This window comes from Adhaeretor mobilis (assembly GCF_007741515.1).
Taxonomy (GTDB): Bacteria; Planctomycetota; Planctomycetia; order Pirellulales; family Lacipirellulaceae; genus Adhaeretor; species Adhaeretor mobilis.
On record NZ_CP036263.1, the window covers coordinates 2,508,871 to 2,566,541 of the forward strand.

At 54.5% G+C, this 57,671-nt stretch carries 48 protein-coding genes and 1 pseudogene (2 of these 49 only partly in view); 30 read left to right on the forward strand and 19 right to left on the reverse strand.

The features are described from left to right. The 7 genes in view from HG15A2_RS09855 to HG15A2_RS09885 are tightly spaced (at most 43 nt apart) and all read right to left on the reverse strand, a layout consistent with a single transcriptional unit that may run on beyond the window. Positions 1-1,439: the 5' portion of a heavy metal translocating P-type ATPase gene (locus HG15A2_RS09855; protein ID WP_145060028.1), read on the reverse strand. 814 nt of this gene lie to the left of the window's left edge; the window shows 1,439 of its 2,253 coding nt (coding positions 1-1,439); it begins with the start codon at positions 1,437-1,439; its stop codon lies off the left edge, out of view. Continuing rightward, entirely contained in the window at positions 1,436-1,642 is a 207-nt protein-coding gene (locus HG15A2_RS09860; protein WP_145060030.1) for a hypothetical protein, read from the reverse strand. The genes HG15A2_RS09855 and HG15A2_RS09860 overlap by 4 nt, the downstream gene beginning before the upstream one ends. Before the next feature lie 15 nt (positions 1,643-1,657). Then, positions 1,658-1,972 (reverse strand): hypothetical protein, encoded by a 315-nt coding sequence (locus HG15A2_RS09865; protein WP_145060031.1) that lies wholly within the window; start codon positions 1,970-1,972, stop codon positions 1,658-1,660. 6 nt (positions 1,973-1,978) lie between these two features. Beyond that, positions 1,979-2,641: a cbb3-type cytochrome c oxidase subunit II gene (locus tag HG15A2_RS09870; RefSeq protein WP_145060032.1), complete on the reverse strand. Its 663-nt coding sequence runs from the start codon at positions 2,639-2,641 to the stop codon at positions 1,979-1,981. A 43-nt stretch (positions 2,642-2,684) separates the two neighbouring features. Continuing rightward, positions 2,685-4,091 carry a cbb3-type cytochrome c oxidase subunit I gene (locus HG15A2_RS09875; RefSeq protein WP_145060034.1) on the reverse strand — a complete coding sequence of 469 codons (1,407 nt, stop codon included), beginning with the start codon at positions 4,089-4,091 and terminating at the stop codon, positions 2,685-2,687. Continuing rightward, positions 4,088-4,720: a hypothetical protein gene (locus HG15A2_RS09880; protein WP_145060035.1), complete on the reverse strand. Its 633-nt coding sequence runs from the start codon at positions 4,718-4,720 to the stop codon at positions 4,088-4,090. Before HG15A2_RS09880 ends, HG15A2_RS09875 begins: the two co-directional genes overlap by 4 nt. Positions 4,721-4,732: 12 nt before the next feature. Continuing rightward, positions 4,733-5,887 (reverse strand): c-type cytochrome, encoded by a 1,155-nt coding sequence (locus HG15A2_RS09885; protein WP_218932456.1) that lies wholly within the window; start codon positions 5,885-5,887, stop codon positions 4,733-4,735. Positions 5,888-6,065: 178 nt separating this feature from the next. Between HG15A2_RS09885 and HG15A2_RS09890 the strand changes: the two genes are divergently transcribed. From HG15A2_RS09890 to HG15A2_RS09935, 11 genes are all read left to right on the forward strand, one after another. Continuing rightward, positions 6,066-6,509 (forward strand): RrF2 family transcriptional regulator, encoded by a 444-nt coding sequence (locus HG15A2_RS09890; RefSeq protein WP_145060038.1) that lies wholly within the window; start codon positions 6,066-6,068, stop codon positions 6,507-6,509. Between the two features lie 512 nt (positions 6,510-7,021). Next, positions 7,022-7,351, forward strand: coding sequence for a cupin domain-containing protein (locus HG15A2_RS09895; protein WP_145060040.1), 330 nt, complete (start codon positions 7,022-7,024; stop codon positions 7,349-7,351). 63 nt (positions 7,352-7,414) lie between these two features. Beyond that, the gene (locus HG15A2_RS09900; protein WP_145060041.1) at positions 7,415-8,107 is read left to right on the forward strand and encodes a hypothetical protein; all 693 of its coding nucleotides are present in this window, start codon (positions 7,415-7,417) and stop codon (positions 8,105-8,107) included. Further along, a complete protein-coding gene (dsrO, locus tag HG15A2_RS09905) occupies positions 8,100-9,080 on the forward strand; it encodes a sulfate reduction electron transfer complex DsrMKJOP subunit DsrO (protein WP_246117929.1) in 981 nt (326 codons plus the stop codon). The genes HG15A2_RS09900 and dsrO overlap by 8 nt, the downstream gene beginning before the upstream one ends. Positions 9,081-9,095: 15 nt before the next feature. Next, the gene (gene dsrP, locus HG15A2_RS09910; RefSeq protein WP_145060043.1) at positions 9,096-10,382 is read left to right on the forward strand and encodes a sulfate reduction electron transfer complex DsrMKJOP subunit DsrP; all 1,287 of its coding nucleotides are present in this window, start codon (positions 9,096-9,098) and stop codon (positions 10,380-10,382) included. After that, positions 10,379-10,669, forward strand: coding sequence for a hypothetical protein (locus HG15A2_RS09915; RefSeq protein ID WP_145060044.1), 291 nt, complete (start codon positions 10,379-10,381; stop codon positions 10,667-10,669). Before dsrP ends, HG15A2_RS09915 begins: the two co-directional genes overlap by 4 nt. Before the next feature lie 2 nt (positions 10,670-10,671). Next, on the forward strand, positions 10,672-13,062 hold the full coding sequence (locus HG15A2_RS09920; RefSeq protein WP_145060046.1) for a molybdopterin-dependent oxidoreductase: 2,391 nt from the start codon (positions 10,672-10,674) through the stop codon (positions 13,060-13,062). Between the two features lie 34 nt (positions 13,063-13,096). Continuing rightward, a complete protein-coding gene (locus HG15A2_RS09925) occupies positions 13,097-13,951 on the forward strand; it encodes a diheme cytochrome c precursor (protein ID WP_145060047.1) in 855 nt (284 codons plus the stop codon). Continuing rightward, positions 13,944-14,378 carry a hypothetical protein gene (locus HG15A2_RS09930; RefSeq protein ID WP_145060048.1) on the forward strand — a complete coding sequence of 145 codons (435 nt, stop codon included), beginning with the start codon at positions 13,944-13,946 and terminating at the stop codon, positions 14,376-14,378. The genes HG15A2_RS09925 and HG15A2_RS09930 overlap by 8 nt, the downstream gene beginning before the upstream one ends. Positions 14,379-14,657: 279 nt before the next feature. Further along, positions 14,658-14,813, forward strand: a complete 156-nt coding sequence (locus tag HG15A2_RS23915) for a hypothetical protein (protein WP_218932457.1) — start codon at positions 14,658-14,660, stop codon at positions 14,811-14,813. Beyond that, the gene (locus tag HG15A2_RS09935; RefSeq protein ID WP_145060049.1) at positions 14,810-15,046 is read left to right on the forward strand and encodes a hypothetical protein; all 237 of its coding nucleotides are present in this window, start codon (positions 14,810-14,812) and stop codon (positions 15,044-15,046) included. The genes HG15A2_RS23915 and HG15A2_RS09935 overlap by 4 nt, the downstream gene beginning before the upstream one ends. On the opposite strand, the pseudogene tnpC reads toward HG15A2_RS09935, so the two are convergent. The 12 genes and pseudogenes from tnpC to HG15A2_RS09995 all read right to left on the reverse strand — a co-directional run. After that, positions 15,025-16,161, reverse strand: a pseudogene (gene tnpC / locus HG15A2_RS09940) (IS66 family transposase); the annotation flags it as partial. The gene HG15A2_RS09935 and the pseudogene tnpC sit on opposite strands and share 22 nt — an antisense overlap. 18 nt (positions 16,162-16,179) lie before the next feature. Then, positions 16,180-16,587, reverse strand: a complete 408-nt coding sequence (locus HG15A2_RS09945) for an IS66 family transposase (protein ID WP_145060053.1) — start codon at positions 16,585-16,587, stop codon at positions 16,180-16,182. Positions 16,588-16,641: 54 nt separating this feature from the next. Continuing rightward, positions 16,642-16,971 (reverse strand): IS66 family insertion sequence element accessory protein TnpB, encoded by a 330-nt coding sequence (gene tnpB, locus HG15A2_RS09950; RefSeq protein WP_145060054.1) that lies wholly within the window; start codon positions 16,969-16,971, stop codon positions 16,642-16,644. Then, positions 16,968-17,303: an IS66 family insertion sequence element accessory protein TnpA gene (tnpA, locus tag HG15A2_RS09955; protein ID WP_145060055.1), complete on the reverse strand. Its 336-nt coding sequence runs from the start codon at positions 17,301-17,303 to the stop codon at positions 16,968-16,970. Before tnpA ends, tnpB begins: the two co-directional genes overlap by 4 nt. Positions 17,304-17,508: 205 nt before the next feature. Beyond that, positions 17,509-18,327, reverse strand: coding sequence for a 3-keto-disaccharide hydrolase (locus HG15A2_RS09960; protein ID WP_145060057.1), 819 nt, complete (start codon positions 18,325-18,327; stop codon positions 17,509-17,511). A 119-nt stretch (positions 18,328-18,446) separates the two neighbouring features. After that, positions 18,447-19,619, reverse strand: a complete 1,173-nt coding sequence (locus HG15A2_RS09965) for a sialidase family protein (RefSeq protein ID WP_145060058.1) — start codon at positions 19,617-19,619, stop codon at positions 18,447-18,449. 86 nt (positions 19,620-19,705) lie between these two features. Beyond that, complete coding sequence (locus HG15A2_RS09970; RefSeq protein WP_145060060.1) at positions 19,706-21,499, reverse strand: sialidase family protein; 1,794 nt, start codon at positions 21,497-21,499, stop codon at positions 19,706-19,708. Continuing rightward, on the reverse strand, positions 21,486-22,715 hold the full coding sequence (locus tag HG15A2_RS09975; protein ID WP_145060061.1) for a sialidase family protein: 1,230 nt from the start codon (positions 22,713-22,715) through the stop codon (positions 21,486-21,488). The genes HG15A2_RS09970 and HG15A2_RS09975 overlap by 14 nt, the downstream gene beginning before the upstream one ends. A gap of 43 nt (positions 22,716-22,758) precedes the next feature. Continuing rightward, a complete protein-coding gene (locus HG15A2_RS09980; protein ID WP_145060062.1) occupies positions 22,759-25,032 on the reverse strand; it encodes an SGNH/GDSL hydrolase family protein in 2,274 nt (757 codons plus the stop codon). Positions 25,033-25,115: 83 nt separating this feature from the next. Continuing rightward, positions 25,116-26,525 carry a sulfatase family protein gene (locus HG15A2_RS09985; RefSeq protein WP_218932458.1) on the reverse strand — a complete coding sequence of 470 codons (1,410 nt, stop codon included), beginning with the start codon at positions 26,523-26,525 and terminating at the stop codon, positions 25,116-25,118. A gap of 185 nt (positions 26,526-26,710) precedes the next feature. Continuing rightward, entirely contained in the window at positions 26,711-29,647 is a 2,937-nt protein-coding gene (locus HG15A2_RS09990; protein ID WP_145060065.1) for a sodium:solute symporter family transporter, read from the reverse strand. 62 nt (positions 29,648-29,709) lie between these two features. Next, a complete protein-coding gene (locus HG15A2_RS09995) occupies positions 29,710-30,735 on the reverse strand; it encodes a dihydrodipicolinate synthase family protein (RefSeq protein WP_145060066.1) in 1,026 nt (341 codons plus the stop codon). Positions 30,736-31,155: 420 nt separating this feature from the next. Here HG15A2_RS09995 and HG15A2_RS10000 point away from each other — a divergent pair, with 420 nt between their 5' ends. The 19 genes from HG15A2_RS10000 to HG15A2_RS10090 all read left to right on the forward strand — a co-directional run. Next, a complete protein-coding gene (locus HG15A2_RS10000) occupies positions 31,156-32,238 on the forward strand; it encodes a GntR family transcriptional regulator (protein WP_145060067.1) in 1,083 nt (360 codons plus the stop codon). Between the two features lie 94 nt (positions 32,239-32,332). After that, positions 32,333-33,859, forward strand: coding sequence for a sialidase family protein (locus HG15A2_RS10005; protein WP_145060069.1), 1,527 nt, complete (start codon positions 32,333-32,335; stop codon positions 33,857-33,859). Positions 33,860-34,413: 554 nt separating this feature from the next. Next, a complete protein-coding gene (locus HG15A2_RS10010) occupies positions 34,414-36,009 on the forward strand; it encodes a PEP-CTERM sorting domain-containing protein (RefSeq protein WP_218932459.1) in 1,596 nt (531 codons plus the stop codon). Between the two features lie 67 nt (positions 36,010-36,076). Then, on the forward strand, positions 36,077-38,845 hold the full coding sequence (locus HG15A2_RS10015) for a dockerin type I domain-containing protein (RefSeq protein WP_145060071.1): 2,769 nt from the start codon (positions 36,077-36,079) through the stop codon (positions 38,843-38,845). Positions 38,846-38,930: 85 nt separating this feature from the next. Continuing rightward, positions 38,931-40,037, forward strand: a complete 1,107-nt coding sequence (locus HG15A2_RS10020) for a DUF1559 domain-containing protein (protein WP_218932460.1) — start codon at positions 38,931-38,933, stop codon at positions 40,035-40,037. A gap of 75 nt (positions 40,038-40,112) precedes the next feature. Then, complete coding sequence (locus HG15A2_RS10025) at positions 40,113-40,565, forward strand: hypothetical protein (protein ID WP_145060074.1); 453 nt, start codon at positions 40,113-40,115, stop codon at positions 40,563-40,565. A gap of 99 nt (positions 40,566-40,664) precedes the next feature. Beyond that, on the forward strand, positions 40,665-42,185 hold the full coding sequence (locus HG15A2_RS10030) for a sulfatase (protein WP_145060075.1): 1,521 nt from the start codon (positions 40,665-40,667) through the stop codon (positions 42,183-42,185). Positions 42,186-42,188: 3 nt separating this feature from the next. Continuing rightward, positions 42,189-44,993: a sulfatase-like hydrolase/transferase gene (locus HG15A2_RS10035; RefSeq protein WP_145060076.1), complete on the forward strand. Its 2,805-nt coding sequence runs from the start codon at positions 42,189-42,191 to the stop codon at positions 44,991-44,993. Between the two features lie 89 nt (positions 44,994-45,082). After that, positions 45,083-46,837, forward strand: coding sequence for a BNR-4 repeat-containing protein (locus tag HG15A2_RS10040; protein WP_145060078.1), 1,755 nt, complete (start codon positions 45,083-45,085; stop codon positions 46,835-46,837). A 130-nt stretch (positions 46,838-46,967) separates the two neighbouring features. Continuing rightward, a complete protein-coding gene (locus HG15A2_RS10045) occupies positions 46,968-48,362 on the forward strand; it encodes a sialidase family protein (protein ID WP_145060079.1) in 1,395 nt (464 codons plus the stop codon). Positions 48,363-48,473: 111 nt separating this feature from the next. After that, positions 48,474-50,168, forward strand: a complete 1,695-nt coding sequence (locus HG15A2_RS10050; RefSeq protein ID WP_145060081.1) for a sulfatase — start codon at positions 48,474-48,476, stop codon at positions 50,166-50,168. Next, a complete protein-coding gene (locus tag HG15A2_RS10055; RefSeq protein ID WP_218932461.1) occupies positions 50,165-51,385 on the forward strand; it encodes a sialidase family protein in 1,221 nt (406 codons plus the stop codon). Before HG15A2_RS10050 ends, HG15A2_RS10055 begins: the two co-directional genes overlap by 4 nt. A gap of 150 nt (positions 51,386-51,535) precedes the next feature. Then, positions 51,536-51,733, forward strand: coding sequence for a transposase (locus HG15A2_RS25095; protein WP_391483921.1), 198 nt, complete (start codon positions 51,536-51,538; stop codon positions 51,731-51,733). A gap of 112 nt (positions 51,734-51,845) precedes the next feature. Next, a complete protein-coding gene (locus tag HG15A2_RS10065) occupies positions 51,846-53,024 on the forward strand; it encodes a mandelate racemase/muconate lactonizing enzyme family protein (RefSeq protein WP_145060084.1) in 1,179 nt (392 codons plus the stop codon). 5 nt (positions 53,025-53,029) lie between these two features. Continuing rightward, positions 53,030-53,980 (forward strand): D-2-hydroxyacid dehydrogenase, encoded by a 951-nt coding sequence (locus HG15A2_RS10070; RefSeq protein WP_145060086.1) that lies wholly within the window; start codon positions 53,030-53,032, stop codon positions 53,978-53,980. A gap of 137 nt (positions 53,981-54,117) precedes the next feature. Then, positions 54,118-55,197 carry a sialidase family protein gene (locus HG15A2_RS10075; protein WP_218932462.1) on the forward strand — a complete coding sequence of 360 codons (1,080 nt, stop codon included), beginning with the start codon at positions 54,118-54,120 and terminating at the stop codon, positions 55,195-55,197. Then, entirely contained in the window at positions 55,194-56,159 is a 966-nt protein-coding gene (locus tag HG15A2_RS10080) for a dihydrodipicolinate synthase family protein (protein WP_145060088.1), read from the forward strand. Before HG15A2_RS10075 ends, HG15A2_RS10080 begins: the two co-directional genes overlap by 4 nt. After that, positions 56,113-57,498: a cytochrome P450 gene (locus HG15A2_RS10085; RefSeq protein ID WP_218932463.1), complete on the forward strand. Its 1,386-nt coding sequence runs from the start codon at positions 56,113-56,115 to the stop codon at positions 57,496-57,498. Before HG15A2_RS10080 ends, HG15A2_RS10085 begins: the two co-directional genes overlap by 47 nt. Before the next feature lie 170 nt (positions 57,499-57,668). Next, on the forward strand, positions 57,669-57,671 hold the 5' end (the start) of the coding sequence (locus tag HG15A2_RS10090; RefSeq protein WP_145060091.1) for an HpcH/HpaI aldolase family protein. It continues 822 nt past the right edge of the window; 3 of the gene's 825 nt are visible here — the first part of the coding sequence; the start codon lies at positions 57,669-57,671; its stop codon lies off the right edge, out of view.

Sequence of the window (57,671 nt, forward strand, 5' to 3'; positions counted from 1 at the left end):
AGGTTTGAAATTAGCCCCTTGCCCGGCAGTGTGGAAACGAGTGCCGCTTCGTGCGGAGCACCGCCGGCGATTCTGTGCTCCGCGAATTGGGCGATCGCCTGAGAAAGCTGATGCCTTGAGCCAGACGTTACTGCTCCAGCTACCTCCAGGATTCGCTCGCGTTGCAGGGGATCGGCAACGATCAAGTGGGTGGCCTCGGGTTGGTTCTCGGTAAGTGTGCCTGTCTTGTCGAAATACACGTACCGTATACGGGCGAGTTTCTCCATTACGAGACCGCTGCGAAACAGCACGCCGTGCTCAGCCGCCCTGCCAAGCGCGGTCCAAACGGCCATCGGCGTTGCTAACCCCAAAGCACAGGGGCACGCAATGAGTGCAACGGCTAGACCGGTGAGAATTCCTTGATCGAGTCCGTTGAGCGTCCCTTGCCACCAACCGGCAAGCAGAGCAATTACGAAAACCGCCGGGACAAACCAAGTGGCAATCCGATCGGCAAGTCGTTCGTGGCTGCCTTTGGTACTGCGGGCGGATCGTACTAGCTCGATCAATCGCGTGAGCGTCTCCTTGCCGTCTTCGGACGTAACTGCAATTCGCAGGTCTCCATCGATGTTCAGCGTGCCTCCGAAGACTTGGTCTCCGACGGTCTTTGCAGAGAATCGGCTTTCGCCGGAGATCATCTGCTCGTCCACTTCCGCTACGCCTGTCTGGATAATTCCATCGACGGGGATTCGCTCACCCGCCAGCACGCGGAGCACATCGCCTGAAGTGATTTGTTCGCGCGGTGTCTCCTGAAAACTTCCGTTGGCGTCGAGCCTTCGTACCGTCTCGGGCAGCAGGCTAGCCAGGCGGTCGAGTGACTCGTTGGTGCGGAGTTTCCCCTTCGCTTCCAGCCATCTGCCTATCGAGACGAAGACGAGCACCATCGATCCGACTTCAAAGTAGACATGTCCTTCGCCGCGAAGCACCGACACGATCGAGTAGCCATAAGCAGCGCTGACTCCTCCAAGGATCAGAAGATCGGTCGTGATCGAACGACGTCGCAGCGATTGCCGAACGCCTTGAATAATCGGGCCACCGAGAAGCCACAGCACGGGCATCGCGAAAACCAAAGTTGCCCAGCGGAACACGCTGCGCAGCGAGGTAGCCAGCGGATCGGCAAACGACTCTTCCGGGTAAAGGTCGCCGCTCCATAGCGCCATGGTGAATACCATGGTATTCATCGTAAGGAAAACTGCTAAACCTAAGCGAAGGAGCCCTTGGGCTGCTTTTCCCTGTTCTCCCTGGGCCTGTTCGACAGTGGCCACACTTCGGCAGCCCGTGCAGCAATAGTCTTGCTGCTGTTCTGTGCTATGACTACCGAGTTGGAATCCGCTGGGCAGGGGTAGTCCGCAGAAGGCGCAAAAGGCGTGCCTATCTTTGGCGTTCACGACGTCGGCGTTCACGGTGGCGACACTATCTCTACTTGCAACGCGGGAAACAGGTAAGCGATGGTGTAATAGATGGCAAACGCCCAGAACATCAGCCAGAGGAAGCGGACATACCAAGGTATGCGATTGCCCACGTAGCTGTGCCAGCGGCTCTCAACATCTGCCGTAGTGTTCTTAGGCGGAATGTCCTCAGCGGCGGTTTCGAGATAGTCTGACATGGTGGAACGCTGTCCTTACTTCATCACGGAATTACAATACTGAAGCTCATCGGTCGCGGAATCGAGATCAGCCTCGGTTTCGAGCATGGTCTCTTTGGGTCCCTCGATATCACTGAACATGCCCTGCGTAGCCGCCCAACCAAGCATGCAGAGGAAGCCAGCACTGGCCAGCAGATAGTTAGCCAACGGAGCTACCGCAAAGATGCCCTCTTGGGCTGCGTCATCATCAGCCATCACCAAACGAACAAATTCGATGAACTTGCTTCCGAATCCGAATGCACAGAAACCTAAGATAATAACTGAGAGGACAGCAATGATCTTGTTCTTCATGGCCAATTACTCCAAGGGGTTCTGCATTTGTTCTTCGAGCGGTACGAAATCTTCGTAGAGAGGATACTGTTCCAACCAGGAACCAAGCCATTGGACGTAAGTGATGATGGCGATTCCGCGCTTGTTGGGCTTGCTGGGATTGTTATCGTCGAAGAACCACGGGTATTTTGGCATCGGCGAACTGGGAGAGAGTGAAGCGGGATCGAAGAAATGCACCGCATGCCAATCGTTGCCGCGGCGGCCCCCTTCGCGGCTCAGGTCGGGCCCCACACGCCTCGTTCCCCACATGACCGGGCGATTAAGAATGTTTTGGTATTCCTTGGACGAGGAGACTTCCCCCCAGCGGGCGCTCTCGTTGGACACGGGACGAACAAACTGGCTATGGCAGTGCCAACAACCTTCTCCCACGTAAATGTCGTGTCCCAGTTGCAGGGCTTCCGCTAGGCTCTCTTTGGTGGGCTCGCCGTAGTGTTCTTGAAACTCCTCCGGATAGCGAAGGCTTAAGTCTTCAAACTGGTATATCAAATTCTGGTTCTCAACCAATTCTTCGACCGACTGCTCCGGCATGTCCCGGTAGAGCAAGATGGGTACCAGCGCATTGGAAAGGAAGGCGAAGAGGAAGAATCCTAGCCCACCGATCAGCAAGATTCCCGATTTACTTTCAAACATTAGTTTCTTTCAAACTCTGGTTTATAGCATCCATAAGTCATTGCTAGGCGACTGCTTTGGCTCGCTTGGAGAGGCGCCAGGTCATCCAAAGATTGAACATGAAAGCAAGTTGCCCGCCAATAATGGCGAGTCCGGCAAACAGGCGTGTCACCCAAAACGGCTGCGACCCCTGGACCGAGACATCCCAAGGCTGTAGCGAGGCCCAGTAGTAGCCTTGGAAGACACCCGCGAGAGTCAGATCGATGAACATGACGAGGAGTCCACCAAGTGATAGCCAGTAATGCCATTCGCACAACGAGCGGCTATACCACGATTGCTTCAGCAGTCGTGGAAACAGATAGGTCATGATTCCGAAGAGCCACATGCTGAACACACCAAACATGACCAAGTGAGCGTGGCCGACAACCCAGTCCGTAAAGTGAATCAGCTTTTGGAACGTATGCGTAACTTGCATCGCACACTGCGCGCAAGTGACGAAATACAGAACCATGCCCGTGTAGAACCAGCGAATGGGTAAGTTGGTGACAACCGCTCGGCCCGATCCCCAGATCGTTCCGAAAAAATTGATGATGACAGTCGTCACCACAAATTCGACCGCAATTGTCGAGACAATCGCTCCGTATTCTAAGAAGTCGGGAATGGGAGTCAGCAGAAAGTGATGTATTCCATTGAGCGGGTAAAAGAATGCCAAGCCCCAGAAACCAACCAGCGAGAGCCCGTGGCTCCAGACCGGCTTTTGCAACAAGATCGGTACGAAGTAGTACATCAACCCCCAGCCCAAGGGAGTCACGAACAGCCCCACCAAATCATGAATGAACAGGCCGCCGACGGCCCCTGCACTTGTGCCGGGTACGAAGTACTCCGGCACAAAGTTGCCCATCGCGTAGGTCAGGAAGGTCCAGACAAAGGCGGCCACGAAGTACCATAACGTTACATAAAGAGGGCCCTCAGTTCGTACGATGGGTGCCATGAAGTTAACGGCCACCAAAGCGAGACCCACGAGCGCCAACGGATCGATCCAGGTGGGCGTCTCGCCCCACTCAACGCCTTGAGCGTGGCCCATCATGATTCCGATGGCTGTTGCACAAACGACAACCTGCCACGCCACAAAAATGAAGTAGGAAAGCCCGCGATGCAAAACAGGCTTGAGCGTTAGGCGAGGAATAGCCCAATGCAATGCCCCTAGGAAACTGTTGGCAAGGAACCCATAGGCGATCGCATTGGTATGAATCATCCGCCATCTGCCCGGCGAGAGGTACTCAATACCTTGCAGCGGGTTCCATTGAACCAACTGCAGAGCCATCAACAATCCACCCGTAAGCGAAATGAAGAGGTACGTTAAGGCCGCCACAAAATACCAGCAAACCAATCGCTCGATAACGAGGTCGCGGGGGATCGCCGCTGAGGAATTGCTTTGGGTCGCGTCATGTGTCTCTGCTACTTCACTCATTTTTGCTCCGACACACGTTCATATGGTATAAAATCTCCGAGTGGGTAGACCAAGGCGAGTGTCCAGCCAAAGATCAGGTGCGTGGCAGCCGCGACCCACCACGGCACGCGATTAACAATGAGGTTTTCCTCACTCATTTCGATCACCGCGGGTTGCAACCAGGAGAGGATGCCGTAGAAGTTAATGACCCAGATAATCAAGGAGACCACTGTGGCGACAGCTAGTTTCTTTGATAACGAACTGCCAGCGGCCCAACGTGTCAGCGCCAGATAGACTGGTATGCCCAGGACCATGCCAGTGCCGATATACAGGCAGCAGCCGATTGCCAACATGAGGCCGTTTTGCGCTTCTGGAAGTGCAAACACTTGGTCGCCCAGCGGAAAGGTCAGGTAGGTGCGGATCAACTCCAACGGGTGTTTGCCAGTGAGTACGGAGCCAACCACGTTGAATAACAGGCTGGCCATTGCGCCGATGCTACCAAGCATAAAGCCCGTCGTGGCGTAGTAGGCGGTGTAGTAGCCGGTTGGACGAAACGGTTTGTGCTCCGTCTCGGCAGCGATTTGCGCTTCGAGTTCGGTGACCCGCGCTTTGAGCTCGGCCAGGTCAGATTTTTTTGATTCAGTATCCATAGTGTTTGGCAATCAGGCAGCTTTCTTCTGAACGTCTTCAGATGGCTCACTTTCGCCTTCTCTTGCGTCCTCTTCGACATCGGCTTCCGCGTCGTCCTCAGAGGCTTGCTCCACGCTTGGTAATTCCGTCGGAAGGTCCGCCTCGCTGAGGGGTGGTTTCCCCTGGCGACGGCGATTGCCGGTTTCTTTGACGAAATGCACAAGGTGCCAGATCGCATCCGGATCGTCCTCGAACATTGATGCGAATGCTGGCATCGGCGTGCCGTTGATCCCTGAAGTGATGCGTCGATAAATATCAACGAAGCGATCTCCTCCTCGGAACATACCCGAGGAGAGGTCCGCGGCAGCCGCGTTATGACCCCATACGTCCGTACCAACATCGACACCCCCCGCCAAACCTCCGCGGCCATATTTTCCGTGGCACTTGTTGCAGGCTTTCGTTAGGAAAATCTCGTGCCCTGCGGCAATCGTTTCGGGAGTCATCGGGGGCATCGGTGAGGCTGGCATCACGATTTGTCCAGAAGCTTCCGACCAGGGCTCCAGTATCCCCGCAACAACATCCGCTAAATACTCTTCATCGGGAAGCTCTTCTTCGTCGTAAGCGATGGCCGCCAATTCACTCTCGAGTTGCCCTCGATAGGTTAGTGCCAATACATAATCAACAACTGCTTCCAACTGCTCTGGGGAGAAACGGTCAAACGAAGGCATCGAGGTGCCCGTAACTCCCCGTTGAATCGTCTTCATTAAATCAGATCGACGTGGCTTAGAGCCATAAGGTGTTGAAGTAAACTTAAACACCCCCATGGTGTAATTGCGCGGTTTTGGATTCAGATGCTCTGCCACAGGCCCATTGCCGTCTCCATTAACGCCGTGGCACTGCGTGCAGTAGTTGGAATAGACGGCATAGCCGAGCTTCAGCTTGTCGCTCGTCTTCTCCGTGCCGAGCAGAATGAGTTTCTCTGGAGTACCGGTAACCTGTCGCATCTTCACTGCAATCTGTGATTGCAATTCTTCAAGAACTTCTCGTTCTTCTGCGTCCTCGACCTCAGCCGTAAGTTCTTCGACTGCAGGCCCAGGCGCGAAGGACGGTGGCGTGGCCCGACGACAACCACACGGCAATGCGATCAACGCAAGAATCAGTAGCGGTCTGAGAGTTAAAAAAGACAATGGATATGGCTCCTCCGGCCATGTCGGGTTCCTCACGGAATTCATGGACGGGACAACTGCCAGGGTCTACAATGAATGAGCGGGGCAGCTTTCGCGATTCGTTTGTTGATGGATTTTGAGTTTATCGGAAGCAAACTGCATGTCAAGCTACTGTTTCTAAGGCGAGTCGAGGTGCACCCTGTTTTCACAAACTGCCGAATATGCGTTGCGAGCGGTAGCCCATCTGGCCAGTCGCCCCGACGGGATGAGTACGATTCCAGAAATGTCTCGTGCAATCCAGGTGAACGCCCCGTACCTGCGCAAGGTACTGGACAAGCTCCGCGAGCAGGGAATCGTAGGTACTCAACGAGGCACCGGCGGAGGAACTCATCTATCAGTTTCTCCGGATGATCTGACAATCCTCGATGTGCTTAATGCAGTTGATTCACTACAGCGAATTACGAGTTGTCCGCTAGGTTTGCCCGGGCACACCAAACTCTGCCCGCTTCATTCTGAAGTTGACGAAGCGATCGCAACGGTTGAAAAGGCTCTCGGCTCACGTACGATCGGCGAATTGCTTTCCGCACGCCGCAACCCGGGAGGCTGTGAATTTCCTAAGGCGGCAGATCTCTACCAGCTTTAACTTTTTCTGGGACGAATGAGACTACTGTCGGGCTTATCGGAGTAGACCGCTTGTTCACCGGTCGTTCTTCAATTGCCTGCTCGAACCGAGGTCTGCATGACCCAGTTTTCGAGGTCCAGGGCCTGCAGAATTAGATTCTGGGATACGCTGCTAGACCCCTCTTGCGAAGTAGTCGAACGAGTTGTTACAGTACATGAAGGTGCGGTTTGCGATATGAAACCGATTGCCTGAAGACTTAGCAAAGTATTCGACAAGCAAAGTCGCACTCGCTCGCTCTTAGGAGTAGTATCTGGGCTCAGGTCTATTCTCTCGGGCGGGGCTTCTATGGCCTAGCGTGAATCCCAAGGGTGCCACGCCCATTGGCGATCGACGAATTGGTAGTGACATATACGAATAGAAGATCAGGAGTAAGGTGGGAGTTGATTTTGGGGTTGTTCGCGAGCCCATTCTTTTTGGTGGCCTTTGTGCGGCAGTTTCCAGGTACTTATCATTTATTTTGAAGGACTGGTCTGATGGCAACGATCCATGCAAAACCTAATGAAGCCGTCGATGTTAAGCCCTATGGGGCGGAACTGGCGACAGCCAAAACTACCACCCTGTTTAAGACCGACCAGGTCGAACTCATTCGGCTCGTTATGAACGCTGGGAAGATTATTCCCGAGCACGAGGCACCGGGTGAAATTATCGTGCAATGCCTGGAAGGCCACATTGAATTTACCTCGGCGGGAAAAGCCGTAGAGCTCACTGCTGGGAAATTGTTGTACCTGAACTCAGAAGCGCCCCATGCAGTTCGCTGCATTGAAGACGCATCGTTCTTGGTAACCATTTTATTGAATCGCTGATTGACGTTCGCCTGATGTGGGTTAGGATCAGCGCTTGGTCTCGCGTCACGGAATGGGATACCGATGAAGCCCAGGATCGCAAACTTCCAGACTGTGCTAGTAGCCGCAAGCTTGTTGGTCGCCGCCGGTCTTGTAGCCTGGGCCGTCCGCCATGCACTGGCGAGCGATAGCCCACAAGACGGGGGAGTTCCTCAGCGAGATTCCCATCAAGCGACTAGTTCTGGCAAGGCGCAGCCGCAGGCTACTCCCCACAAGTTTCCAGTAACCATCCGCAAGCCCTCGGGGCCGCCGCGATTAGATTTGGGAGCCGTTGACTCGCAAGGCAAACCTGTCACAGTTGCCTGCTCGACATGCCATACAACGCGGCCGAGTAATCTGGCCATTCGTTCGCCGACTGATTTGAAGGAATTCCATCAATCGATGGAATTCGCGCATGGCAATGTCAGCTGTCTTTCATGCCACAATCCTGAGGACTACGACTCGCTACGCTTGGCCGATGGCAGACGGGTTGAATTCACAGAAGTAATGACCCTCTGTGCGCAATGTCATGGAACACAAACTCGCGACTACCGCCATGGCGCTCACGGTGGAATGAACGGCCACTGGGATCTGTCGCGTGGTCCACGAGTGCGTAACAACTGCGTTGATTGCCACGACCCCCATGCACCAAGCTTCCCGTCCATGAATCCGACTTTCAAGCCGCGAGACCGCTTCCTGGAAAAAGCTGACCACGTGGAGACAGAGCACCATGAGTAAGAGTCTGCCACCCAGTAGCCCAGACACGCCCATGACAACGGAATCGGAGCCGCTGTTGCCCATTCTGAACAACGGTGGTTCCTCGCGGCGGAATGTCATGAAGGGAGTCGGGTTGACGCTCGGTCTGGCGGCGTTTGGTAAGGCCATCTCGCCACTGGCGACGATCCCCGACAATGTTTCCGTCGATGAGTTCCTCCAGCAGCACTACAAAGAACTGACGGACGACGATAAACAAGAGATCTTGGCTCGCCTAGAATCCGAAGCGAAAGAGGACTACGGCGCGGACGTTTCCATCACCGACCACCGCCCCATCCCGGGGGTCAAATTTGGTTACGCGATCAATCTGAGCAAGTGCAACGGCAACGGCAAATGTGTTGAGGCGTGCCACAAGGAGAACAACCACGATCGATCGACTGGCGAGTCGTACATTCGAGTTTTGGAAATGGACAAAGGCTCGATGGACATGGAGGCCGGCAATACGACCTACGACCATACGGTTCCACAGGATGACAAATTTTACATGCCTGTCCAATGTCAGCAGTGCGATAATCCTCCTTGCGTAACGGTTTGTCCCGTGGAAGCAACTTGGAAGGAAGAGGATGGGATCGTCGTGGTCGACTACAACTGGTGCATTGGTTGCCGCTACTGTGAAGCCGCGTGTCCTTACCATGCACGCCGGTTCAACTGGGAGGAGCCCACAATTCCTGCCGAAGAAGTGAACCCAGAACAAAGCTACCTTTCCAATCGAATTCGTCCCCAAGGCGTGATGGAGAAGTGCCACTTCTGCTTGCACCGCACACGCGAAGGTCGGTTGCCAGCGTGCTTGGAAGCTTGCCCTACTGGCGCACGCGTGTTTGGTGACCTGAACGACCCGGAATCAGATATCGTGTGGCTTCTCAAGAACAAACGTGTGTTCTTGCTCAAGGAAGAACTAGGCACGCAGCCCAGCTTCTTTTACTTTTTTGACAGTTAAGCAATACATCTCTGCATGAGTTCATCGAGCACGACCCTTGGACAGCCCAGCGCAGTTGCCGAGCAACTGAAGCCGGAGGTGCGCAACTACCCTCGATTCCTGTTGTGCCTGCTGGGTATCGCTACCGATGGCACGATTTGGTTCTACGCCTGGATGTTCGTGCTGACAGCCGTGTTCCTGGTGGGAGCCAACGCCTGGGCAGTGCAAGTTGCTGATGGCATGATCGTCACACACATGACCGATCACGTCAGTTGGGGCTTGTACATCGCCAACTTTACCTTTGCGGTGGGAGTCGCTGCTGGCGGCGTGATGATGGTCATCCCGGCCTACCTCTATCACAACAAAAGGATGCACGACGTTGTCATCGTCGGTGAGCTGCTCGCTATCGCCGCGATTGTCATGTGTCTCATGTTTGTGACCGCCGATCTCGGTCGCCCCGATAGATTTTGGCACATGCTACCCGGGCTAGGGCGATTCAATTTTCCGTTTTCGATGCTCACGTGGGACGTCATTGTGCTCAACGGGTACTTACTGCTCAACTTGCACATCTGCGGCTATTTGCTCTACATGCGATACCTTGGCCGTCGCCCCAGCCCCAAGTGGTACGTGCCATTTACGATGCTGTCGATTTTCTGGGCAATCTCCATCCATACCGTGACGGCGTTTCTCTATTGCGGACTGGGAGGCAGACCTTTTTGGAACTCAGCACTTCTGGCGCCACGCTTCTTGGCAAGTGCTTTTGTTTCCGGTCCAGCATTCATCATTGTCACACTGTTGATCCTCCGGCGCATCCTGGGAGAACGCATCTCTTACGAGCCCGTACGCATCTTGGTCAACATTGTGCGCGTGACGATGGTAATTAACCTTATCATGGTCGTGTCAGAGGTCTTTACCGAATTCTATTCCGGCGGCAGTCATACCGCTTCTGCCCGCTACTTGTTTCTAGGGTTGCACGGGCATAGTGCGCTCGTGCCGTGGATATGGACGGCCATCATTGGGAACCTAGTTGCCGTTTGTCTGTTTCTATCGCCGATCGTATTCCGTCGCACGGGTGTACTGGTAATTGCTTGTGTCATCGCGTTCATTGCGGCTTGGATTGAGAAGGGGATGGGCCTGATCGTGCCGGGCTTCGTACCCAGCACGCTGCATGAGATTGTGGAGTACCAGCCTAGCTTGATGGAGTGGAAGGTAACGGCCGGCGTGTGGGCATTCGGGCTCATGATCTACACCATAGGTCTCAAAGCGGCTATTCACGTCTTCGCAGAAAGTCCTCACGAAAAGTTAGAGGGGGACGTCGCATGATTAGCGGACTCGTAGCCCATCTGACTGCGGAGGCAGGCCTTGCCCAGGCAACGGTCAGCGCGATTGCCGAGCAACCCAACCTTGAAGTAGGCGTCCAGCAAGAACTGCGGCTACCGTTGGTGCTCGAAACGACCACTTCCGTCGAATCACAAGCAGTGACTGACTGGCTCCATGAGCTGCCAGGTATCACACATGTCGATGTCGCCTTCGTTCATTTGGATGAATGCTCGCCTGAGGAATCGGTACCTGCCTCGCAGGCTACCAGCTGTTCGGAATTGAGGAACTAGAGATGCAACAAGATCGCCGTAGCTTTATTCGTTCGACTGCCATGAGCGCCGCGACAGCAATCGCGTCGGGGACGGGTGCTTTTTCTTTGCCGATCCTCAACGCTGCCGAGACGTCGTCGGTGGAGTGGAACAAAGCGCCTTGTCGATTCTGTGGCACGGGTTGCCATGTGCAGGTCGGCGTCGAGAATGGCAAGGTCGTGGCAGTTGCTGGTGACAAGGATGCCGAGGTCAACAAAGGCCTGTTGTGCGTCAAGGGCTACCACGTCGGCTCAGCACTTTATGGCAAAGATCGCCTCACGCAACCGTTGCTCCGCCGTGGCGATAAGTACGAGGAGATCACTTGGGATCAGGCACTTGATGTGATCGCCGATCGGATCGAAGGAGCGCCGGAGCGATTCGCCTTTTACGGTTCGGGGCAGTGGACCATACCCGAAGGCTACGCAGCCCAAAAGTTCATGAAGGGCGGTTTGGCGAATAACCATATAGACCCTAATGCGAGACTTTGCATGGCTTCGGCAGTCACCGGATTCCTCGCTACCTATGGCGTCGATGAACCGGCGGGCTGCTACGACGACCTCGACCGCTGCGACGTGCTGATCATGTGGGGCAACAATCCGGCAGAGATGCACCCCGTGCTGTTCTCACGAGTCATCGACCGTCGTTCGCGCGGAGAGAAGATCGAACTGATCGACATCGGCACTCGCCGCACGCGCACGACCGAGCAATGTCAGCACTATCTTGAAATGAAAGGTCACGGCGACGTCGCAATCGCTCTCGGCATCGCGCACCTGCTCATCAAGAACGATGCCTACGATCACCAGTTCGTTGAGTCCTTCTGCAATTTCAAATCGCCTGATCCTGAGAACCCCAACCTGCATGGCAAGTCGATCTCCTTTGAGGAGTACAAGCAGTCGCTTGAGCCTTACACGCCCGAATACGTGGAAGAACTCTCCGGCGTGCCTGCTGAGAAGATTCGCATGTTGGCAGACTTGTTCGCCAATCCCGACATTAGAATCACCTCGCTGTGGTGCATGGGGATGAACCAGCACACGATGGGCACCGCCATTAACTCGCTGGTGCACGGAGTCCACTTGCTCAGCGGGCACTTTGGCAAGCCGGGTGACGCACCGACCAGTTTAACCGGGCAGCCTTCGGCCTGCGGTACGGTACGAGAAGTCGGCACATTAGCCCACGCCCTACCGGGAGGGCGTGTCGTGGCTAACCCGGAACATCGCCAGCAGTGCGAAGCATTTTGGAATCTCCCCGCAGGAACGATCAACCCTCAGCCCGGCTACCACACGGTGGAAATGTGGGAGCAGTTTTGTACTCCGTCGGACGAGGGAGGCGACATCGATACCATTTGGGTCCAAGTCACCAACCCAGGCCAAACGCTCCCGAACTTGCGCAAGCTCTTCAATGCCAAGGAAGGCCTCGAGGACAAGTTTCTCATCGTTTCCGATGTCTACCCCACTGCCACGACACGACTGGCCGATTTGATTCTCCCGTCGGCCATGTGGGTGGAAAAGAATGGTGTCGTAGGCAATTCAGAACGTCGCACACAGCAGTGGTTCAAGATGGTTGAGCCCCCCGGAGACGCACGTGACGACACCTGGCAAACGCTAGCCGTGGCCCGGCGACTGTTTGATCGCGGATATGCCGGCATGAGCGATAAAGATGGCCGCTTCCTGTTCGAGGTGGTCGACGAAACGGGCAGCCCGGTTCCCGCTTGGCAGTGGGAGCATTACTACGACGTGAACTTCGATAAGCACTTGTTCGAAGAGTACCGTCAATTCTCACGCCTCAAACACAAAGATCTTGCGCCGTACGACGAATATGTGAAAGCTCGCGGCATGCGCTGGCCCGTTGTCGAGCAGCCCGATGGAAATTGGGAGGAAACGCGTTTCCGCTTTGTCGAGAAAGACGACCCCTACGTAAAAGCGGGAACAGGCATTCAGTTTTACCATTCATCAACTAAAGACGATCGTGCTCAGCTGTGGTTCCATCCCTACGAGCCGCCAGCAGAGGTCCCCGACGAGACCTACCCGTTGATGATGACCACGGGTCGCGTACTTGAACATTGGCACTCCGGTTCGATGACTCGGCGAATCCCAGAACTGAGCCGCGCGATGCCCTCAGCCTACGTCGAGATGAACCCTGACGATGCTCGAGACCGTGACATCCGCAACGGCGATCTCGTGTCCATCCGTTCCCGACGTGGCGAATTGCAACTCCAAGCATGGTTGAACGGCCGCGGCCGACCGCCGCGTGGCACGGTGTTTGTACCGTTCTTCGACGAGACGCTGCTCATCAATGAGCTGACACTCGATGCGGTCGATCCTTTTTCCAAACAGCCGGACTATAAGAAAAGCGCCGTAGAGATTGTGAAAGTCTAGTCCCCCCCTCGAAGCCATACTGTTAAAACCGACCATGTCGTCTTCGCCTAAGCAAATAAACCGTGTGAACGAAGCTGCACCCGCGCCCCCCGGCTTTGCCCAGCGGTATGCTGTGTTGCTTGTTCTCGTGTTGATAGGTACGGCGACGACCGGCTATTTCATCGGACTGACCTCGCCCATGACGGCAAGCAGCGGGCAGCCGTCTCCCACAAGTGTCGCGGTGCATTTAGCCGAACCGGCTCACGCAACCTCGAAGGTTATTCCGGCAACCGCCTACGCAGACATGTCCGCTGTGCGAGCGCAACGATTCCGGCAGCAAGGTTTGCCACTTGCAGCACTACGCAAGCAACCGGAAGACCCGTTTGCTGAAATCGAGATCGATGAATCGAAGAAACTTGACTCGCTTGCTAGTCGTGAAGAGATAAGAGCCTACAACGGTGCTCCTCCTACGGTACCTCACCCGATCGACCAGCTTGACACAGCCGCTTGCATGGCATGTCATGGGGAAGGTCTTAAGAGTGCGAGCTTGCGAGCGAGCAAAATGCCGCACCCGTACTATTCGAATTGCACGCAGTGCCACGTCGAACAGCAGGCGAACTTTGTCTTCGCTTCTGCAGTATTTGAAAACAGCTTCACGGGATTGAAGGCACCGACAAGCGGAAGCCGTGCCTACACGGGTGCTCCGCCGGTGATTCCGCATAGTACGTGGATGCGCAATGACTGCCTGAGCTGTCATGGACGTGTTGCCGCCCCTGGAATGCAATCGACGCATCCTTGGCGAGCAAACTGTTTGCAATGTCACGGTGAATCGTCACAACTCAATCAAGATAAGTTCGAGGAAATCCCTCAGTTCCTGGCAGTCCCTGTACTCTTGGACATCAATGAGTAACCAGCAACCACAAATGTCGCGACGCGATTGGTTTCGCCTACGCAAGCCTGTTGCCCCTCCCAAGCCGCATACGAAACTCGGCGACCAGCCACAAATCCCCCTGGCAGCTGCCGAGGAGCCTGTGAATCATGGCGGTGTGGATCTTTCCGCGCTACCGCCCATGCACGAGGCTTTGCTCAACGCGGGCGAAGTCACATCGTTATTCTCAGATCTAGCTCAACATGCCACCGCTGTGCAACTCATCACGCGCCGCGGTGCCGGGGTTACACCTGACCAGTCGGAAAAGCTCGCTGCCGCCCGAGATCAATTGCTCGACGGCACGGTTCGTAAACTCCAAGTTCGATACCAGTGGGACAGTTCGCGCTGGATCGATACGCTAGAACGCCGGCCAGACGGTTTTCGATTGGTTAGAATTCAGCATGTTTAGTCTGGGCTCAGTCACGTTTGGCGATGCCGTATCAACAACGATTGGTTAGGCACCTCGTCAACACTCCAGAAGTAGTCGAATATTGAAAGTGTCCGTTCCGCGAATGGCACTCCTGTTAGCAGCGTCAACGCCGGAGCAGCCCTCAATTCGAAGCTGGGAGCTTTACAGAAAGCGCAACGAGAAGCCGTTCGTATTCGCCAACTCCCCGACGGACGAGTACGCTACTATAACGCAGAGCGCGCGCCGAGGACGCAAGGTCCAACTCGTGGCATTGCGTATGTGACTGAGTGGGACCCGGCTACTGGACGCGTTCGTTCTTGGGCGGAGAGCTACGATCACACGGGCAACGTGACTCGTGTGCATCCCAAGATGATCAATGGCCAGCAGATCATCGGCCCACATTATCCACCGACGGGGAGCGAACTGGGGCAATGACATACACTGATCAACAATTTGGCACTGAGTTGCTGGCGGAACTCGACCAGGGTTACGATCCGTTACGGATTGCTCGATGGGCGGACCGCGTGTTTTTCAACACGCACAACGCCGAATGCTCGCCTGCCGTCAGAGAAGCTCTTACTGACATCTTCACGATGCAAGAGGGAGAAGAGTTTTACATTCCCGAAGCGGAACTGCGAAAACGTGCTCAGGAGTTCGCCTCTTCGTGATGTGTCATCGGCTCCGCTGCGTCCTCACGTTTCCACTCGTCCGGCAGGAACTGTTTCAAGTCGCCGTTGTGCGTTGTACCGATCTTGGCCAAGACACTGGTGAGGTAGCGCTGTGGATCGACTTTGTGCTGTTCGCAGCTAACGATCAGCGACCAGAGCCTGGCGTGGTTCTCAGCGGCCGCGTCGTTACCCGCGAAGAGCCAATTCTTGCGCCCAATGGCGACGCGCTTGAGCGTCCGCTCGCTGGCGTTGTTGTCGATGTTGAGGTAACCTTGCGTGGTGTACGTGGTGAGTGCTTGCCACTGGTTCTGCGCGTAGGTGATCGCTTTGGCCATCGGACTACGTGGTAGCACGAGCTCTTGCTCGTTGTCGAGCCAAGTCTTGGTGCGGTCGAGCACCGGCACACTACGCTCTTGGCGCAGAGCTAAACGTGTCGCGTCGTCAGCGTCCTTCACTTCACGCTCGACGGCGTACAACTCGGCGATGAGCGCGAGCATCTGCACAGCCCGCTCTTCGTCGGAGTCCTGCGCATCGTAAAACTTCCTGCGCGCATGCGCCCAGCACGCAACTTCCGTCACGTTCTGCGAATGATAGATGCCGTCGTAACCACCGTAGGCGTCCGCTTGCAAGTAGCCTGAGTATCCTGCCAGCCACTTCGCCGGGCCATCGCGTGAGCGACTAGGCGTGTAGTCGTAGACGATGTACGGGTTGGCCTCGTCGCCCCAATAGCACCAGATGCGGCCCTTGCGACACTGTTTCGCTCCGTGTGACTGGATCGGCACGACCGTGTCGTCGGTGTGAATAACTTTCGACTGGCGAACTCGCTCGATCATCAACTCGACGAGTGGAGTCACAAGCTCCCCGGCACACCGCATCCAGGCACACATCGTGCTGCGGGCAATATGCACCTTCTGCCGCTCGAAGATGCGTTCCAGTCGATAGAGGGGCAGATGATCGCCCAGCTTGCTGGTGATCACGTGTGCCAGCAGGCTGGGCCCCGGCAGACCTTTCTCGATGGGCTGCGGAGGTTTTTCAGCCGTGGCGATGTTTGGGTTGTAGCCGTCGTGGTCGCACTTGCTGCAAGCGTACTTGTGGCGAATGTGCTTGAGAACTTTTAAGCTGGCCGGGAAGCATTAACGTTGCTCGCTGATCTCGGCACCGATCCGGCAACGCTCATTCCCGCAAGCTGGGCACACTTTACTATCGAGATCGTGTTCGATCTCTATTCGCTCTAGATGCTCGGGCAGTTGCTGGCGACCGTGCTTGTCGCGGTTCTTGACCCGACGAGTGACGAGCGGTTCGCCCAACTCGTCTTCGAGGCTCGCCTGATCGAGGTTGGCTCCGTCAATGCGTTGACCAAACAACAGCAGTTGTCGCGGATCGAACTTCTCCGAGCGAGGACCGTAGTAACGTCGCAGGATGGCAGCGACTGCCGCCTTGACTGCGGCATCAATTTCGCCTCGATGTCGCTCTTGCTGCTCAAAGATGATTCGCTTGAGTGAGGCGACATCGTTCGGCAGTTCTTCCATGGCAACCGTCATGCAGCCCGTTGTAACGCATGATGCAGGACACGCAAGACGAGTTCTCAAAAATGTTCACGCACACTTACGCTGCGCAACACTCATCCCAGAGAGTAACTTGATCAGTTGCTCGCAACTGATCTCGAAGGCAGGTTTATTGCTGCGTGGGAACTGAAACTCGCCACGCTCCAACCGCTTGTAGTAAATCGCCAGCCCATCGCGATCCCACCACAGCACCTTCACCAGGTGACCGCCCTTATTACGAAACACGAACAGACTTCCCGAGAGTGGATCGTGACCAAGAAACGAGCGGACCACTTCCGCCAGCCCATCAAACGACTTGCGCATGTCCACCGGCGTGGTGGCGATCCAAACCTGCACGTTCTGAAGGTCGGTGGCAATCATGACCCGCCTCGCGATTGCAACGCCTGCACGAGTTGAGCCACCCGCTCGGTAGGAAGCGATTGCGGTAGTTGCAGTTCCAGGCCACTCCCCAGCATTAGAACAAGCGGTTCATCCCGGTCAGCAGCGCCATTGATCACGGCTGGCACGAAGGCAGGCTGAGTGTCGACACCCTTGTCGCGGTCACTGATCGTTCGCCGCCAAGCGTAGAAGGCCGATTCTGCGAGTTGCTCGCGTCTACAGAACTCACGGACACTCAGCCCGCTCGCAGCAAACTGATGCAGAGCCTTTCGCCAGGCCGCCTCTTTCACGGGGTCTCGTTGCTTGTTCGCCATCGCTGCTCTCTGCGGTGAGAAAACCAGCAGCTTGACGCTTCACCCGCTCAGTAAGAAGATGTGTTTAGCGGAACGGACACAAATTGACAAGGGAGAAGTATTAGGGTTGATGGGCCCCAACGTCGCCGGGAAAACCACGCCAATTCGCATCCGAGCGCGGCTTCAGTTCTGCTTCGTTGTTCTTACAACTGGAAGAAGGAGCAGCCTAACTCTCGGTGTTGTTGGGAACGAACCATCCTGCTTTATCGTCCAACGGCCTGATCCATACGTTCCGGAATCGGACCTGAGAATCATGGTCTTGCAGGTAGAGCGGACCGGTCTCCTCAAGTAATATCTGTTGATTCACTTTGGCTGTGTAGGGCGATACTTTGAAGGTCATCGGCGCGTACTTGGAACGTGGCTCGGCGAACTCAGTTTTGTGTTGCACGAGCACTCCATTGAGCAGCGCCGTAACCCTACCCGACTTTATGACTTTGCCAGTCTTGTCTCGCCGAGGGGCAGTGAACAAGACATCGTAGGTTTGCCATTTGCCAGCGGATTTACCTGCGTTGACGAGCGGTGCTGCTATTCCATACAGGGCGCCGATCGTAAGTTCTGGGGACTCCGCCTTTTCTCGCGAGGCGTAGATTTGCAATTCACAGATGCCATGCAGATAGAGCCCGCTGTTGCCATGTTTCCGGTCTTTTCTCGGCAGGAGAAACTCGACGTGTATCTGGGCGTCCCGGAAATGATAAGTGGTCCACACACCGCGATTTGTCCGCTGGGCACCGGGCACGACGAGTTCGTTGTGCTCGATCAGCCAGTCACAGGGCGTGCCATCGCATTTCAGCAGTTTGTCCGTGTCGCTGCCGTCAAAAATAACGACAGCGTCAGAAGGGGCCGCATTATCAGACACATTGACGACAGGCGTCTCAGCAGCAATTGCTGAGGATTGAAGAAAACTGTGTACGACTGTTAGCGCCGTAAGAATGACAATGCCAGCTGGCAGAATTCCCGACGAAACAACGGGTTGCTTGTAAGACATAAAGATCTTGCCTTTCTAAAATGATGGGTGCTCAGTGGATGTACGCGCGTTGGTGAAGGAAACAGGGCAGGAATTTCAAATCGCTAGGGTTGCGATTTTCGCCACATTCACACGAGAGCCTAATCTAGCCAGTCCGGCTCGCAGATTGCCAAGACCAGACGTTTGTAGTCGTCTGCTTCGTAGAGGCATCCGATACGCCCATCGGGCAAAATAACTAGGCATGAGTAGGCGCTCGAACCGGGGTAAATTTGCTGGGCGGCCGGCCAACTCTTGCCCTCGTCGAAGCTGGCGCGGAGCGTCATATTCTTACGGCCCTTCTTGCTAGCCGGATTGGAAAACAAGAGAACGCCTGGTCGGTCGCCGTCTGCCCAACGATAGCGGCGAATGCTTGCCTGACAAATCGGTTCGATCAATTCTTTGGCAGGCCGTTGATCTTCCCAGGTCTTTCCGCCATCGTCACTGAAAGTGACTTGACGGGAGTGTATACTGCGGTCGTAATTCCGCATATTGAGCATCAATCGGCCTTGGGGAAGTTCGACGACTTCGCATTCGTTCTCCTTGCCGCCGGAGGAGGAGCCTCCAAGCTGCCACGTTTTGCCGTGGTCGTCGGAGTAGATGACGTGCGAGAAGTAATCGTTTGGCGCCTTGTCAGGTGTCTTGTGGTCGCAGGGTATGACAAGTCGTCCGCAATGTTCCCCGTGCTCTATTTGAATCCCAGCGCCCGGTCCAGTGGCATACCAGGTCCAGTTTTTGTTCTTCACTTCGGAGGTGATTTCGCGAGGTTTGTCCCAAGTTTTGCCGTTGTCTTTCGAGCTCGTCAAGAAGACTCGTCGGGAGTCAGCACCAAATCCTGGCGCAATTTTTTTCTCGCCGATCTTTCCGGAATTCCAAGTCATTGGTAACCAGATCACGCCTGTTTCGCGATCGACGACAGGGCAGGGATTCCCACAGGTGTTACCCGCATCGTCCCAAATCACTGTCGCATCTGACCAGTTCTTGCCTCCATCGGTGGATCGCTTGAGGAGGATATCGATGTCTCCAGCGTCTGATCGGCTATGCTTTCGCCCCTCGCAAATAGCCAACAACGTTCCATCTTTGGCGACGACGATCGCAGGGATGCGATAGGTGTCGTAAGCCCCCTCGCCGCTGACGAACAGGTCGGTCTCTTCGCAATTGGCCACAGGTGCAGCCTTAGCAGCCAACGCTAGCGAGGCGACAAATGATGTCAGTAACACCAAGGATAGAGTGAATGTCAACAACAAGTGCTGACGGCGTTTGAGGACATACTTCATAGTGTTTCTCCGTAGTCGGATTTCGGTTTGAAGGAAATAGGTCAGTCAATAGCAACAGGGTGTGCTCGCTGTTTCCGTCCAACGAGCTATTCAGGATTCACTGCGGCGCTGCAAATGCGTACGAAGTCGATCTCGCCATAGAATTGCTTGTCGCGACCATGATTGAACGCCCCAATGAGGAGATCGCTGTCGTTACTGAGATCGTCGTGGGTCACATCATCCTGGCGGGCTGCCAGACGGTCGTCGACGTAGAGGCGCAGCTGCCAATTCGCTGTGTCTCGGACGGCCGCTACATGATGCCACTTACCATCGTTCAGCTGCTTGCCTCCTAAGATGCTCACAACGCTTTCGCCGTCGGACACAAGAAATTTTGCTTGCCCGCCTTCAAGTCGAAGCCAGTACGAAGGCGAGTTGGGGCCTTTGTCTTTGCTGATGAGCGCCCCCTGTTTCTTGCTCCTTTTTTTCGAAGTGCGAAAGGTAATCTCCAGCGTAAAGCTGTCTTCATTCTCAAAGTCGAATATTTGGTACTCTTCGTCGCAGAGTCGAACGAATTCACCGGGGGCGTTGAACTGCCAAGCCATACCGTCAGTTCCAACTGCGTCGCTAGTCGTCCGCTTGAGATAGCCCTCAACCTTTGCGGAAAGCGGGCGTCCTCGGGTCGATTGAATTGCTCCCTGTTCAGGCGGTTGTGCAAAATCGAACTGCACTTGCGTAGGGTCGTCGAGCCAGCCTGCAGGCCAGGAGGCGAATCGTATTCGTTCGTAGCGATTTTGGCATCCATGCTCATAGAGTAAGCCAGCCGCCCCGTCGTTTAGTTCCACGAGGTCGCTATAGGCTGAGGGTCCGCGGTGGATCAGTTTCCCTTTGTTCCATGTTTTGGTCTCATCAAAGCTACTGCGAACGGTCAGCTTGCGACGAGCATTTGTATGTGCAGGATTGGAAAACAGTATCTCGTTGTGGTCGTCTCCTTCATCGACGGCTGCGACCCGCAGTACCGATCCTTGAACTCGAGGGTCGATTAATTCCGCAGCAAGTCCCGTATCGGGGAAAGTAGCGCCGTCATCGCGACTGTAGGCAATTACCCGCTGGCGTTCGTGCCCGCCGCGATTACGGCTATTCAGTTGGATGCTGCCGTCAACCAGCTCAACCGCAACGCTCTCGCTAGGACGCATGTTTTTCGCTGATTCGACCCCATCGCCGCGTTGCCAACTCTCTCCACCGTCGTCGCTAAACACGGCAAAAGCTCCGTTGCTGCTCGGTCCATTCTGAACGGCACCGACAAGGAGTCGTCCGCGATGCTCGCCGCGGGTAAGTTGGATGCCGTGGGCCGGCCCGAAGGCGAGCCATCGCCAGTCGGGTCGCTTGACTTGAGCAGTGATCTCAACGGGGTTCGTCCAGCTCTTTCCGTGGTCGTCACTGTAATTTACCCAAGCTGTTCGCGTGCTTTCAGCGAGCCCCGCCTGAATCTTGCCTTGTCCATCCTCAGCAAGATTCTGATTGGTCAGCATGACGACTCGACCCGTGCTGCGATCGACAATCGGCGAGGGATTGCCGCTCGTGTGTGGTCCGAAGTCTGTGGCGATAATCAGCGGTCCCCAAGTTTGCCCTCCGTCGGTGCTGCGTTTGAGAACCACGTCAATGTTCCCCGTATCGGCAGCACTGTTCTTGCGTCCTTCGCAGAATGCCAATAAGGCGCCGTCGGCTGCGCGTAGAATGGCCGGTACGCGATAGGTATGATAACCATCCTCGCCGCTTTCGAAGACCGTGACCTCCCGGAGAAGCTGACCGTAGACTGGCCTCGCAAGAAAACATGTCGCTAACAGAGCGAAACAGACTAGAAATGGCGACGGTCGAAAACGCTTTCTGTTACGGAGTATCATTTTCGTTACTCCCTTCGAGCAGCCAGGCCAGATTGAACTTTGCAAAGGTCAAGTATTTCGGTGCAAATTCCCCTGGGTCGTCATCGATGCCGCCCCGTTCGTAAACGCAGTAAATCATCCCCTCTTTGTCGCGGGCCAATTGGCTATATCCTGTGCGGCCCGAGTCGAGAACCCGAGAGACTGGCCACGTCTGGCCGTCGTCGTTACTTAACCGAATGGTCAAATTCTCGCGACTTCTTGCCTTCCACTTCAAAAGCTGCTCTTCATTCGCACTGCTATCGGGATTGCTGAAAATCAATTGACTCGGCGAGTAACGCAATAAGCCCGCCTGACAGATGGGGTCAAACAACTGCTCATCGTAAGCGGGCTCCGTCCAACCCGCGGCGCCATCGCTGCTGAAGCTCACTGCCCGTCGATACTGTGGCGACTCGTTTCGAAGATGGGCCATCACTCGCCCATCGGAGAGTTCCATCAGCACCGTTTCGCTGGGGTTGCTGATAGCGTCTCCATCCCGCGCCACTACCTCGCCGGCGTGCCAAGACTTCCCGCGATTATCGCTATAAACCGTTGTGACAATCGAAGGGCGATGACGATGTTCCAACGCTAGCCACACGGGCACAACAAATCGCCCTTTGTGAGCGCCCTGTTGCAGCACAATTCCAGGGCTCATGCCAGGAGCGACAACGGTCCAGTCGTAGCCTTCCCGCTCGCGATAGGTCTTGAAGACCTTCGTGATCTCATGCGGGGCAGACCAACGTACGCCGTCATTGGTGCTCGTCCGCCAATAAACCCGTTCGTAATTGATAGCGTTCATTAAGTGGAGCTTGCCGGTCTTGCTATCGACAATGAACGTGTTGTTGTGGACGGTATTTATGCCGTCATCGACAATCGTTCTGGGGGCTTTCCACGTCTTTCCGCCATCGGTACTGCGGCGAATTATGGTGTCGATGTCCGACCAGTCGCCAGCGCCATCCTTGCGCGCCTCGGTAGAAACAAGTACAGTTCCCTTAGGACTGATCAGAATCGTAGGCACACGGTACGTCAGATAGCCGCCCTGGCCTCCCTCAAAGAGGTCGATCTTCGTGAAGAAAGGCTTTTCCTGTTCAGATTCTGCTTGAGCTGCCTGAGTCAGCGCTGCTAATGCGAAGACCCCGAAGCTCCAATTCGCTATGAGCCTCCACTTGGATTGCAGAATTTTTCGGTCAGGACTTGTCATGGGTTTTTCCCTAGATAGATGAGGTATTGCATGACTGTCTATGTCATTCTGGAGTCGGCTTAGCACAAGTCGCCTGCGTGAAAAACCAGTCGCGCGGGATCACTGCGCATTGCAGTGAAAGCGAGGGCCTTTTTCTCTCCCATGCCGGTCGGGCTGCTGAATAAGTGACGATCGCATTGCCCGCTTGAGTAAACGTGCAGTCCAGGTTAGTGAACTCGGCATCGGTGGCCGTCTCGATATCGCCGATGTGTTCCCAATGCACTCCGCCGTCGTCGGACCTTGCCGCGGAGAGAGGAGTACGCTCGCCAAAGTGATGGTGGCCTTGCTGGTATTCGCTGCCATTCCAAAACAGAACTAAAGTATTCGTTCCGGGAATCCGGCGTAGGCACGTCGAGGATTCTGGACCAACCAGTCCGCTCGGTTGGGCTGCGGTCCAGTTCTCTCCTCGATCGTACGAACGCGTAATGAACGGTCCACCCAATTGAGTGCGAAGCGACATAACCAATTCGCCGTCTACGAGCTCAGCGAGAGACGCTTCCATCGCTCCGCGCATCGGCAGAACGATTGTTCCCTCTGAGCGATGCCAGGTGCGGCCTTGATCGTCGCTGATCATGCACCAAGCGTCATTCTTCTGATTCCCTTGCGTGCCAGTTCCGCCGTGTATGCCAAAAATCAACCGTCCACTTTCAAGCAATAGCAATTGGGAGTTGCCGCCTTGCAGCCATTGTCCTTTGCTTTTCTCCCAGAGCGACTGGTCTAATTCCCATATTTTCCCATCGTCGCTCGAGCGATAGAGTTTCATCGAAGTACTTGCTCTGCCGTGGGCATGATTGGCGAGCATGAGGAGCTCTCCATCGGTCAAGCGACAAAGAGCCGGCGCCTGGACGTTGATGTCTTCTTTATCGGAAGTGACGATTTCGCGGGCTTCCCCCCAGGTCTTGCCTCCGTCTCGCGACTCTTGCGACCAAATCGTACAGTCGCCGAAATCACTTCCTCCATGCTCGCTATCGCGAAACCGATGGTAAGCCATCAGCAAATGGTCTGGTTCGATCTCGACGACAGAGGCAGTGTCCGAGCGAGGAACGTCCTTGCGAGCTTGCTCAATTGTCACGCGCTGGATCGCGCCATTGGAGAAATCGTGAGAGAGGATCTTGGCAAACTCTTTCCGAAGTACGGTCGCCTGTCGCATAAAACCAAGGTCGGTTGGATGAGAACTGTCGATGGTTGCTTCCCCATCGTTGCCCAGGAGCTGGCCTCCTTTGACGTAGAAGAGGCGTTTGACTCCCTCAGCTTTCAGCCGCTTGTATGCTTCGCGATACGCTTGACGATTGGTGAGGTTTGTTACTCTCCGGCCCTCTACCAAAAACGAATTGCCGTAAGTACGATCTTCCACCATGAGGATGGGAGTCGCCGGATGACTTTTCCGCAGCCGATGAATGAATGGCTCTGTTCTCTCCGTCAATTCAGACGCATTCATGTTAGGAAGGCAATCCAACACATAGACGGCCGGGTCGAGTTCGGAGAGTAACTCAGCAAGTTCCGGTTCCATTTCACCATTTCCGGAAAAGCCAAGATTGAGCACCGGGTATCCTAGCTGCCGCCCAAGAATCGCAGGATGACACATGCCAGGTCGCGAGGCCGATCTCCCTTGAGTAATCGAAGTTCCGTAGAAAAGAATCGGCTTCTGTCGATCGTCGCGTCTTGCCGGGGCTTTCTGCAATTGCGCCGCTTTCGGAATCCCAAGCTCTAAGGACTGAACGCCGTTGTAGAGAGGAAAGTATAAAAGGTACTCTCTTTTTTCCTTGGGGATTCCTCGCGTCAGGACGACGCTTGTGGTTTTTCCTTTCGGTGCGCCAATCCCCAGCCAGTGCCAGTCTCCTGAATTCGTTTTGACATATAAATCCAAGCCACTGGCGCCGGTCGCAGTCATATTGGCAGGCGCCAGTTGGTCGAGGGTGAGCGTCCACCGAGCGCGGAGTTCCGTCGCATCGGTAACGAACCGTACGCAGACGCCCGCCGACTGTTGAGACAACCTCCAAACCTTGCTGCGAACCTTTTTTTCTGCTTTCGCTGGCAAACGATCGAAGGGCGATTTGGTATCCGACCAGCCCATTCCTTCGATATCCAGGAGATGAACGTCGTACCAAGCCGTGTCGTCTTTGGAGTCGGGAGTTGCCAATTTTGGATCTACCGGCTCGCCTGCCGCGTACACGTGCGATGCAAAGAGTACAAGGCATACAATCGCTTGGGCAATTCTTGGAAAGTAAGTTGCGAGGGAATTGCAAGTATCTGAGTAGGGCCGCCGTTTGGTATTCATAATCCTTGGAACCTCTCCTGGATGATTAGGAACAAAAGCTTGCAAGGAAATAGGGTCAGGGCTTCGCCGAGCTGTCATGCTATTCACTTTTTCGTTTCAGAATTATTCTTCGATTGGAGGTTGCTGAAGAAATAGTCTTCATAGGTCAACTCCACCCGCTCTTTTTGCGGGTTGCCATCGACCATGGAAGCGTCGATCTGCTCCTTTAATCGCTCCAGATTATCTCGGTTTAAAAGGGGGTCGTTTGTCCTATGACGCCAGGCGTCGAGTTTCGACTTCAATTCGTCGAGCACCGGAGACTGCTCAGCAACTGTCGACAAATCCTCGAATTCGTAGGGATCACTTTGCAGATCATAGAGCTCGTATTTCGGGGGCGACTTCATAAGCTGATACGCTGCTCGAACAATAGGCGAAGCAGAATCAAGCTCATTTGCCAATTCGGGGATGAAATGATTAGCGGTAAAGTCGTAACCCGGGTTTTCTCTTCCAGCCATCAAGTTGTGGACCAATTTATAGCGGGCGTTGCGGACGGTGCGTTGCGGATAATAATTGTGAGCCGAATGCGTGTGAAACTCCGTATACAGATACTGTCGCCACTGGGTCTCCTCGTCTCGCAAGAGCGGCAAGAGTGAACGTCCAGGAAGATTGGCAATTGGCTCGGCTTTCGCCGCAGCTAAGATCGTGGGCATCAAATCCAAGGTAGAAACAAGCTCTTCTCGAACTTGTTGAGTTAGAATCCTCCCAGGCCAACGAACAATCAGCGGAATGCGGACGCCTCCTTCGTAGGAAGTGCGTTTGCCGCGCAGAAGGTCGGCGCCATGATCGCCGAGATAAATGACCAAAGTATTGCCGGCCTTTCCCGAACGCTGCAAGGCTGCCAGCAGTTGACCAATCAACGCATCAAGGCGGCTCATGCTATTGTAATAGCTGGCTGTTTCTGCTCGCAGAGCAGACGAATCGAGCCCCATGTAGGCCAGCGGCTTAATATCTTCTGCTTTTAAGGGGTGCTTAGGCAAACCAGCGACGGAGTCGAGGAAGGGTCGATGTGCGTCGGGATAGTTGACGGAGAGAAAAAAAGGCTTGTCCCCCTGTTGGAAGAATTCATTGGCATATTTCGCGTAGTCGCCTAGTTTCTTCCGTTTGAAATTCGACGAGGGAATCTTATGGACGTCAAATGGAAAAGCCGACTCTGGTTTGACGTGTAGCTTGCCAATCATGCCAGTGTGATATCCGGCAGCTTTGAGGCTCCGAACCAGATTAGGCGCATCCTCGCGATACATGTGAAACTTCCAGGTGGCCAGGCCGATCTGTCCGTTCTGATGGGGATAGAGCCCGGTCAGTAAGGCTGCCCGCGACTGGCTGCAACCTGCCTGCGGAACGTACGCATTCTGGAATCTCACGCCTTCTTCAGCAAGTTTGTCGAGGAAAGGCGTATGGACGTAAGGATCGCCGTAACAGCCAAGCTCAGGCCCATTGTCTTCAGAGACGATCATTAAAACATTGGGGCGCTGAACCGCATGGCTTTGGGCCGCGATTAAGCACAACAGAAAAACACAAGTAGTCACATGCTTGCAGTAAACAAGTAGGGAGCATTTCCTTGCCGAAAAAATGCCTAGTGGCAAGCCATTCGAGAGTAGTGGCCTCTGCATCAGTTTGGTTAAAGTGCGGGAACAGTTCATTAATAGCTCTCTTTAGAACTGACTACGGTCTGGGAGGATTGCGGAAAGACGTAAGATGCCAACAAGCCGACTGCTAAGCAGGAGCCTACCGAAATCGCTCCGTAAAGCAGACCGTTCGCGCTGGTTGAAGTTTGTACATAGGCCAGCAGCGCGACGCTGGCGATGGCTCCCAACCAAGCGTGTACCGTGTTGACTCGTTTGGTGAGAATTCCCAGCGAAAACAATCCCCCGACTGTTCCCAAGAAGAGTCCAAGAATCGATTGAAAGAGATCCCATAAGAAGCGGATATCGACGGTCGACATCAGCATGGCAGACGCCGTCCCAAGGATTCCCATGAGAAGTGTGATCCAACGAGCAAAACGAAGCGACTGCGCGGGGGTGCGGCGCTGACCAAAGCGGTCGTGAAAGTCGGTCGTCACAACGGTAGCGGCAGAGTGCATGCTGGAGTCAAGGCTTGACATGGCTGCGGCAAATACGCCGGCGATGACCAGACCCGCCAGGCCGGGCGGCAACTCTTGGGCGATGAACCAAGGGAATATCTGGTCTGGTTTGCTGAGTGGAACCAAATTTATAGGGTGTGTTCGGTAGAAGGCCCAGAGTGCCGTTCCTACGAAGAAAAACAGCAGTGTCGCCGGGATGCACATTAGAGCGTTTGTCCAGATGGCTTTACGAGCCTTGGCTTCATCGCGAACGGTCAAATAGCGTTGAATGATTGCCTGATCGCTCGTATACGGAATGAGATTAAGGAAGAACGCTCCCAACAATACCACGAGAATGCCGTCGTTAGACCAGCTCAAGTCGTGGAAATGTGCTTCGCTAACGATGTCAAATTTTCCTTCTGCAGAAGCCATCTCCATAATTGCCGGCAAACCGCCGTCCACATCGAAGGAGATTACTGTTAAAGCCGCCGCTGCGCCGCCCAGTAGAACAATCACTTGCACTACATCGGTCCAGATGACGGCTTCAATGCCTCCTAGGACCGTGTAAAGGGTGCTTAACACTCCCATGGCGACAATGCTCAAAGTCAGATCGATACCAGTGACCGCAGAAAGAGCCAGCGCCGGCAGCAAAACCACCACTCCCATGCGGACAAGTTGGTACAGAATAAATGAGACGCTGCCAAACAATCGTAGACTGACGTGAAATCGTTGTTCGAGAAAATCATACGCACTTGCCGCCTGCACCTGAAGAAGTTTCGGTAGGTAGACGAGTATCACGACCCCAGCGACAACTGGGATCCCAAAATTAATCAGGGACCAACTCCAATTCGTGGCATAGCTGCGAGCGGGAATCGAAAGATACGTGATCGCGCTGAGCGAAGTTCCGAAGATACTGATTCCGGCCGCCCACCAAGGAATGCGACCGCCGCCAAGGAAAAAGTCATCTTCACCCGACTCGCGTCTTGAAAAGACGAATCCAATGCCGACCAGAATGCCAAGATACAACGCCAGAACGATCCAATTAGCTCTACCGAAGCTGCGGTGAGCATCTCCGAGAACTGCTGACCAAACTTCTGGGGTCCGAACGCCCGGATACCTCTCGCCAGTTGGAATGACAATCTGGCGGTTCCAACGCACCACGTTGGTCGTGACGGGACTCGAAAACGGCAATTGAGAGCTGTTGGCCCAACTGTCGGTAATGATGTTATACTGCAGGATATCTTTACTGAAGCCTTCGTGATCGTCGTAGAGGGCATTTGCCTTTTGCTGAAGCTCTTCTGCAAGCGCGTCATCCCCCCCTTCTGTCGCTTGTGCGATCTTCCTGGGCAGAACCTGCTCGCCCTGCAGGAAAACGTCGCCGCGGGCGCCGCCAAAGACCAGCACGGTATCGTGCCCAACCCCAATTCCTGTGCCAGCCATGACGCATCGAGGGTCTTCACCAGGAGGTGCAATGTCGGTCAGCCTAGTCCATCCATTGCCGTAGGAAGCAAAGTTGATTTTCTCGTTGCTGTACGACTTGGCGCGCGTCAACTCTCGAGCATAAGCGTGCGGGTCAAAGGCATGTGCGTCCGTGAGGATTTCGAAGCCACGCCCGTCTTGGCGATTCCGCCCACTGAATAAGAAGAACCTATCAGCTTGAACGACGCCAATTGCTTGCGAGCGTTGCGGACCGTTCCAGCTTGGAAGCTCTTCCCACGCCCATGATGCGGCGGAAACCGCCTCGGGATCGAGACTTAAGCGCAGGAACTGGCTACTGCCGCCTTCTCCCGTATCACCGCCAGCGAGATAAACATAGTTGCCGATCCGGCCTCCGCAGGCAGCGGTCGTTCCTCGTGGAAGCTTAGGTAAGGGAAATCGCTGACCGTCGCGTTCCCACTCAGTCGAGAGAGTGACAGATTCGTCTTCGCGATTCCACTGTAGCAAATAAACTTGGTCGGAGCGGAGTGTCTTCGATGGCGCCTCGGCGTTATCTTCTGTTCCCGAATCGCCGACGCTATGCTCTTGCCATTCGCCACCGATACAGAGCAGTCCTTGATCGGTTGAGACGGCGACGCCATAGGCCATTGGGCCGCTAAGAGTTTGCTTTACTTCTAGCCATCGGCAGTTGCTTACTTCACCGCCGAGTTGCTCTGAATCGGGCTCCACTGAAAGTGAATCCTGGCTGAAACTTCCAGATTCACCGCTTAGCAGCACATAAATGCGGTCGCTATATTGTTTCAGCGATTTCTTGCCGTCGGCGGTGGGATGCCAAGGCACTCCGTCCGGAAAGTTGGCTCCGCCTGCCACGATCAGAGCATTGCCATCGACTCCCGCAAATGCCCCCGCAACTCCAAGCGGGTCTGGAAAGTTTGGCAGCCGATTCCAATCGAGGTAGCCTAGCGGTTGGCTGCCTTCGACAGCGGCGCTTGCCGAATCCGTCGCCAAGAATTGCATGGCTAGCAGTGCAAGAAGCAGAATTCGTTTCGTAACGACCGAAATGGCTTGCGAACTATCCATGGAAATACCGTGCTACGTGATTGCGTCAAAAGAGTTCTCGTCGGGAATCGCTTCTGCTACTACTACATTCGGTCGGTTATCTCAGCTTGGCTTTTGGCAAGCTGGCCGAGATGCGAAGGAGGAATCGCAGGATGGGGGCCGGAATGCTTCTCCCCATTGCAGCTCTTGACGGAGGTCGCCTCGAAAAGCCATTGACTCATGCCAGTGCTATCCAACTCTTGATGGAGTTGTTTCTCTTGATCAGAAGTAAGCGAAGTCAGAGGCAGTCGACAGCCTCCACAATTGATGCCGAAGCGAGTGAGGATACTCTTGATCGATGCGTGAAACGGGTACTTCAAGAGGAGATTGATCATCTGGATCGATTTCAATTGCAACTCTCGCGCTCTGTCTAAATTCCCTTCTTGAAAGGCGCTAATCAGTTTACGGTTCAGCGGAGCGGCAATGTTGTAAGTACTGCCAATTGCACTCTGAGCGCCAACCGCCAGAGCGCTCAGCAGCATTTCGTCGGTTCCCCACACGATATTGAATCTACCGTCCATTAACTCTTGGCAGGCTTGGAATTCATGAACCATCGGAGCCGTGTATTTCATGCCGGCAAGGTTGGGGATGCGTTCATCCGCTAATTCAAGAAACCGCCGCATATCGAGCACCGCCCCGGTTAGCAGCGGCATGTGATAATAATAGAAGGGAAGTTCAGGAGCTGCAGCGGCCACTTGAGCCATGCAGTCGACTAACATCTCGACGGAATTTATCTTGTAGTACGAAGGCGCCGTTGCTGAGATAACGTCAGCTCCGACTTGCTGGCAATGTGCTGCTAATTCAGCGGCTTCGGAAAGTGAGTTATGCCCCACATGGATCACCGACTTAAGCCGCCCCTTAGCACTTGCGACAAATGCTTCTGTCAGTGCTCGCCGTTCGTCGGAAGTCAGCGACATTCCCTCGCCAGTGCTGCCGCACACATAGATTCCACTCACGCCGCTTTGCTTCAAGTAATCCGTCATCTTGGGGATTTCCGCCAAGTTTAAGGATCCGTTGGCGTGCATCGGCGTGTAAGTCGCCGCTAGGAGTCCGCGCAACTTATAGTCCATGGTATCAGCCTTTCTTCGTTACTTTAGTGCGTTGGTCAGCTGCCAGCCTTGGTTGCCAACCTTGTCTAGTAAAATATCTTCACTGTTCTGCGAAATGGGGTTAGCTGGCAGCTTCCGCGCCCTTGAAATGGAATATCCAAGGCTCCTTTACCGGTTCTCTCCACGGTTGAGTCCATCGAAAGTTGGCAGAAAAACCCTTGCTGGAAGTTGTTTGTAGCCCGGAGGGGCTGCCGTGGCACTTGCTTAGGGACGCTCGCCGAGAAATTCCCGAAAAACCAGTAATATATCATCGACAAGTATAACCAGATCGATTAGGCTTGCAAGCAGCATGCGAAAGATTGCTTCCGCAGCCAGGAATTCAAGTCGGTAGGAATTGCAAGCCTGATCGACCCTTGTCAATTAACTAATTGGGACTTTCTTATGGCAGGCTCAAGGACCAGAACGCCGCAAGTAATCGATTTGGCAGAGCAGCTCATCTCGGATATTGAATCGCGGGAATTGAAGCCTGGCGATCGATATCTCACGACGGCGGCCGCGTCGAAGATGCTGGGCGTCGGCAATGGCGTCGCCAATCGTGCTTTGCAATTGCTTGAACGTAGACAAATCATCACGCGGCAGCAGCGTCGCGGCGCCTTCGTTGCCAACTTGCCCGGAGACGGCCCGATGCCTCCGCTGCGTCGCGTTCATTTTTTAGTCCACCAAAACTATCTTGTGACCGAAGGCGTCGGAAGCGATCTCGTGATGCTTGGCATGCAGGAAGAGCTGCCCGGTGTCCATGTGCAAATCAGCTTTCTTCCGAAAGAAAACGCCGAGGGCTATGTGGCCGATCTGATCGATCAGTCACTCACCGCCAAGGCACGTGACGGCTTTATCTTGGTCCGAGCTCCCTATGAGGTGCATCAGCTGGTCAGCAATAGCGGCGTGCCATGTGTCGTCTACGGCGGAGTTTACCCAGGCGTTACCCGGCTGACTCGCATTGACCGTGATATGTCGGCAGTTGGTTCGCTGGCGATGGATTACTTGCTGGATAGAGGGCACAAGCAAATGGCCTTTCTCTCCCGCCAGCAATCGCTTCCGGGGGATCACAACACCATGGACGCCATTCGTCAGAGGCTCGGTGCCCGCCAGTTCTTGGCAGATAACCTGACTGAGCGGTTCTTGCCCACAGCGAGTAATGTTTGTGAAGCCGAAGTAACACGTTTGTTGAAGTCGAAGAATCCACCAACAGGTTTTATTTGTCGGTCACAACGTTTGGCGGACGCCGCTATGAGCGTTTTTGAAAAGCAGAAATTGGAGCCCTTCAAGGACGTCGATCTGGTGCTTTGCGACTATCACCTCCTTGCCGGGCATCGTCCGCAGTACATCTATCCTCGACCGGCTTATTCGCTAGAAAAACAGGGCAAGCATATCGCAAAAATGCTCGCAGGACATGCGCGTGGAGAAGTGGTTCGGGATGAGATTATTCCGGTGGAGTTAGACGATTCAGCGGCGCCCAGAGGGTGACAGTAGTAGAGCTCAGGCACAGAACTATCAAGTGGCAAGCATTCTCCTTGGCAGGGCGATGCGGAAGTAAAAACGTACTGAGGCAACAGTTCGTATGAAGAAGCTGTTCTTAAATCTCGCGATAAACACTTGCTGGCTACCGCTTTTGGCATTGCAGCCTGGGGTGTGTGGCCTGGGGCAAGCGTACGCTGCGATTACCGAAGTGAACGTCTACACTTCCGGCACAGAAGGCTACAACATATTCCGCATTCCTACGATCGTGAAAGCGGCGAATGGGGATTTATTGGCATTTGCCGAGGCGCGTTCGGGAGGCGACGCTAGTTCCATCGACATTGTCGTCAAGCGATCCGTCGATTCAGGCGCCACTTGGGGCGGGCTCAACGTTGTGATGGACAACGCCGATTTCGAGCAGTATTTTCCCTCGGGAAACATTCCAGAAGTCACCGTTGGAAATCAGTCTCCGGTCGTTGACCTGCTCGATCCGGTTCATCCGGGCAGGATTTGGATGCCGTTCACGCTGGAGAACGACCGAGTTTTCGTGACCTATAGCGACGATAACGGCGCAAGCTGGGCACCACAGGCTGAGATCACCTCAACTGCCAAAGACCCAAGTTGGGGCTGGTACGCCACTGGGCCAGTGCATGGCATTCAACTTGAACGAGGCGACAACGCAGGGCGATTGATTATTCCCTCCGATCATAGTCTCAGCGGCGTTGCCTCCAGCGGCGCTCATGTATTATACAGCGACGATCATGGGCAATCGTGGCAACTCGGCGCCGTTGAGACGGGCATCACAGCCTCCTCCAACACCTCACCCAATGAAAACGTCGCTGTAGAGTTAGTCGATGGCCGGGTTTATTTTAATGCTCGCGACCGGAACAGCGCCAACCCTGGTACGCGAAGCGTTACCTACAGCAGTGATGGCGGATTGACGTACGACGGCAGATTCAAACATGAAACAGGGATTACTTCGCCTGTGGTCCAGAATTCTGCGTTACGCTTTCGCGCCGTCGATCAGGGAGACGACCAGAACATCATTTTGTATTCGGGGCCCAGTCATCCTAGCAAGCGAGTTGATTTGACCATCCGCGCCAGTCTGGACGAATCAGCAAATTGGACTCAAGAAACGATAATTCACTCGGGGCCTGCCGCCTACTCAGATTTGGTAAAGCTCAATCAAGATCAGTTTGGCGTGCTGTTTGAAGCAGGCGATTCCCTCTACGACGAAATTTTGTTCGCGACTGTGGATTACAGCGATCTCAATCCGTCTGTTTGGAATGGGATCCAAGGCGACGTCAATCAGAGCGGCGCGCTCGATGCGGCGGATTTGCCTTATTTTGTGAGCGTGTGGAATCCGGCGCCCGGCGTGACTTATGAAGGTCAAGAAGTAAGTTACCTCCACGGAGATCTCAACTTCAACGGGCATAATGATTTAGAAGACGTGTTCTTGATGCGGCAAGCGCTTCTAGCGGCAGGAATTCCTCCTCGCGCGCTCGGCGCGTTGTTGCAAGTGCCCGAACCGTCCGCAGGAATTTCGTTAGGTATCTTCTTGTTTTCCATCACAGCTTCGCTGTCTCGGCGGCGTGGCAAAGAAAGACAGGACAGAGAAAGGCACAACTGAGATTGAAGAGACGCCAACGAGGCAGCAAGCTGTCGGCAAGAGTTTGATTTTTTGCGACAGCTTTAGTTTGGCGATTGTTTTGAGAAAGGCTTTAGCGAGTTCCCGCCATCCAGGACGCAAGTTGTTTGGAAGCATTTCTGGAGGCTTAAGGAGTCGCTTGAAGCCCGGGCAGTGAAATAGGAGAAATCTTCAAGGTTGAACGGTAAGTCACTTTTCACAAACCACTTAAGAGGGGGGATTTAATGAGCCATTCAGTTCTGAAGGTTATGCGTGATCCATTAATCGAGGTTTTGATCAGAGGAACCGATCAATTTGCGGTTGCTCGCTACACGACCATGACAGGAGTTTGCAAGACATACGATTCCGCTGTGCCAGGCACACGGTCTTGATATGGCACTTTGCGATCAGGCTTGACCTCGGTCTGGCTTGGCGAGTTGTCAATTGAGCAATCTGGCAGCATGAGCTGTCTTATACAACCTTAGATGTTCCAAACAGAAGACTTTGGAATCTTATCGGCCTTCATTGGCCATCACTTTTCGAGGAGGAAACGATTGATGTTGAAACAACGACAGAAATACCGCCCCGCGATGCTAATACTGGGGGCGCTGGCGGCGTCATGTGCTGCTCGATCTGCGATTGCAGATCTGGTGGTGCATTTTGATCCGAACGTCTTGTCAACGCAGTTTTTTGACGGGAGTACTTCCGGCGGGAATATCCCCGCAATTATCGGCGACACGGTAGGTTTTATGACCGATGTTCGCGCTACCACTCCTGGAGCTGCAGGGGCTGGTGACGGTTGGGTTGATGCCGAGGGAAGCATCACAGGCCTGCAGTCGAGGCCGGAAATCGTTCCTCATCTCTCCCAAGGCACTGTTTGGTCGGTGACCGGAGGACAAAGGCTGCTGGGACGAATCGGCGCCTCGGGCAATACTGACGGCGTGGAAGCCAACTTTGATCAAAACACCATGTCGGCAGTCGTCGTCGGGCGCGTTGACGCTTCGGGTAGCGGCCAAGGCTATCTCTTTGATTTCCGCGACGATGCGGCGACAGGCGGCGGGTCGAACGCCAATGACGGATTCGCTTTAAGGTACGACTATGCTTCAGGCATGCTCCAAGGTGTGGCAAAGCAGACAGTGAACGCCTCGGTTGCTATGCCGACAGGCGAATGGTTTGTCGCAAGTTACGCCTGGGACGGGGCCGCCGGAACGGCGACTGTGAACGTGAATACCATTTCTGGATTTACGGCCTCCAACACGACCGCTGCTGAAACTGCAGCGCTGGCCCCAGATCGTTGGCGACCTGTCGCGGATGCGAGTGGCAACCAAGGGTTTTACGGAAAGACGGGCGATCTGATGCTCTACAACGACGTGCTCGATCATAGTGCCGTCGCTAGCCAGTTAATAGCCGACTACTTCAATGTCCCGGAGTTGCTCATCAATCGCGACTCGGGAGAGATTACCATTAGCAATGCTAACGGCGCTAATTTGACAAACGTAGTCGGCTACAAGATCACTTCCGAAGGGGGCGCCTTGAACCCTGCCCAATGGACGTCCATCGCAGGCAACTACGATGCGGGCAGCCCCGGCGCAAGCCAGGTCGATCCGGACAACAACTGGACTGAGTTAAGCGGCCCCGCCAACCGGACCGACTTGTCGGAAGCCACCTTCGAGAGCAACGGCTCGCCGAGTTCCGACGGCGCCGACTTCCTGCACGGCAACGCCACTAGTTTGGGAGACGCTTGGTTTCAATACTACGATGAAGGCGGCATCGCCGCCGAGTTGCTCTTCGCAGACGGCGACGTTGCCCCCTTGGACGTGCGTTTTACTGGCAATGGCGGCAATCCCTTTGCCTACGGCGACTTGAACTTCGACGGCGTGATTGACCAGGCTGACTTCAACGGCGTGTTCTTGCCTAACTACGGAGCAGACACCTCGTCGCTTGTCTCGAACGTTGAAAAGTATCGCGCAGGCGATCTCGACGAAGACGGCAAGATCACGCTCGAGGACTTTGTCCGATTGAACAATGCCTATTTGACGGCGAATCCGGGAGCGGCGGCGTTATCGCTTGCTGCGGTTCCTGAACCGTCCAGCCTGCTGCTGTTGTCGCTGATTGTCGGCGGGGCCGCGTTTGGCCGTCGGCGTTTTGCTTGAGCAAGCGACATCCTGATCCTTTTCCATAAAAAATCAATCTTATGATTCTATGAAGGAGACTTATTCAATGACTTTCTCGCGATATTACTTAATGGCCCCGGTGGCAATTGCCTTGCTTGCGACGACCGCGCCGCGATCGGCGGTGGCCGAGCTTAAAGCGCATTTTGACCCGAACGTCTTAGCGACGCAATTCTCTGATGGAGACTACGATGGAGGTACGGTGCCAGTAACCGGCATCGGCGATACGGCCCGATTCGTTTCTGACGTCCGGGATCCCAACCCGGGTGCAGCCGGTTATGGAGCCGGTTTTATTGATCTACAAAACAATAATGGGCCCCCAATCATTGCGCATCCGACTCAGGGTTCGGTGTGGGAGTTTTCTGGTGGCAACGCTTACTTGAGTCCCAGGGGCTCAAGAGACAACACCGATGGATTTGAAGATAATTTCGACTCGAACACGCTGTCGGCGATTGTTGTCGGTCGTTTTGATGCAAGCGGAAGTGGAACTCAGTATCTGTTTGATTTGCGCGACGACTCGCCCATTGGCGGTGGGTCGAATACCCCCGATGGATTTGCTTTGCGCTATGACTACAATTCCGGCATGCTGGAAGGCGTCGCCAAACAGAGTGTCAACGCTGCAGTACCGCTTGCAGTGGACAGTTGGTTTGTCGCCACTTACGCTTGGGACGGTGCGAATTCCACCGCCACGCTGAGCGTCGACTCTTTCTATGGTTCGAATTCGTCCAGTTCCGCCGCGGAGACTGCGGCACTCAACCCGGACGCTTGGCGTATCGGGGTAAATGGGTCCAATACTGGTGCCACCCGTCTGCATGGCAACATGGGCGATGCGCTATTCTATAACGACGTCGCCGACCACAGCGCCGTTGCCAATCAACTGGCCACGGATTATCAAGCAAAGGTGCCGTTCGAGCTTAACGTGGACCAAGTCAGCGGGATGGTCACGCTTAAGAATTCCGCGAGCGCCGGCTACGACATAGACGCTTACCGCATCACCAGCAGCGGCGGCTCGTTGAACTCCTCGGGTTGGAATACACTGGATGCGCAAGGCTTCGACGGGAACGCCTGGTCGCAGTTGGATGCGGATTCGAGCATCATCTCGGAAGGCTCGTTTGGGACTGACTCGACCGTCACCGGCGGCGGGCAACTCCAGTTGGGGGCCGCCTTCGACACCTCCGTCGGCGTGGAAGACTTGGTCCTGGAAGTCCACCTGGCAGGTGACGACGCCACGAAGTTTGTGCTCGGCAACGTGAACTACGTCACCGGCACGGCCAGCGACGCTGATTTCAACACCGATGGCAACGTCGATGGCCTTGATTTCCTCACTTGGCAGCGAGGTTTCGGCAACTTTGCCGGCACGGCCGGCCAGTCCGATGGCGACGCCGACGGCGACGGCTTTGTGAACGGTTCCGACTTAACGGCTTGGAACTCGCAGTATGGCTCTTCACCGAGCCAGAGCGCCGCCGCCTCGGCCGTGCCCGAGCCGACGACTGCGCTAATGGCGTTGCTGGCCGCTGTTGGCCTAGTCTCAGTAGTCAGACCGCGACGCCTAGCATCGCGGAACACGACGCTGGCCTGCTGCTTGACGTTGACCTTATTTGTGGGTTTAACAAGCGAGGTGAACGCTACCGTGTTTGTTGACCGCGACTACACATTCGGTGACGAGGCTGGTGAAGGAGGAGCGACTGGCAACGTGTTGGGGTCTGGCAACGGCTTCGACAGCACCTGGGACAGTGCAGGATCTCCAGGTGCAGGAGATTACCAAGATCTCTTCGTCGTCAATAATCCCACATATATTGCGGTTGGAGTCGGTGCTCTGAACGCACGACCGGGGGCTGCGAGCGGCTCCTTGGGAGTATCTTTTGACGGTGTGGACGACTACGTGTCCAGCCCGATCAACTTGGCGAGGCCAAGTGAGGTGTGGAACAACACGTTGTATTACCCCTCGGAAGACTTTCCCCACAACTACGATGGCATCAAGCTGCAGGGAATGCAATTGTGGGTCAAGCCGAATGGCGCCACCCAAGCCGTGAGACAGGATATTATTAAAAACAGCGGCGAGCACGGCATTTCAATTACAGAGAATAACACCTGGGGTCTAGTCACCGACTCGCCGGATCCGCGCGACACGGGCGCGGCCGTCGCCTACGACCAGTGGACGCACGTGGAGCAGGTGAGCGGCGTGCCCTTTATTACCAAAGGCAGTTCGCAATACGGCGGCGTTTTATTCGTCAATGGCGTTGCCGTCGGGGCGCACACTGCCGCCACTGAATTTTACGTTAACCAGCCGCTGACAATTGGCGCCATGCAGCTCGAAGGCAATTTAGACGGCGCGACTGCTTCAGCCCCGGAGAATTATTATCACGGCCTGGCCGATGATGCGAGCGTCTTCCTGTGGGGAAGAAGCACCGGAGGCGACAATTATGGCACGTTCAATGCCGGAACGGATAACGAGTGGATCGCCATGCAGTTATCCGGTTTTGACGCCGCCGATATTAATCTTGACGGCAGCGTTTCGGGCGACGGAACGGGATCGTCGTCCAGTGACGACGTGAGCGCATTAATTGAAAATTGGTTGACGGTACGCACGGTCGATGACGTTCAGATTGGCGATTGGGTCAGCCGTCAGGCAGGAGACCTGAATTTTGACGGCGCCGTCGATTTGAACGACGCTTTCCTGCTTCGCGACGGACTGGCCGCGTCGGGGTTGGGAGCACTCAACTTTGGTCTGCTCCAAGCCGTTCCCGAACCGGCCGCCGCGACGCTGGCGGCAATTGCCATGCTGCTCGGGCTCTCCGTGCGGAGAAAACAGCAGTAACCCTTTACAAGCACGCTGCGTCGCTGACGGAACTGTTTTGCGGCTTTCAATGCTTCTCTTTCAAAACGAGATAAGGAATATCCCCATGTTAAACAATCACAATCTCATTGATCGATCGCCAAGAACGTATCGCTCTGCCTTTACGCTAGTCGAACTGTTGGTCGTGATCGCGATCATCGGCGTCTTGGTGGGGCTGTTGTTGCCGGCGGTGCAAGCCGCCAGAGAAGCAGCGAGGCGATCTACCTGCTTGAATAATTTCAAGCAGGTAGGCGTGGCACTGCATAATTTCCATTCCGCAATGGAGCACTTTCCACCAGGGACCGAGTATCGCGTACCTAACGCAAAAAGTAGTTGCCCGTTTGCTCCTGACCCGTCAAGTACCAAGGGCAGTAACTTCCCAGGCTTCGGTTGGGGGGCGTACCTCCTGCCCTACATGGAGCAGACTTCAATCTACAATCTTCTGGAATTGGAAGATTTGCCGTCAGGCCAAGGCGACGGCGTGTTCTTACGCAACAATCCTACCGACAACTGGTTTGTCGAAGCGGTTGTTTTAGATGCGTTTATCTGCCCGAGTGAAATCAACACAGAGAAATGGGTCGACATGGCTTCGAATGCTGGGCACTTCGGAGTGGATGGTTGGGACATGCCGTTGAGCAATATGGCAGGCGTCGCCGACAGTCGGCTCGGGCATTGTTGGCTGTATCAACCGCGCGCCGACGGAAATGGAGTCTTGTTCAACTATAGCAAAATCAACGCTGGGAAAATCACCGATGGACTCAGCCAAACCTTTATCGTGGGAGAAACGACTTCTGCGAAAGGGAGTGACGCTAAATCGGTCGATGTCTGGGTAGGCTCTACCTGGGTGACGCGCGGCGTGAACGACGTTCATCATGGCATCAATAGCGCAGGATCGTTGCCTGGCGGCCGGGACGATTCGATTGACCCGCTCGATGGCGACGGCGGGAACCGCCACGATGAATACAATCGCGAAAACGGCTTTGCTAGTTGGCATCCGGGCGGGGCGCATTTCCTATTTGCCGACGGTAGCTCTCGGTTCTTGGGCGAGGACACTGATCAATACGTCTTGTGCGCTTATGCGACTAGGGCCTTTCAAGAAACCGTTAGCGATGGAACCGCTTCCGATTCGGGCGTGTGCGGACCTCCTCCTGCACCTGGCCCGGGAGGCCGCTAAGCTCAATGCACTGCTAATCAGTGGGAACGAGTTCCCGCAGCTTAAAATCACCTACCTCCATAAGGACAGCCTATCGTGAGTACGTTGTTATCCATTAACCAAGTTTCCGTTGGACATGCTTCAATCGGCCGAGCCTCTGTACTCGGAGCTGTGCTTGTTTTGGCGTGTTGCGGATGCGGCAACCAAAATGTCCTAGGCAAGGTCGTCGTGGAAGGCCTCATTACTCTCGACGGTGAGCCAATTCCTAACGGCGAGATCCGCTTCTATCCCTCTGGCGACACGCACGGTCCCGTTTCGGGCGCCCCTATTAAAGACGGCAAGTACGTCGCGAAAGGAAAGGGCGGTGTACCCATTGGAACGCATCACGTAGATATTCGGGCATTCCGCGCCGACAAGAATGCCGCCGCCGATCCTGAAGGGGGGCCGGCCGAACAGTATTTGCCGGCTAAATTCAATACCGAAACGTCGCTCACAGCAACGATCGAACCCTCCACAACAAGCTTGGATTTTCCGCTGAAGAGTGAGTGAGCAGCGGAGGCTTCCAACTGCCCCCATTGATGCGTCGTAGGCTGTGCAGGGTTCCAGCTTCATTAGTCCACTATCGTTGCCTATTCGATCGAGTTGAGCGTGACGCTTAAGAAACACCTGCTGTGGCCAATCGTTGTGGTGGCATTTTTTATCGGGAACGGAGCACGCTCGCGAGCGGAGGTAGAGTCTCCCCGGCCCAACGTGTTATTCCTAGCCGTCGACGACATGCGAGATTGGGTCGGCTGTCTGGGCGGCTACGAGGGGACAGTGCATACTCCCCATTTGGATCGATTGGCGAAACGCGGTATACTCTTTGCGAATGCCCATTGCGCTTCGCCCAAGTGTGCGCCTTCTCGAGCAGCGATCATGACGGGAATGCGCCCTTCAACGACGGGGCTCTACGAAAATGGACACTGGTGGAAGCCGAACTTCCCAGACATTGTCACGCTCCCGGTGAACTTTGGCAGGCATGGATATCAAGTAGTCGGGTCGGGAAAGATCTATCATCACACGGCAGGTAACGATCCGCCGTACCAGTGGGACGATTTCTTCCGCCTGACCTTTCGCAACGACCCTTGGTTTCGCAGCGACAAGCTGAACTATCCCTGGTCGAAGTCTGGGCCCTACCCGAAAGCATATCCGCTAAGCGGCGTGAAAGGCCTAGGCCATGAAAACGATTGGGGATCGCTTGATATACCTAATAAAGACTACGACGACGCGTTAAGCGCCGACTATGCGGTTAGATTTTTGAAGCAAGAACAGAAACGGCCGTTCTTTCTGGCATGCGGTTTGTTTCGGCCCCATCTGCCGTGGTATGTTCCGCAAGAATACTTCGACCTCTATGCCATCAATGAGGTTGTCCTACCGCAAGTCAAAGACAACGACCTGGACGACGTTCCGGATGGGGGGAAGAAGCTCGCGAAGAGTCACAGGGAGGATTTGAATACGATCCGCAAGGCAGGCCGACAAAAAGAAGCCGTACGCGCCTATCTAGCCAGCATTAGCTACGCCGATGCTCAACTCGGCCGAGTTCTAAAAGCCTTGGAGGAGAGCTCTGTTGCAGAAAACACGATCATTGTGCTGTGGTCGGATCACGGTTGGCACCTGGGGGAGAAGCAGCATTGGCACAAATCAACTCTCTGGGAAGAGGCCACGCGCGTTCCGTTGATCATCTGTACCCCTGAAACACGGCCGGGCGTCTGTAAGCGGCCTGTCAGCCTGCTCGACCTCTACCCCACCTTGAATGAGCTTTGCGATTTTGAGCCAATGGAGTCGCTCGACGGGGTCAGCCTGACGGGCTTATTAAAAGACCCGAACGCCGACTGGGATCGTCCGGCGGTTATTGAATTCAGGCGTGGGAATGCAGCCGTGCGAAGCGAACGTTTCCGCTACATTCGCTACAGCGGCGGCGGCGAGGAGCTGTATGACCATCGATCCGACCCGCATGAGTGGAACAACCTTACCTCCAGTTCCAAGCATCAAGGCGTCAAAGAAGAGCTAGGAAAATGGATTGTAAAGAAGTGGGCTCCGTCCGCACTGACGAAGAAGGCGTTTGAATTCGATCCGGAGAATTATTCGTGGACGAATAAGAAAACTGGCGCCAAGACTTCCGGGGAGTAATGCATGAAAAAGCAAATTGAACTCTTGATTTGTCTGTCACTGATAAACTTCGTCACTTTAGCAGTTAAAGCTCACGGCGCGGAACCATTGAAAACTAACGTCGTCTTGATTTTGGCCGACGACTTAGGCTGGAAGGATCTCGGCTGCTACGGCAGCGATTATTACCAGACGCCTAATATCGATCGCGTCGCCTCTGAAGGCATGCGGTTCACTGATGGGTATTCCGCTTGCAATGTGTGCTCGCCAACGCGGGCAGCGATTATGAGCGGTAAGTACCCCGCACGTTTGCTCCTCACGCAGTGGCTTCCAGGCGGGCGCTGGAGTGCCACGAAGAATGAGCTTCGCGAGGGACGCTATATTTCCAATTTGCCATTGGAGGAAGTGACGATCGCCGAAGCAATGCGCGAGGCCGGCTATCGAACAGCGTTCATGGGGAAATGGCATCTCGGCGCGGAAACCTATTATTATCCGGAGCATCAAGGTTTCGACATCAATATTGGCGGTCGGGATTACGGCGCGCCGGGCAGCTACTTCTATCCGTTCGAAGGAACCTGGAAGATTCCTACTACCGGTAAGACGCTTTTCAAGGACTCTCCGTTGCCAGGCAAAGAGGGCGACTATCTCGTCGATCGGCTCGCCGAAGAAGCGGAGAAGTTCATTCGCCAGAGCGCCGACAAGCCGTTCTTCCTGATGCTTTCTCACTACGCGGTGCATACGCCGCTGGAAGGCAAGCCAGATAAAGTGGCTCGCTATGAAAAGACGCCCAAAAAGCAGCGGCAGGGAAAAGCCGCCTACGCAGCGATGGTTGAAAGCGTCGATGATAGCGTCGGTCGCGTGATGCGAACTCTAAAAGAGCTCGATCTCGATGAACGCACGCTCGTCATATTCGCCAGCGACAACGGAGGTTTTGCGAAAGTGACCGACAATGCGCCTCTGCGGGCAAATAAAGGTTCCAATTATGACGGGGGGATCCGTGTACCAGTCATTGTAAAGTGGCCTGGAAAGACAACCCCCGGTTCAGTATCTCACGAGCCAGTCATTAGCACCGATTTTTACCCCACCATTTTGGCGGCGACTGGCCAGCCATTACGGCCGCACCAGCATATGGACGGCAAGAACCTAACGCCAGTGCTAACCGGCGAAGGCAAGCTGGATCGCGAAGCCCTCTATTGGCACTACCCACACTACAATCAGCACCCTTCCAACTTTCCCTCCAGCGTCGTCCGAGCAGGCGATTGGAAGTTGATCGAGGATCTCGAGACCGGCAAAGCCCAGCTCTACAACCTCGCCGAAGATATTGGCGAAACACACGATCTCTCGACTGAGCAACCGGAAAAAGTCAAGAGATTGCAGGGAAATCTCAACAACTGGCGGAAGGATGTAGGCGCCGATCCAATGACGCCCAATCCTCAATACCAAAAGACGACGAGTACCAATGTCAATAAGCGGTCCGCCAAACCCAACGTATTGTTTCTTGCCGTGGACGACATGAACGATTGGATTTCGGTGTTCGATCCCGATGCTCCGATTAAGACGCCGCATATTGAGAGTTTGGCACAGAGAGGAACGTTATTTACCAAAGCCTATTGCGCGTCGCCCGCTTGCAATCCCTCGCGAACGGCGACGTTGACCGGGCAGCGGCCTTCGACAAGCGGCGTTTACGGCAACAAAACCGATTGGCGCAAGGCTTTGCCAACGCGGAAGACAATCATGCAACAATTCATGGCAGCAGGATACGATGTACTTGGCGCCGGGAAGATATTCCACCATCACTACAACGGCGCTTTTCATGATGCCGCTTCGTTTCATGACTTCCAGCAGATGAGACCGCAAAAGTACCCGAAAGAAAAGTTGAATCATGCGCCTGAGTACGGCTCTCAAAATACCGATTGGGGAGAGTGGCCGAATCGAGTTGAAGACTCCATTGACTTTAAAACAGCCAATTACTGTATCGAGGCGCTCAACGAACCAGTTGGCGAGAAGCCGTTGTTTCTAGCCTGCGGCATTTTCAAGCCGCACTCGCCGTTTTTCGCACCGAGCGAGTATCACCAGCTTTATCGCAACATTGACTTGCCGCTACGCAAAGAGGACGACTGGAAAGATCTTCCAGAGGGCGCCGACTCACTGATGAAGAAAACAAGATGGTTTTGGGGAGGCATGATGCAAGCCGAGCAGCAGAATGAAGGCTCGTATCATGATTTCATACGCTCGTATGCCGCCTGCGCCGCATTTGCCGACGCCCAGGTTGGTTGCGTTCTAGAAGCATTAGCCAAGAGCACGCGCCGCGACAACACGATCATCGTCCTCTGGTCGGATCACGGATTCCATCTGGGCGAAAAGGACCACATTGAAAAGTTCGCCTTGTGGGAGAAAACTAACCACATCCCGCTGATCGTCGTAGCCCCAGGGGTGACGACGCCCGGAAGTCGCTGCGAACGTCCTGTCGATCTGACTGCGCTCTACCCAACCTTACTGGAACTGAGCGGGCTGCCTGCCGACGAGTTATGCGATGGCAAGAGCATCGTGCCGCTGCTGCGCGACCCGACTAGGAAGTGGGATCAACCGGCCTTGATGACTTACTTGCGAGGCAACCACGCCGTTCGGAGTAACCGCTGGCGCTACATTCGCTATGCCGATGGCAGCGAGGAGCTCTATGACCACAAAGTCGATCCGAATGAGTGGGATAACGTCGCAGGCGACGAACGCTTTAAGGAAGTGATTGCCCGACTCCAGGAATGGTTACCCAAGCAAGAAGCCAAGCAGGCGCCGGATATGCCGAAGCCCAAGTCGAAACGGGACGCCGCCTAAAACCAAAGGCGAGGTTGATAATCAAGCTGGTTGTCTACCACACTTACCGGGGCGGTGACCCTGTACTCAGATTTTCTTAGTGGTAATCCATGGGCAATGTCCAACTTGACAAAGGAAAAGAGATGAACGCAGAAAGAATCAAGAGGCTGCTTGCCGTTTTGAGCCTGACGGTTGGCCTTGGCAGTCACAGTTTCATTAGTATCACAGTTTGCGCTGATATTGTTTCTGAGAACGGATCCAGCAGAGCCACTGGCTATGTGGAGTCGAATAAGATTATCACGCACGGCGATAAGACGCATGTTTCTTGGCTCGATAGCTACGAGGATGAATTTCACGTTCAGATAAAGACTCTCGACCGAACGACGGGTACGTGGTCGGAGACTTATACGTTGGGCGATACCCGCGACAATCATGGCGGGCCTGCATTAACGGTTGATAGCGAAGGCTATCTGCACACCGTTTCTTATCCTCACCACAATCCATTTCGATATCGTAAGTCGCTCAACCCTAACGACGCCTCAGCTTGGACTGAGGAGACGCTGGTCGGCGATGACCTTACTTATCCCTCACTGGTGACCGGTCCTGACGATACGCTCTATCTTATCGCACGCAGTAGTGAAGGGCCTTCCTCAGAACCCTGGGGAGTCAATCTCTATACCAAACCAAAAGATGGAGATTGGTCGGGCCCCACAGAGATCCTTCAAGCAGGCGAACCGGACTACTCGCATTTTCAGGCTTCGCTTGCTTGGGGGCCAGATCATCAAACGCTTCACATGGCGACGCGAATGTATGGAGACGATCCCCGCTGGGGATACGAAATTGGTTATATGAAAAGTACAGATTTCGGACAGACATGGCGGACCAGCATTGGCACGAGCCTCTCGCTACCGGCGACCAAAGCCACCGTGGATGTCATTGAGTCGATCGATCCTTCCCTGCGATCTTCCTACGGTAGCGCATCAGCCTTGCGCGCAGGATCGATTGCCGTGGATTCACACAACGTTCCGTACGTGGTCTACAACACATTAGGCCCTGACGGATCGACGCCTTTGCAGGCCTGGATTGCAACCGCCAACGGGCATGGCGGTTGGGAAAAGACTTCTCTTAACGAGAAACTCGATGCGCTGCCGGAAGGTTGGGGGCTGGGCGTACCAGGCGGCATTTCTTTCACTGAAGATGGACGCATGGCACTTGTGCTGACGGCCTATGAGAGCGGGCTCAGTTGGGGCACTCCAGGCACCGAGGTCATCGGCGCGGTCTCCGACGACGGCGGCGCCACCTTTACCTCTAAATTCATTTCGACGATCGACCCCGATACGCCAAATTGGATGCCAAGCATTGAAAGAGCAACTGGCTTCAACAATCTAGACTCCGTGGCCGTCTTGTACACGAGCGGCGAAAAAGGAAGTGACAATCATGAGATCATTAGCAATCAAGTGATTTTTCAGCAGTTGCTCGGTTCCTCTTGGAACAAGGTTGGTGGAGACGTAAACCAAGACGGCGCGTTCCTAGGCGACGGGACCGGACCGGCTGCTTCCGACGACGTGTCTGCATTCATAGAGCATTGGAATGCAACCAATCTTCCCGGGCTATTTGGCACTCATGAAAGCGTCACACATGGGGACTTAAATTTTGACGGCGTTACTGATTTGCACGACGTGTTTTTACTGAGAGAACTCATGAAACAATCAGGGGTACCTACGACTGCTCTTGAAAGCCTCGGTTCAGCGGTACCCGAACCGAGCAGTTTCATACTGCTTGCCGTGGGGAGCGTTTACTGCCTCTTACAGCGAAAGAAAAGAGCCTCACTCGGACTTGCCAGCGGAGAAGTATATCCCAAATAACCAATGCACTTGCTGGATGTCCGGTAGAACAATCCTCTAATCCTCCCAATGTTGTTAAATTCCAGCCGAGCGTTCCTGGGGAATTCTGCTTTCTACCAATTACGAGCCTTCAAGGGACTATTCAATTCTCATGCAATTAAACACTTTTTCATTTGCCAAATGCTTGATGCTCAGCATTCTGTCTTTTTTTCTATTGTGTGGCGGCTTCAATATGCCAGTGGTTGCCCAGCAGCGACGCCTTGATCAAGTGCAGTCGCAGAGTCTTTATGCCTCAGCGCCACTCGATAGCATTGCTGTTGCGGACAAGCAGCCCCATGAGGGCAGCATCGCTCTCGATGAGGAGTCGAGAGCTAATACCAAGCTTGATTATACAATCGAGACTGAGCACTTTTTCCCTTGCCCAGCGGATCAATTTTGGTTTCAAGCAAGAGCGGCGGCCATGCCTGCTTCAGCGTTTGATTCCGATCGATCAACGCCGCGCGTGATTCTTACCATGCAGCCTCACGGGATGAAGGGTACGCACAACTACAAAGGAATCGTGAGCGCTAAGAGCGACGATATTGGCAAAACCTGGGAAGGGCCAACTATGCAACCAGCTTTGAATTTGCGTGAAATGAAGGGGCGTGAGTCAGGGCGATTCTATGAAGTGCCCGTCGATGCGACGCCGCAGTATCACCCGAAGAGCGGTAAGTTACTTCTGATTGGCGCCACCTTCAACGTTGACCGCAAAACCAAACGCGACGTCCCTGGCGGTCAGAGTAATATCTTTTACGCGGTCTACGACCCTCAGACTGCCCGCTGGGCTCCATGGAAAACCGTTGACTTCCCCAATTCCTTCCACTGGCCTTACAAACGATCAGGCTGCGTGCAGTGGTTAGAGGAGTCCAACGGAGAAGTCTTGCTGCCGTTTTACTTTGGCGAGCACAACAACAGTATCCATTACAGTGCCATCGCACGCTGCAAATTCGACGGCGAAACGCTCTCCTATGTCGAGCATGGCAGTGAACATAAACTCGACACGGGACGCGGCATGAGCGAGCCCTCGTTAGCCAAGTTCAAAGACGAGTATTATCTCACCATGCGAAATGACGAAGCGCCCTACTTGAGCACCAGCCCCGACGGCCTTCACTTTAGTGAAGCCAAACTATGGCGATTCGACGACGGTGAAGAGCTTGCCAGCTACAACACTCAGCAACACTTTATGACGCATTCTCAGGCCTTGTTTTTGGTTTACACCCGACGCGCCGCCGATAACGGGGATGTCATGCGACATCGCGCACCGCTCTACATGGCTCAGATTGATCCCAAGATGCATCGGCTTCTGCGGGCCACCGAACGCATTGTGGTTCCCAAAGAAGGCTCCGCCGCAATGGGTAATTTTGGCGTTAGTGCGATCACACCGCAGGAAAGTTGGGTCGTCGTCGCAAAGCGCACAAAGACCGCTGGCGAAAAGAACGTAATCATTTCAAGGATACGCTGGAACACTCCAAACTCGCTGGTGAGCGAGCAAGCCAAGCCGCAATAATTTGCCATCCTGCAGGCAAAGGCAAGTCTGAACATGCCGAATAAAAATCCCCCAGTTAGATACTGAAAACCGCGCCGAGCCCGCGCGATCGTTACTCAAGAAACCTCAATTATGAAAATCACTGACGTCAAATGCATCCTACTCAGCGCACCGTATGCCAAGGCAGGTGACGATGAACGTGAAGGGAAAAGAGAAGAGCAAGAAGAGGGCCAAATCATGAGAACTGAGCAAGAACACGACACTTACTTAAGGGTAATCTGCTCTTTCGTTGCAGCCACCTTTTTCCTGCTGATGTCGGTGGCCGCGACGCGCGCTGCCGAGGTATCGAGGACTTCGCCAAGACACAATATCCTGTTCATCGCCGTCGACGACCTGCGTACCTCGCTGGGCTGCTACGGCGACCCTCTGGCCAAAACGCCCAATATCGACCAGCTCGCCAAAGCATCGCGCCGGTTCACTAGAGCTTATTGTCAGGAGTCGGTATGCGGCCCTTCGCGGACCTCGATTCTCACCGGCCGGCTTCCCGACAATACACGGGTCTGGCACAACCGTAATCTGTTCCGCGATACGCTGCCCACTGCCGTAACGCTGCCGGAGTATTTTAAGGACCAGGGGTACCACACCCAGTCGCTCGGAAAGGTGCTCAGCGGAGAAAACAGCATGGCGGCGCAAGATCCCCAATCCTGGTCGGTGCCTCCGCTGTTGAAGGGCCATGGCTGGACCAACTATGCCTCGAAAGAAAACCGCGGTAAGCGCGGCAAAGGCCCGGCGACGGAGCAAGAGGATCTGCCCGACGAGGGCTATCCGGACGGCAAGCTGGCGGCCCTAGCCGTTCAAACGATCGAGGACCTCTCGGAACGGGATCAGCCGTTTTTTTTGGCCGTGGGCTTCTTCAAACCGCATCTGCCGTTTTGTGCTCCCAAGAAATACTGGGATCTCTACGACCCGGCAGATTTCGAGCCTGTCGGCAAAACGCGGCGGACGAAAAAAGCACCGGACGTGGCTTACCCGGACCATCTCGAACTGGGAGGCTATCGGGACATTCCAAAGGACGAGAACGTCACCATCGAGCAGGCACGCCGCCTACGACACGGCTACTATGCATGTGTCAGCTATGCCGATGCCCAGGTGGGAAAACTGCTGGACGCTTTGAAACGGCTCGAGCAGGACGAGAACACGATTGTTGTGCTCTGGGGCGATCATGGCTACTCCCTGGGCGAGGCCGACCATTGGTGCAAGGACACGAATTTCGAAATGGACACTCGCGCGCCGCTAATGTTCCGTTTCCCGGGTATGCCGGAGCCAGGCGTTGCGACCGAGGCGATGATCGAATACGTGGACATCTATCCGACCGTTGTCGATTTGGCGGGCCTCCCGCCGGCCCCCGACCTGGACGGCGCCAGTCTCGTGCCTATCCTGAAAGACCCCCGGCGCGAAGGCCGTTCGTTTGTGCTCAGCCAGTTTGCCCGACCCTTCAAGCCGAGTCTACCCAAGGTGATGGGCTATTCGATTCGCACCAAGGCACACCGCTACACGCGCTGGGTCCAGTGGCCGACGAGGGAGACGCTCCAGGAAGAGCTCTACGATTATGATTCCAGCCGCAGCGCGGTTCGCGAGGGCGCATTTCTGATCGAACGGGAAAACGTCGCTGCCGACCCGGCCTACAGGGAACTGCGCGAGCGATTGCACACTTCCCTGGACGAGTCCTTGCGTACGCGAACAAACCTGGAGGCACTCAAGCATCCAGTGAAGGAAAACTCGTCGCGAAAGATGAAGGGCAAGAACCGCCAGGAGTCATCCAAGTGACCTCGAATCTCGTTCGATACAGCCTGCCGTTTGCCGTCGTGCTGCTGGCGCTCACACGTCTTTCGGCCTCGGAACCCTTTCTCGAAAAGACCAATCTCTTCGAAGAAGAAACAGATGGCTTCGTGTGCTACCGCATCCCAGGAATTGTCGTCACTGCACGTGGTACGGTGCTAGCCTACTGTGAAGCCCGTAAGTTCTCGACTGCGGACCGGGGAGAGATCGAGATCCATCTTCGCCGCAGCACCGATGGTGGTCGCTCGTGGGATCCACCACAGCAAGTGGCCCATATCGGGCCACGTTTGCCGCGGAACCCCTATATGTCAAAAAGTAAAAAGCACAAGGAGTTGGGTGGGCCAAATGAACAGACAGTCAACAACGCCGTTGCAATTGCGGGCAACGATGGAATAGTGCATTTAATTTATTGCATCGAATATATGCGCTGCTTCTACATCCGTAGCAAAGATGATGGAATTACATGGTCCAGGCCGGTTGATATTACATCTACTTTTGATAATTATCGCACCGATCTTGAATGGCAGGTTATCGCCACAGGTCCGGGCCATGCCATCCAACTCAAGAGTGGACGACTCGTTGTGCCATTCTGGATGTCAACTTACAAAGAAGATGTGAAACTAAAAAAAGCAGTGGGTGTGATATATAGTGATGACGACGGCAACAACTGGGAACGCGGCGACCTTGCCCTTCGCAAAGGCGGCGAACCCAACATTGCCGAACTCGCTGACGGATGCGTTATGATAACTGCCCGAAATGGGGATCCACGAAATCGTCGCATGGTCACTTTCAGCCGCGACGGCGCTACTAGCTGGTCGAAACCCGAATTCATCGAACCGTTGCTTGAGCCAGGATGCATGGCGGGAATTGTAAGTCATCCCGGAACAGTGGAATCGAAGCCCCACCTACTCTTGTTCTCGAATCCAGATACGACCAACCGAGCCCACAAGAATCGCGAGAACTTGACTATCAAACTTAGCGAAGACGGCGGCCGCACTTGGCCGGTGAGCAGAGTCTTGCAGCCTGGACCAAGCGCCTACAGCGATTTGGCGGTGCTCAATGACGGCACGATTCTGTGCTTCTATGAAAGCGGCGATCCTCAGACGCCACGAAAGCACGGTCGCCGTTGGGCCTACTCATTCCTCACAGTCGCTCGATTCAACCTCCAGTGGCTTACAAATGGCAAACACCATGAGGGCGAATGATGCGGCATAGACCCGGATTTGAAATTAGCAGAAGCACCTGAGTCCCTTTTGCATTCATTGGCTGATTGCTTTCAGACCAAGGGGTTTGATTCGCCAGCTTTACAGGAGTATCGCAACGATTTCGTTATCCAATAGCCGCCAAGTCAGTCCATCAGCGCAGAGCGTGGAGTCGATATGCGGAACCTGGTTAATGGGATTTTCTGTCTCAATTGTACGCGCTGTCAATCATGGATGCTGCCCCACAAGTACGAACACTGGAACACGACCTTTGGTTACTACAATCGATGGCGTAGGAAAGACACCAGGATCAATGCACGCCTCAATCGCTCAAGCACTCTCCTCAAATAGGATATCGTCACCTTGTCGAAGATTGCCCCCGGCAGGTAAGTTCTTAACTTCCGCTCGCCGAAGCTGTAAATAGAGCCAAGTTGCGTGCCCGTTAAATAAGATCCTCCCAATCATGAAAATTACTGACGTCAAATGCATCCTGCTCAGCGCACCGTATGCCACTGCTGGAGACGATGAGCGCGAATTGCACCTCAAAACGGGATTGCGTTCCGCCAGTCTCATTAAGGTTGAAACTGACGCAGACCTCTACGGGCTTGGGGAGGTCTACAGCGGAGTCTATGCCCCCGAGGCAGTGGCGGCGTTAACTGCTCAACTTGCAGATGCCGTTGTCGGTTGCGATCCCAGCGAAATCCTGCCGCTTTGGGATCGGATGCGGCTCGCCAGCTATTACTGGGGACGCATGGGACTCTCCCAAAGTGTGATCGGCGGCATTGAAATGGCGCTGTGGGATTTGCGTGGAAAGCAGCTTGGACTTCCCGTCCATGAACTTCTTGGAGGCAAAGCGCACGAAGCCATCGCAGCCTACGCCAGCGGTGGCAACAATAAGCCGGCCGACGAGTTGCGTGCGGAAATGCAAGGCTATGTCAAAGCCGGGTTTTCCGCGGTCAAGATCCGCATCAACAACCTGCCGAATATCGAGGCAATCGTTCAAAAGGTAGCGCTCTGTCGTGAAGCGTTAGGAAGCGAAATCGGTCTGGCGGTCGATGCCGCGCAAGGGTTGGCGAAAAATCCTTGGACAGTGAAGCAAGCCATCGAAACGGCGATCGCGATCGATCCATACCACATTCTATGGCTCGAAGAGCCGGCCGAGGTAACCCACTATGCCGGCTTTGCTGAAATTCGTCGCAACGTCTCCATGCCGGTAGCCGGCGGAGAGACGGTCACGAGTATCGTAGAAGCTGAATCTTACCTTCAGGCCGATTCGCTGGATATCTTTCAGCCTGACGCATCCATCATGGGCGGGATTCACCTCCTGCGGAGAGTTGCAGAGATGTGCCAGCGTCGCCAAATCCCTATCGCGGTGCATGCCTGGAGTTCAGGCGTCGGGATTATGGGCAACTATCACGCGGCTTTTGCTTCGCCAAATTGCATCATCCTTGAGCTTCCTACGGTTCTTAATCCGCTTCGCGAGGAGCTGATTCTTGAACCCCTCAGCTTAGTTGACGGTAAAGTTCGTGCGCCGTCGAAACCGGGCCTAGGAGTTTCGCTGCCAGAGGACCTTGAAGAGAAGTTTGCCTATCGCCCAGGATCTTATTATCAGATACTCGGCGCGTATAACGAAAGAGGATAGCTGTTTTGATTCGAGTATTGATTGCCGTAAACGGTTTCAGCGAAACCAATATCGTTCGCATTCGGGAGGCAACTCGCGGCTGGGCGGATTGCGTGCGGATCAACCAAGAGGCGCCAGCAGCCGAATACCACCAGCAGCTTTCTGAGGCCGATGTGCTCATTGGTTGGCCTGAACCGCAGTGGTTGTTGGAATCTCCGTTGCTCTACTTTCAGCTCGCCAGCGTCGGTTACGATTCCTATCTCAACCTAGGACTGGGCGAGAAACAGGCGTTTACTGCCTGTAATATTCGCGGGGTACCGGCGATTCCCGTCGCCGAACAAGTGCTCGCTATGATGTTTTGCCTTGCTCGAAACCTGCACTGCCACGCGATAGATCGAACTGAAAAGCGCTGGCAACGCCAACTCAACTATTGGGAAATTACTGGCAACACTATCTGCATTGTCGGCATGGGCGGAATTGGCAGCGAACTTGCTCGGCGTTGCAAGGCCATCGGCATGAACGTTGTGGGAGTAGGGAGGAACCCCGACGCTATGCCGCACGAATTGCTCACCGCCGCCTTTGCTTGGGATGAGATGTCCAAAGCTTTTGCTACAGCCGACCATGTAGTGCTCTGTTTTCCTGCGACAGCGGAGTATCAAAACATGTTCAATAAAGAGCTGTTTGGGTGCATGAAAGCAGGAGCTTGTTTTTACAACGTGGGGCGGGGCAGCGTGGTCGATGAGACGGCGCTGGCGGATTGCTTAAGATCAGGCCATTTGCGAGGCGCAGGCCTGGACGTCTTCCAGGAAGAACCGTTAGCTCAGGATCACCCCTTTTGGGGGCTAAGCAATGTTATACTAACGCCCCATACCGGGGGGAGGTCGATTCACGAATACGAGCGCATCTGTGGTTTATTCGTGGAAAATCTCCATCGGTTTCACCACGGTCTACCATTAGGAAATGTCATCCAACTCTAAATGTCGCATAGGCACTTCAAGTGATAAATCCAGAACTACTTCAAACAGAACGCGGTAAATGTTTTGCACGCCTACTGCCAATGCTAGTCGGTTGCTTGTTTGTCGCTAACGGGACGGCGCACGCCGATTCCGTCGTAATGCTAAAACGTAGCCCTGTGGAAATCGTCTATGATTCCGAGACTCAGAATACCTACGAGACTTTTAGGATTCCTGCACTCGTCGAGACAAGCGACGGCAAGTTGCTGGCATTTGCTGAAGGCCGGGTGGAGAGTGCTCGTGACGATGCCGTCACCCATGTCCTCCTGCGCACCAGTGCCGATTTAGGGAATAGCTGGTCGGAACTTGCCGTGGTGCAGGCTGACGGCGACCGGACGATTGGAAACCCAGCTCCAGTGGTTGACTGCGACACGGGAGTCATTTGGTTGTTTTTCTGCAAAGACAATCGAGAAATCTGGCTTACGTCATCTACGGACAATGGAAGTACCTGGAAGGAACCCGTCAACATGACGCAAGAACTCACACGCCCCGAACATGGCGGCTTCATCGCCACCGGACCAGGCCACGGCATTCAACTCACGCACGGCAATCGCGCTGGCAGGCTATTGGTCACCGCCTACGGCCATCAGAATGCGACGGCGACGAACACTGCTGGGAGTAAGAGCTTCTCGCTCTTCAGCGATGATCATGGAGAGACTTGGCAAGTCGGAGAATCCACCCAGGAGCAAGCCCCAGGGTTGCCCGACGGCAATGAATGCATGCCGGTCGAGTTAGGCGATGGAACCATCTACCTAGCAATTCGCAATAACATGGTCAATGCGGGGCGCGCCTTTGCTCGCAGCGACGATGGCGGCACAACTTGGGACGTTGTACAACTTGAGAGCAGCCTACCCGCGCCCGTTTGCCAAGCGAGTATTCTCAAACGCAACACTCCCGATGGTCAGACAGAGTGTTTTTACGCGGCGCCGGCTCGGCAGGCGACCAGTCGAAAGGACAAGTCGGCGCGTCAAAAACTCTCACTCTGGCGTAGCAGAGACGATTGCCGCCACTGGAGCAAAGTAGGGGTGATCGATCGAGGGCCGTCCAGTTATTCCGATCTCGCTGTTTTGAACAACAACGAGCTCGGCTGTCTCTATTCTGCTGGTGAAACGAAATATTTCGGTCAAATACGCTTTGTCCGTTTGCAAATCAAGTCATCCAATGAGGATAAATCTCAATGAAGGACGTTCGCACCGCAAATGAGTTGTTCGGCCTTTGGGCCGCTATCCCCACGCCGTGGGATCGACAAGGCCGTCTCGACGAGGGAATGCTCCAACGGAACGTCGAACGCCTGGCCTCCGTTCCTTGCGACGGCATATACAGCACCGACAGCGATGGCGAATTCTATGCCTTCGAATTGGAAGACTTTTGCCACTTCGTACAGTTATTCTCGCGCTCAATGTCGCCTACCGATTGCGCAATACAAGTCGGCGTCACCTGGACCAATACGCAAGGCATTATCGACCGGATGAATGTCTGCCTCGATCACGGAATTTCCACCGTCCATATTTGCTACCCCTACTGGATGCCTCTCAACGAGAGTGACGTCAAGCATTTTTGGCACGACTTGGCCGCGGCGGTGCCTGACGCTCGTTGGGTGCACTACAACACTCCTCGCGGACATGTTCCGATGGAGGGCAAGCATTATCGTTGGCTTGCCGCGGAGTTCCCCGAACAATTCATCGGTACGAAGCTAGGCACGCAAAACTTTCTCCATCTTTCCGACATCATCGGATCCACGCCTCAGATTGCACATGTCCTGACCGATTACACAGTCGTTCCAGGCATGATGTTAGGTGGACGCGGTGCCTACAGTTTTTGGGTCAATACGCTGCCCGACTGGCAACGCCGGTTGATCGATCTGTGTTTCGAGAAGCAATGGGACGAAGCGATGTCGATGCAGCTTAAGCTCAATGGTTGGGAGTTCGAATGCATTGAGCCGCTCGTCCGCGAGGGCTATTTGCATGGAATCGTTGGCAAAGCGCGGGGTGCCGTTACGAACTTCCTGGAAGATTCTGGTCATACGCGTGCTCCCTACCAACCGGTCCCCGCGGAAAAGGCTCAACGTCTTACTGAGCAATTCCAACAAGGCTGGCATGAAGAAATCGCCGAAGCAAGCATGCACGATTCAGTACATTCCTGAATCCTCAGCAGTCTACTCGGCATTCTATCACTTGATTGTTGTTCAATTCGAGAAGTGCGTACCCACAGAACCAAAACTAAAACTTTCGAGAAAATTAGACATGCTGAGCAATTCCAAATCAATAGACGACCTGCTACTCACACCTGGGTATGTGGAGTCGCCCTATGAAGTCTTCGACCTATTACGCACTGAGGCGCCCGTTTACTGGAGTGAAAAGTGGAACGGCTGGGTGCTTACCCGCTATGACGACGTGCTCAACGTCCTCAAGGATTTCAAGCGTTTGTCCAATGGCGGGCGTTACACCGAGTACCTCTCAACACTGGCGACTGACGAGCTCGCGCAGCTAACGTACCTGCAGAACCACTACGAACGAGGCGGACTCGTCCAAGCCGACCCGCCCAGCCACAACAGGCTTCGTAAACTCATTGGCAATGCTTTCACTCCTCGAATGGTCAATGAGATGGGAAGATTGGTCAGCCAAATTTCCGATGATCTGATCGACTCTTTTGTTGGAATGCCCGAAGTCGAGTTGATCTATAACTTTGCGTTCGCCTTACCCGCTACAGTGATCGCAGGGATGTTGGGAGTGCCAATCGAGCAACGCGATCAATTCAAAGATTGGTCGGCGGCGATCCAGCGATTCCTAGGTACAGGGAAAGTAGATTTTCAATCTGCCTTGGAAGCCCAGGAGGCATGGAGGAATATGAATGATTTTTTCACGCAACTTCTCCTGGACCGCACGTCGCACCCGCAGGAAGATCTGATTAGCGGCTTCGTCCAATCTTACGAGGAAGGCGAACGCCTCACCAAAGAGGAAATCATCGGCACCTGCGGCGCAATGCTGGTGGCTGGGCATGAGACGACGACAAATCTCATCTCAAATGCGATCTGGTTGTTACTCCAAGACCAGGAGCAATTGAAGCAACTCAAAGAGAATCCTTCCCTATATCCCTCAGCTATCGAAGAATTTTTGCGATACGAATCTCCTTTCCAATGCTTACCTCGGACGCTCCGTGAGGATGTCGAAATTGATGGCATTCGAATGAGAAAAGGACAACTCGTCTACGCTATGTTAGGCGCAGCGAATCGGGATCCTTGCCAATTCGATAATCCTGAACAGCTCGATCTTCACCGCGAGAACAATAAGCATCTTGCTTTCGGGTATGGCGTCCATTTTTGCCTTGGGGCTCCCTTGGCGCGGTTGGAAGCCCACATCGCGATCCAAACTTTGCTCGAAAGGCTCCCCCAGATGCAGCTAGATCAGAATCGACCGCCCGACTGGAAACGTAGCATGGTTCAACGAGGCATGGAGTCGTTTTGGCTCTGTATTCGATCATAGGGGCACACATTGGCGAGCAACCTCCCGTTGGCTTTTGAGGGGAGTCGAAGTTGAGCAAGCCAATCGTTATATCACTGAACTTAAGGGAATATTACAGGTCGTGCAGCTTAAGACGAATTCGCTCTCTTATTCCCAACTATATGTCTTTTAATTGAAAGGTCGAAAATTGAATG

Coding starts and splice junctions, on each gene's coding strand:
- HG15A2_RS10085 (WP_218932463.1), top strand. CDS start 56,113: ATGAAGAAATCGCCGAAGCAAGCATGCACGATTCAGTACATTCCTGAA.
- HG15A2_RS09965 (WP_145060058.1), bottom strand. CDS start 19,619: ATGAAGTATGTCCTCAAACGCCGTCAGCACTTGTTGTTGACATTCACT.
- HG15A2_RS09975 (WP_145060061.1), bottom strand. CDS start 22,715: ATGACAAGTCCTGACCGAAAAATTCTGCAATCCAAGTGGAGGCTCATA.
- HG15A2_RS09860 (WP_145060030.1), bottom strand. CDS start 1,642: ATGTCAGACTATCTCGAAACCGCCGCTGAGGACATTCCGCCTAAGAAC.
- HG15A2_RS10020 (WP_218932460.1), top strand. CDS start 38,931: ATGTTAAACAATCACAATCTCATTGATCGATCGCCAAGAACGTATCGC.
- HG15A2_RS09875 (WP_145060034.1), bottom strand. CDS start 4,091: ATGAGTGAAGTAGCAGAGACACATGACGCGACCCAAAGCAATTCCTCA.
- HG15A2_RS10040 (WP_145060078.1), top strand. CDS start 45,083: ATGGGCAATGTCCAACTTGACAAAGGAAAAGAGATGAACGCAGAAAGA.
- HG15A2_RS09880 (WP_145060035.1), bottom strand. CDS start 4,720: ATGGATACTGAATCAAAAAAATCTGACCTGGCCGAGCTCAAAGCGCGG.
- dsrO (WP_246117929.1), top strand. CDS start 8,100: ATGAGTAAGAGTCTGCCACCCAGTAGCCCAGACACGCCCATGACAACG.
- HG15A2_RS09935 (WP_145060049.1), top strand. CDS start 14,810: ATGACATACACTGATCAACAATTTGGCACTGAGTTGCTGGCGGAACTC.
- HG15A2_RS10075 (WP_218932462.1), top strand. CDS start 54,118: ATGCTAAAACGTAGCCCTGTGGAAATCGTCTATGATTCCGAGACTCAG.
- HG15A2_RS09925 (WP_145060047.1), top strand. CDS start 13,097: ATGTCGTCTTCGCCTAAGCAAATAAACCGTGTGAACGAAGCTGCACCC.
- HG15A2_RS09995 (WP_145060066.1), bottom strand. CDS start 30,735: ATGGACTATAAGTTGCGCGGACTCCTAGCGGCGACTTACACGCCGATG.
- HG15A2_RS10010 (WP_218932459.1), top strand. CDS start 34,414: ATGTTGAAACAACGACAGAAATACCGCCCCGCGATGCTAATACTGGGG.
- HG15A2_RS09980 (WP_145060062.1), bottom strand. CDS start 25,032: ATGAATACCAAACGGCGGCCCTACTCAGATACTTGCAATTCCCTCGCA.
- HG15A2_RS09985 (WP_218932458.1), bottom strand. CDS start 26,525: ATGATCGTCTCTGAAGACAATGGGCCTGAGCTTGGCTGTTACGGCGAT.
- HG15A2_RS10080 (WP_145060088.1), top strand. CDS start 55,194: ATGAAGGACGTTCGCACCGCAAATGAGTTGTTCGGCCTTTGGGCCGCT.
- HG15A2_RS09945 (WP_145060053.1), bottom strand. CDS start 16,587: ATGACGGTTGCCATGGAAGAACTGCCGAACGATGTCGCCTCACTCAAG.
- HG15A2_RS10050 (WP_145060081.1), top strand. CDS start 48,474: ATGAAAATCACTGACGTCAAATGCATCCTACTCAGCGCACCGTATGCC.
- HG15A2_RS09865 (WP_145060031.1), bottom strand. CDS start 1,972: ATGAAGAACAAGATCATTGCTGTCCTCTCAGTTATTATCTTAGGTTTC.
- HG15A2_RS09930 (WP_145060048.1), top strand. CDS start 13,944: ATGAGTAACCAGCAACCACAAATGTCGCGACGCGATTGGTTTCGCCTA.
- HG15A2_RS09960 (WP_145060057.1), bottom strand. CDS start 18,327: ATGTCTTACAAGCAACCCGTTGTTTCGTCGGGAATTCTGCCAGCTGGC.
- HG15A2_RS10000 (WP_145060067.1), top strand. CDS start 31,156: ATGGCAGGCTCAAGGACCAGAACGCCGCAAGTAATCGATTTGGCAGAG.
- HG15A2_RS10045 (WP_145060079.1), top strand. CDS start 46,968: ATGCAATTAAACACTTTTTCATTTGCCAAATGCTTGATGCTCAGCATT.
- HG15A2_RS09900 (WP_145060041.1), top strand. CDS start 7,415: ATGAAGCCCAGGATCGCAAACTTCCAGACTGTGCTAGTAGCCGCAAGC.
- HG15A2_RS10015 (WP_145060071.1), top strand. CDS start 36,077: ATGACTTTCTCGCGATATTACTTAATGGCCCCGGTGGCAATTGCCTTG.
- dsrP (WP_145060043.1), top strand. CDS start 9,096: ATGAGTTCATCGAGCACGACCCTTGGACAGCCCAGCGCAGTTGCCGAG.
- tnpA (WP_145060055.1), bottom strand. CDS start 17,303: ATGGCGAACAAGCAACGAGACCCCGTGAAAGAGGCGGCCTGGCGAAAG.
- HG15A2_RS10065 (WP_145060084.1), top strand. CDS start 51,846: ATGAAAATTACTGACGTCAAATGCATCCTGCTCAGCGCACCGTATGCC.
- HG15A2_RS10005 (WP_145060069.1), top strand. CDS start 32,333: ATGAAGAAGCTGTTCTTAAATCTCGCGATAAACACTTGCTGGCTACCG.
- HG15A2_RS09895 (WP_145060040.1), top strand. CDS start 7,022: ATGGCAACGATCCATGCAAAACCTAATGAAGCCGTCGATGTTAAGCCC.
- HG15A2_RS09870 (WP_145060032.1), bottom strand. CDS start 2,641: ATGTTTGAAAGTAAATCGGGAATCTTGCTGATCGGTGGGCTAGGATTC.
- HG15A2_RS09920 (WP_145060046.1), top strand. CDS start 10,672: ATGCAACAAGATCGCCGTAGCTTTATTCGTTCGACTGCCATGAGCGCC.
- HG15A2_RS09990 (WP_145060065.1), bottom strand. CDS start 29,647: ATGGATAGTTCGCAAGCCATTTCGGTCGTTACGAAACGAATTCTGCTT.
- tnpB (WP_145060054.1), bottom strand. CDS start 16,971: ATGATTGCCACCGACCTTCAGAACGTGCAGGTTTGGATCGCCACCACG.
- HG15A2_RS09915 (WP_145060044.1), top strand. CDS start 10,379: ATGATTAGCGGACTCGTAGCCCATCTGACTGCGGAGGCAGGCCTTGCC.
- HG15A2_RS09970 (WP_145060060.1), bottom strand. CDS start 21,499: ATGATACTCCGTAACAGAAAGCGTTTTCGACCGTCGCCATTTCTAGTC.
- HG15A2_RS10035 (WP_145060076.1), top strand. CDS start 42,189: ATGAAAAAGCAAATTGAACTCTTGATTTGTCTGTCACTGATAAACTTC.